Annotated in this window: 50 protein-coding genes (2 of these 50 running past the window's edge); 30 read left to right on the forward strand and 20 right to left on the reverse strand. The window is 70.3% G+C overall.

From position 1 onward, the window contains the following. Positions 1-378, forward strand: the 3' end of a protein-coding gene (locus MME74_RS04885; RefSeq protein ID WP_267417595.1) for an ExeM/NucH family extracellular endonuclease. The gene continues 4,155 nt to the left of window position 1, outside the view; 378 of the gene's 4,533 nt are visible here — the last part of the coding sequence; its start codon lies beyond the left edge, outside the window; it ends in the stop codon at positions 376-378. 91 nt (positions 379-469) lie between these two features. On the opposite strand, the gene MME74_RS04890 is transcribed toward MME74_RS04885, so the two are convergent. Continuing rightward, positions 470-1,093 carry a glyoxalase gene (locus tag MME74_RS04890; protein WP_267417596.1) on the reverse strand — a complete coding sequence of 208 codons (624 nt, stop codon included), beginning with the start codon at positions 1,091-1,093 and terminating at the stop codon, positions 470-472. 102 nt (positions 1,094-1,195) lie between these two features. Here MME74_RS04890 and MME74_RS04895 point away from each other — a divergent pair, with 102 nt between their 5' ends. The 5 genes from MME74_RS04895 (at position 1,196) to MME74_RS04915 (ending at position 6,564) form a co-directional block, all read left to right on the forward strand. After that, positions 1,196-1,708, forward strand: a complete 513-nt coding sequence (locus MME74_RS04895; protein ID WP_267417597.1) for a DUF3817 domain-containing protein — start codon at positions 1,196-1,198, stop codon at positions 1,706-1,708. Further along, positions 1,705-3,291 carry a glutamine-hydrolyzing GMP synthase gene (gene guaA / locus MME74_RS04900; RefSeq protein WP_267417598.1) on the forward strand — a complete coding sequence of 529 codons (1,587 nt, stop codon included), beginning with the start codon at positions 1,705-1,707 and terminating at the stop codon, positions 3,289-3,291. The genes MME74_RS04895 and guaA overlap by 4 nt, the downstream gene beginning before the upstream one ends. A gap of 8 nt (positions 3,292-3,299) precedes the next feature. Continuing rightward, the gene (locus MME74_RS04905; protein ID WP_267417599.1) at positions 3,300-4,697 is read left to right on the forward strand and encodes a glycosyltransferase; all 1,398 of its coding nucleotides are present in this window, start codon (positions 3,300-3,302) and stop codon (positions 4,695-4,697) included. A 146-nt stretch (positions 4,698-4,843) separates the two neighbouring features. Further along, positions 4,844-5,269, forward strand: coding sequence for a YciI family protein (locus MME74_RS04910; RefSeq protein WP_267417600.1), 426 nt, complete (start codon positions 4,844-4,846; stop codon positions 5,267-5,269). Beyond that, positions 5,269-6,564, forward strand: a complete 1,296-nt coding sequence (locus MME74_RS04915; protein ID WP_267417601.1) for an RNA polymerase sigma factor — start codon at positions 5,269-5,271, stop codon at positions 6,562-6,564. Before MME74_RS04910 ends, MME74_RS04915 begins: the two co-directional genes overlap by 1 nt. 75 nt (positions 6,565-6,639) lie before the next feature. On the opposite strand, the gene MME74_RS04920 is transcribed toward MME74_RS04915, so the two are convergent. Beyond that, the gene (locus MME74_RS04920) at positions 6,640-6,912 is read right to left on the reverse strand and encodes a GlsB/YeaQ/YmgE family stress response membrane protein (RefSeq protein ID WP_017203627.1); all 273 of its coding nucleotides are present in this window, start codon (positions 6,910-6,912) and stop codon (positions 6,640-6,642) included. 157 nt (positions 6,913-7,069) lie between these two features. Continuing rightward, positions 7,070-7,993, reverse strand: a complete 924-nt coding sequence (locus MME74_RS04925; RefSeq protein WP_267417602.1) for a Bax inhibitor-1/YccA family protein — start codon at positions 7,991-7,993, stop codon at positions 7,070-7,072. A 90-nt stretch (positions 7,994-8,083) separates the two neighbouring features. Here MME74_RS04925 and MME74_RS04930 point away from each other — a divergent pair, with 90 nt between their 5' ends. Further along, a complete protein-coding gene (locus MME74_RS04930) occupies positions 8,084-9,070 on the forward strand; it encodes a glycerophosphodiester phosphodiesterase family protein (protein WP_267417603.1) in 987 nt (328 codons plus the stop codon). 77 nt (positions 9,071-9,147) lie between these two features. On the opposite strand, the gene MME74_RS04935 is transcribed toward MME74_RS04930, so the two are convergent. After that, entirely contained in the window at positions 9,148-9,609 is a 462-nt protein-coding gene (locus MME74_RS04935; protein ID WP_267417604.1) for a hemerythrin domain-containing protein, read from the reverse strand. A gap of 25 nt (positions 9,610-9,634) precedes the next feature. After that, positions 9,635-10,033 carry a YccF domain-containing protein gene (locus tag MME74_RS04940; protein ID WP_267417605.1) on the reverse strand — a complete coding sequence of 133 codons (399 nt, stop codon included), beginning with the start codon at positions 10,031-10,033 and terminating at the stop codon, positions 9,635-9,637. 89 nt (positions 10,034-10,122) lie between these two features. On the opposite strand from MME74_RS04940, the gene MME74_RS04945 reads away from it, so the two are divergent. The 6 genes from MME74_RS04945 to ligD all read left to right on the forward strand — a co-directional run bounded on the left by MME74_RS04945 (position 10,123) and on the right by ligD (position 20,376). Beyond that, on the forward strand, positions 10,123-11,178 hold the full coding sequence (locus MME74_RS04945; protein WP_267417606.1) for an ABC transporter ATP-binding protein: 1,056 nt from the start codon (positions 10,123-10,125) through the stop codon (positions 11,176-11,178). Beyond that, positions 11,175-12,194, forward strand: a complete 1,020-nt coding sequence (locus MME74_RS04950) for an ABC transporter permease (RefSeq protein WP_267417607.1) — start codon at positions 11,175-11,177, stop codon at positions 12,192-12,194. The genes MME74_RS04945 and MME74_RS04950 overlap by 4 nt, the downstream gene beginning before the upstream one ends. Positions 12,195-12,333: 139 nt before the next feature. Next, complete coding sequence (locus MME74_RS04955; protein ID WP_267417608.1) at positions 12,334-15,423, forward strand: lamin tail domain-containing protein; 3,090 nt, start codon at positions 12,334-12,336, stop codon at positions 15,421-15,423. Between the two features lie 109 nt (positions 15,424-15,532). Then, positions 15,533-18,016 carry an ATP-dependent helicase gene (locus tag MME74_RS04960; RefSeq protein WP_267417609.1) on the forward strand — a complete coding sequence of 828 codons (2,484 nt, stop codon included), beginning with the start codon at positions 15,533-15,535 and terminating at the stop codon, positions 18,014-18,016. A gap of 62 nt (positions 18,017-18,078) precedes the next feature. Beyond that, complete coding sequence (locus MME74_RS04965) at positions 18,079-19,236, forward strand: SseB family protein (RefSeq protein WP_267417610.1); 1,158 nt, start codon at positions 18,079-18,081, stop codon at positions 19,234-19,236. A 66-nt stretch (positions 19,237-19,302) separates the two neighbouring features. After that, positions 19,303-20,376 carry a non-homologous end-joining DNA ligase gene (gene ligD, locus MME74_RS04970; RefSeq protein ID WP_267417611.1) on the forward strand — a complete coding sequence of 358 codons (1,074 nt, stop codon included), beginning with the start codon at positions 19,303-19,305 and terminating at the stop codon, positions 20,374-20,376. A 6-nt stretch (positions 20,377-20,382) separates the two neighbouring features. Here the strand turns inward: ligD and MME74_RS04975 are convergent, their stop codons facing one another. Together MME74_RS04975 and MME74_RS04980 are read right to left on the reverse strand one after the other, a co-directional pair. Beyond that, a complete protein-coding gene (locus MME74_RS04975) occupies positions 20,383-21,426 on the reverse strand; it encodes an ATP-dependent DNA ligase (RefSeq protein WP_267417612.1) in 1,044 nt (347 codons plus the stop codon). 42 nt (positions 21,427-21,468) lie between these two features. Beyond that, positions 21,469-22,920: a phytoene desaturase family protein gene (locus tag MME74_RS04980; protein ID WP_267417613.1), complete on the reverse strand. Its 1,452-nt coding sequence runs from the start codon at positions 22,918-22,920 to the stop codon at positions 21,469-21,471. A 72-nt stretch (positions 22,921-22,992) separates the two neighbouring features. On the opposite strand from MME74_RS04980, the gene MME74_RS04985 reads away from it, so the two are divergent. Continuing rightward, positions 22,993-23,478 (forward strand): hypothetical protein, encoded by a 486-nt coding sequence (locus tag MME74_RS04985; protein ID WP_267417614.1) that lies wholly within the window; start codon positions 22,993-22,995, stop codon positions 23,476-23,478. Then, positions 23,424-24,026, forward strand: coding sequence for a GNAT family N-acetyltransferase (locus MME74_RS04990; RefSeq protein ID WP_267417615.1), 603 nt, complete (start codon positions 23,424-23,426; stop codon positions 24,024-24,026). The genes MME74_RS04985 and MME74_RS04990 overlap by 55 nt, the downstream gene beginning before the upstream one ends. Here MME74_RS04990 and MME74_RS04995 read toward each other — a convergent pair. Then, positions 24,023-25,258 carry an acyl-CoA dehydrogenase family protein gene (locus MME74_RS04995; protein ID WP_267417617.1) on the reverse strand — a complete coding sequence of 412 codons (1,236 nt, stop codon included), beginning with the start codon at positions 25,256-25,258 and terminating at the stop codon, positions 24,023-24,025. The genes MME74_RS04990 and MME74_RS04995 overlap by 4 nt on opposite strands. A gap of 63 nt (positions 25,259-25,321) precedes the next feature. Beyond that, positions 25,322-25,981: a TetR/AcrR family transcriptional regulator gene (locus tag MME74_RS05000; RefSeq protein WP_267417618.1), complete on the reverse strand. Its 660-nt coding sequence runs from the start codon at positions 25,979-25,981 to the stop codon at positions 25,322-25,324. A 59-nt stretch (positions 25,982-26,040) separates the two neighbouring features. Between MME74_RS05000 and MME74_RS05005 the strand changes: the two genes are divergently transcribed. From MME74_RS05005 to sucD, 3 genes are all read left to right on the forward strand, one after another. Next, on the forward strand, positions 26,041-26,394 hold the full coding sequence (locus tag MME74_RS05005; RefSeq protein ID WP_267417619.1) for a DUF2510 domain-containing protein: 354 nt from the start codon (positions 26,041-26,043) through the stop codon (positions 26,392-26,394). A 114-nt stretch (positions 26,395-26,508) separates the two neighbouring features. After that, on the forward strand, positions 26,509-27,675 hold the full coding sequence (gene sucC / locus MME74_RS05010) for an ADP-forming succinate--CoA ligase subunit beta (protein WP_267417620.1): 1,167 nt from the start codon (positions 26,509-26,511) through the stop codon (positions 27,673-27,675). Positions 27,676-27,693: 18 nt separating this feature from the next. After that, entirely contained in the window at positions 27,694-28,596 is a 903-nt protein-coding gene (gene sucD, locus MME74_RS05015; protein WP_021198863.1) for a succinate--CoA ligase subunit alpha, read from the forward strand. 75 nt (positions 28,597-28,671) lie between these two features. Here the strand turns inward: sucD and MME74_RS05020 are convergent, their stop codons facing one another. Continuing rightward, on the reverse strand, positions 28,672-29,250 hold the full coding sequence (locus MME74_RS05020) for a TetR/AcrR family transcriptional regulator (RefSeq protein ID WP_267417622.1): 579 nt from the start codon (positions 29,248-29,250) through the stop codon (positions 28,672-28,674). 74 nt (positions 29,251-29,324) lie between these two features. On the opposite strand from MME74_RS05020, the gene MME74_RS05025 reads away from it, so the two are divergent. After that, on the forward strand, positions 29,325-29,726 hold the full coding sequence (locus tag MME74_RS05025) for a VOC family protein (protein WP_267417623.1): 402 nt from the start codon (positions 29,325-29,327) through the stop codon (positions 29,724-29,726). Between the two features lie 57 nt (positions 29,727-29,783). On the opposite strand, the gene MME74_RS05030 is transcribed toward MME74_RS05025, so the two are convergent. Then, the gene (locus MME74_RS05030; RefSeq protein WP_267417624.1) at positions 29,784-31,259 is read right to left on the reverse strand and encodes an NCS2 family permease; all 1,476 of its coding nucleotides are present in this window, start codon (positions 31,257-31,259) and stop codon (positions 29,784-29,786) included. Between the two features lie 90 nt (positions 31,260-31,349). Here MME74_RS05030 and MME74_RS05035 point away from each other — a divergent pair, with 90 nt between their 5' ends. From MME74_RS05035 to MME74_RS05070, 8 genes are all read left to right on the forward strand, one after another. Further along, positions 31,350-32,735: a DUF6350 family protein gene (locus tag MME74_RS05035; protein ID WP_267417625.1), complete on the forward strand. Its 1,386-nt coding sequence runs from the start codon at positions 31,350-31,352 to the stop codon at positions 32,733-32,735. A 64-nt stretch (positions 32,736-32,799) separates the two neighbouring features. Then, positions 32,800-33,387 carry a phosphoribosylglycinamide formyltransferase gene (gene purN, locus MME74_RS05040; RefSeq protein ID WP_267417626.1) on the forward strand — a complete coding sequence of 196 codons (588 nt, stop codon included), beginning with the start codon at positions 32,800-32,802 and terminating at the stop codon, positions 33,385-33,387. A gap of 37 nt (positions 33,388-33,424) precedes the next feature. Further along, the gene (gene purH, locus MME74_RS05045) at positions 33,425-35,032 is read left to right on the forward strand and encodes a bifunctional phosphoribosylaminoimidazolecarboxamide formyltransferase/IMP cyclohydrolase (protein ID WP_267417627.1); all 1,608 of its coding nucleotides are present in this window, start codon (positions 33,425-33,427) and stop codon (positions 35,030-35,032) included. Between the two features lie 158 nt (positions 35,033-35,190). Next, complete coding sequence (locus MME74_RS05050; RefSeq protein ID WP_267417628.1) at positions 35,191-36,711, forward strand: DNA-3-methyladenine glycosylase 2 family protein; 1,521 nt, start codon at positions 35,191-35,193, stop codon at positions 36,709-36,711. Next, positions 36,708-37,205, forward strand: coding sequence for a methylated-DNA--[protein]-cysteine S-methyltransferase (locus tag MME74_RS05055; protein WP_267417629.1), 498 nt, complete (start codon positions 36,708-36,710; stop codon positions 37,203-37,205). Before MME74_RS05050 ends, MME74_RS05055 begins: the two co-directional genes overlap by 4 nt. A gap of 349 nt (positions 37,206-37,554) precedes the next feature. Next, on the forward strand, positions 37,555-39,486 hold the full coding sequence (locus MME74_RS05060) for an ABC transporter ATP-binding protein (RefSeq protein ID WP_267417630.1): 1,932 nt from the start codon (positions 37,555-37,557) through the stop codon (positions 39,484-39,486). Further along, positions 39,483-41,297 carry an ABC transporter ATP-binding protein gene (locus tag MME74_RS05065; RefSeq protein ID WP_267417631.1) on the forward strand — a complete coding sequence of 605 codons (1,815 nt, stop codon included), beginning with the start codon at positions 39,483-39,485 and terminating at the stop codon, positions 41,295-41,297. Before MME74_RS05060 ends, MME74_RS05065 begins: the two co-directional genes overlap by 4 nt. A 130-nt stretch (positions 41,298-41,427) precedes the next feature. Continuing rightward, positions 41,428-42,246: a hypothetical protein gene (locus MME74_RS05070; protein WP_267417632.1), complete on the forward strand. Its 819-nt coding sequence runs from the start codon at positions 41,428-41,430 to the stop codon at positions 42,244-42,246. 3 nt (positions 42,247-42,249) lie between these two features. Here MME74_RS05070 and MME74_RS05075 read toward each other — a convergent pair whose 3' ends face one another. The 7 genes from MME74_RS05075 to MME74_RS05105 form a co-directional block, all read right to left on the reverse strand. Beyond that, complete coding sequence (locus MME74_RS05075) at positions 42,250-43,740, reverse strand: GH1 family beta-glucosidase (RefSeq protein WP_267417633.1); 1,491 nt, start codon at positions 43,738-43,740, stop codon at positions 42,250-42,252. Continuing rightward, positions 43,737-45,971 (reverse strand): alpha-xylosidase, encoded by a 2,235-nt coding sequence (gene yicI / locus MME74_RS05080; protein WP_267417634.1) that lies wholly within the window; start codon positions 45,969-45,971, stop codon positions 43,737-43,739. Before yicI ends, MME74_RS05075 begins: the two co-directional genes overlap by 4 nt. Continuing rightward, positions 45,971-46,858 (reverse strand): carbohydrate ABC transporter permease, encoded by an 888-nt coding sequence (locus MME74_RS05085; protein ID WP_267417635.1) that lies wholly within the window; start codon positions 46,856-46,858, stop codon positions 45,971-45,973. The genes yicI and MME74_RS05085 overlap by 1 nt, the downstream gene beginning before the upstream one ends. Continuing rightward, on the reverse strand, positions 46,858-47,823 hold the full coding sequence (locus MME74_RS05090; protein WP_267418519.1) for a carbohydrate ABC transporter permease: 966 nt from the start codon (positions 47,821-47,823) through the stop codon (positions 46,858-46,860). Before MME74_RS05090 ends, MME74_RS05085 begins: the two co-directional genes overlap by 1 nt. Positions 47,824-47,878: 55 nt before the next feature. After that, on the reverse strand, positions 47,879-49,186 hold the full coding sequence (locus MME74_RS05095) for an ABC transporter substrate-binding protein (protein ID WP_267417636.1): 1,308 nt from the start codon (positions 49,184-49,186) through the stop codon (positions 47,879-47,881). 124 nt (positions 49,187-49,310) lie between these two features. Continuing rightward, positions 49,311-50,321, reverse strand: a complete 1,011-nt coding sequence (locus MME74_RS05100) for a LacI family DNA-binding transcriptional regulator (protein WP_267417637.1) — start codon at positions 50,319-50,321, stop codon at positions 49,311-49,313. A gap of 201 nt (positions 50,322-50,522) precedes the next feature. Continuing rightward, positions 50,523-50,981 (reverse strand): GNAT family N-acetyltransferase, encoded by a 459-nt coding sequence (locus MME74_RS05105; protein WP_267417638.1) that lies wholly within the window; start codon positions 50,979-50,981, stop codon positions 50,523-50,525. A 174-nt stretch (positions 50,982-51,155) separates the two neighbouring features. On the opposite strand from MME74_RS05105, the gene MME74_RS05110 reads away from it, so the two are divergent. After that, the gene (locus tag MME74_RS05110) at positions 51,156-53,375 is read left to right on the forward strand and encodes an NADP-dependent isocitrate dehydrogenase (RefSeq protein ID WP_267417639.1); all 2,220 of its coding nucleotides are present in this window, start codon (positions 51,156-51,158) and stop codon (positions 53,373-53,375) included. Positions 53,376-53,592: 217 nt separating this feature from the next. On the opposite strand, the gene MME74_RS05115 is transcribed toward MME74_RS05110, so the two are convergent. Both MME74_RS05115 and MME74_RS05120 read right to left on the reverse strand, forming a co-directional pair. After that, on the reverse strand, positions 53,593-55,092 hold the full coding sequence (locus MME74_RS05115; RefSeq protein WP_267417640.1) for a L,D-transpeptidase family protein: 1,500 nt from the start codon (positions 55,090-55,092) through the stop codon (positions 53,593-53,595). A gap of 98 nt (positions 55,093-55,190) precedes the next feature. After that, positions 55,191-55,595 carry a RidA family protein gene (locus MME74_RS05120; RefSeq protein WP_267417641.1) on the reverse strand — a complete coding sequence of 135 codons (405 nt, stop codon included), beginning with the start codon at positions 55,593-55,595 and terminating at the stop codon, positions 55,191-55,193. Between the two features lie 25 nt (positions 55,596-55,620). Between MME74_RS05120 and MME74_RS05125 the strand changes: the two genes are divergently transcribed. Both MME74_RS05125 and MME74_RS05130 read left to right on the forward strand, forming a co-directional pair. After that, the gene (locus MME74_RS05125) at positions 55,621-56,850 is read left to right on the forward strand and encodes an alanine racemase (RefSeq protein ID WP_267417642.1); all 1,230 of its coding nucleotides are present in this window, start codon (positions 55,621-55,623) and stop codon (positions 56,848-56,850) included. Continuing rightward, positions 56,841-57,073 carry the 5' end (the start) of a family 20 glycosylhydrolase gene (locus MME74_RS05130; protein ID WP_267417643.1) on the forward strand. The gene runs 3,064 nt beyond the window's last position, so the window shows 233 of its 3,297 coding nt (coding positions 1-233); its start codon is at positions 56,841-56,843; its stop codon lies beyond the right edge, outside the window. The genes MME74_RS05125 and MME74_RS05130 overlap by 10 nt, the downstream gene beginning before the upstream one ends.

A 57,073-nucleotide genomic window follows, 5' to 3' on the forward strand; every position in this document is an offset into this window, starting at 1 on the left:
ACGACGGTGCAGGTGCCGTTCACGATCGCGGGCGAGGAGGAGTTCGCGGGCACGATCGCCCTCGGCTCGTCGAAGGTCACCGCGGGCAAGAGCCTCAAGGTCACCGGTGAGGGCTACGCACCCGGCGAGACCGTGAGCATCGAGCTGCGTCCGAAGAAGGGCAAGCCGGTCCAGGTCGGCACGGTCCAGGTCGCGGCTGACGGCACGTTCAGCACCTCGGTCACCGTGCCGAAGAGCGCCCCGTCGGGCAAGTACACCGTCGCGGCCTCACAGGCGGACGGCGACGAGGCGACCGCCACGGTCACCGTCAACCGTCCCGGAGGCATCATCGGGGCGATCCTCGACTGGCTGTGGGAACTCCTCACCCGGTGGTTCTGAACGGGGAAGAGTGGTGCTGATCCGGTAGTCGGATGACACAGGCGGAGGCCGTCGGGAGCGATCCCGGCGGCCTTCGCCTGTTCCACTCCTCTCAGGCGGGCACGGAGACCGGTGCCCACACGAAGCCGTCGGGGTCGACCGCGGCGCCGAGCACGCCGTTGACGGTGAGCCGGTGCGAGCCGGAGCCGTCCGCGGGCACGCCCGCGTCCTTGGCGAGCGACGCGTGCCGGTACAGGCCGAGTCCGATCGGGCTGCCACCCGTGTCGAACTGCACGTAGCTGCGCCCGAAGCTCTTGCCGACGGGGATGCCGCGCTCGGCGTAGAAGGTCTTCGAGGCGACCACGTCTTCCGCGCCGAGCAGCAGGATGATCTCGTCGACGTCGCGGCTCGGGGGAGCGGTGTCCTTCTTCGCGGAGGTGGCGACCTTCCAGATGGCGCCGTCCGGTGCCTGGATGGTCCCGCCGACTCCCCAGAGGGACTTGGAGACGGGCTTGATCACGGTGGCCCCCGCGGCGACGGCCGCGTCGACGAGGGCGTGCACGTTCGCCGGCTGCGAGACCACGAGCGAGAGCGTGTATCCGCGGAACCCGGAGGTCTCGGCATCCGCGCTGCGGAACCGCAGACGATCGCCGAGCCCGAAGGCCCGCGTGTAGAAGGACTGGGCGGCGTCCACGTCGGGAACGTCGAGGGTGACGGAATCGATGGCGGTGTTCATGTCTCCGACGCTACGAGCGTCGGTCCCGGGGTGCTTCTCGATTCCTGACCGATGCGTCGGCGGCCGGATTCGACACGATTTCCCGGCGGCTAGACTGGACGCATGCCCGAACCGAAAGTCGCCAGCTTTCCGGCGATCCGCGGTGCGCTGAAGTTCTACCAGATCGCGTCGATCATCACAGGAGTCATGCTGCTCCTGCTGCTGACCGAGATGGTGCTGAAGTACACGCCGATCCACCTCGAGCTCTTCCTGGGAGGCTCCGGAGGACCGCTGTGGTTCGCCGGCGTGCTCGCCGGACCCGACTGCCAGTGGTGGTCGCTGTTCGCCCCGATGACCAACTCCTGCGAGATGACCTCGCTGGGCGACGGATTCAACCTGTCGCTGTTCATCCTCGTGGCGCACGGCTGGTTCTACGTCGTCTACCTCTTCGCGTGCTTCCGCATGTGGAGCCTGATGCGCTGGCGCTTCCCGCGGTTCATCCTGCTCGCGCTCGGCGGCGTCGTGCCGCTGCTGTCGTTCTTCATGGAGGCGGTCGTCGCCCGTGAAGTCAAGACCTATCTCGCCACCAGAGAGGCCGCCGAGGCCTCCGCCCCCGCCCCGGAAGGTGTCCGTTGACCGAACAGTCCGAGACCCAGCAGCGTCCTGCGCTCGTCGTCGACTTCGGCGCGCAGTACGCGCAGCTGATCGCCCGTCGAGTCCGTGAAGCGGGCGTCTACAGCGAGATCGTGCCGCACACGGCCACGGCCGAGGAGATCGCCGCCAAGAACCCGGTCGCGATCATCCTCTCCGGCGGACCCTCGTCGGTGTATGAGGAGGGCGCCCCGAAGCTCGACCCCGCGGTGTTCGAGCTCGGCGTCCCGACGCTCGGCATCTGCTACGGCTTCCAGTACATGGCCCAGACGCTCGGCGGCGAGGTCGCGAACACCGGCCTGCGCGAGTACGGCGCGACGGATGCCGTCATCACCGGTGACGGCGGAACGCTGCTCGGCGGTCAGCCGGCGGAGCAGAACGTCTGGATGAGCCACGGCGACCAGGTCGCCAAGGCCCCCGAGGGCTTCGACGTGCTCGCGACGACGGATGCGACCAAGGTCGCGGCGTTCGCGAACGAGGAGCGCGGCTTCTACGGCGTGCAGTGGCACCCCGAGGTCAAGCACTCCGACCACGGCCAGCGTGTGCTGGAGAACTTCCTCCACAAGGGCGCGGGTCTCGCGTCCGACTGGAACAGCGGCAACGTGATCGCCGAGCAGATCGAGCGCATCCGCGAGCAGGTGGGAGACGCCCGCGTCATCTCCGCGCTCTCCGGCGGCGTCGACTCCGCGGTGTCCACCGCTCTCGTGCACAAGGCCATCGGCGACCAGCTCACCGCGGTCTTCGTCGACCACGGCCTCCTCCGCAAGGGCGAGCGCGAGCAGGTCGAGAAGGACTACGTCGAGTCCACCGGTGTGCGTCTGATCACGGTCGACGCGGCCGACACGTTCCTCGGCCACCTGCAGGGTGTGACCGACCCCGAGGAGAAGCGCAAGATCATCGGCCGCGAGTTCATCCGCGCGTTCGAGAAGGTGCAGCTCGATCTCGTCGCCGAGGCGAAGGCCTCCGGCGGTGCTCCCGTGAAGTTCCTCGTGCAGGGCACGCTCTACCCGGACGTCGTCGAGTCCGGTGGCGGTGCGGGCACCGCGAACATCAAGTCGCACCACAACGTGGGCGGCCTTCCCGACGACCTCGACTTCGAGCTGATCGAGCCGCTGCGCGCCCTGTTCAAGGACGAGGTCCGTGCGATCGGTCGCGAACTCGGCATCCCCGAGGCGATCGTCGGACGCCAGCCGTTTCCGGGGCCCGGCCTCGGTATCCGGATCATCGGTGAGGTCACCGCTGACCGTCTCGAGATTCTGCGTGAGGCCGACGCCATCGCCCGCGAGGAGCTGACGAAGGCGGGTCTCGACCAGGAGATCTGGCAGTGCCCCGTCGTGCTCCTCGCCGACGTGCGCTCGGTGGGCGTGCAGGGCGACGGCCGCACCTACGGTCACCCGATCGTGCTGCGTCCCGTCTCGAGCGAAGACGCCATGACCGCCGACTGGACGCGTCTCCCGTACGACGTGCTCTCGAAGATCTCGAACCGCATCACGAACGGCGTCCGCGACGTCAACCGCGTCGTGCTCGACGTCACGTCGAAGCCGCCGGGGACGATCGAGTGGGAGTAGGGAGCGCGATGCTCCCGGATGCGGCGCCGGCTCTGCCCGACGCCGAGTACCTGGTGCTGTCCAGCCGGCTGATCCCCGGCCTCGACGGCGGGTACACGATCGCGACGCTCGCGCGCGCCCGTCAGCTGGCGGGCGCCGGCGTCGCCGACGGCTCCGGCCCGCAGCTCCTCACGTTCGACCCGGGTACCGCGGCCGACCATGCGGCGCACCGCGGGACCTTCGTCGACCAGGGCTCGCTCCTCGACGCGTCGCGGATGCGCAACCTCTTCGACGAGGCGGTGCAGGCGGATGGCGGAGCGGCAGGCTGGCTGCGCGCTGCCGCCGACGCTGCGGTGACCCCCGATCCCGACGTCGAGTACCGCGTGCTGACGGATGCCGAGGGGCGACCGTTCGCGGCGCTCCCGGTGATCCCGGGCAACCCGGACTGGCATCTCACCGAGGAACCGGTGCTGGTGTACGACGCGGCGGGCGAGGTCGTCGGCGCCCTGCACGGTTTCCGCGGGCTGTACCGGGCCTGGCTCGACCACGTGACCTCGGCGCTCGGCGAACGACGCATCATCGTGATCTGCGAGTCGCGCCAGCTCGGAGAGCTCATCGCGGACTGGGGCGACCCGCGCGTGCGCATCGTCCACACGATCCACACCATGCACGTCGAGGCGCCGTACACGCCGGACGCGACCATGAACACCCTCTGGACCCGCTGGTTCCGTCTCGCCGACCGGTTCGATGCGGTCGTCTGGCCGACCGTCACTCAGCGAGACGATGTGGTGGCCCGGTTCGGGGACGCGGCGTCGCACGTGGTGGTGCCGAATCCGATCGCTCCGGTGGAGGCCCGCGACGACCTGCGAGAGGACGGCCTCGTGATCATGCTCGGACGCCTCGCACCCGGGAAGCGCGTCGACCATGCGATCCGCGCGTTCCTCGCAGCCGACGTGCCGGGCACCCGGATGGAGATCTGGGGTGGTGGTCCCGAGCAAGGGCGACTGCAGGCGCTGATCGAGGACCTCGGCGCGGGGGACCGTGTCGTCCTCGCCGGCTACACGGAGGCCCCCGGCACCGTCCTCGATCGCGCAGCGCTCCTCGTCACGTCGACGGCGTTCGAGGGGCAGCCGCTCGGCGTGGTCGAATCGCTCCTCCACGGCACGCCCGTCGTGTCGTACGACGTGCGCTACGGCATCCGCGACGTCCTCGGTGCCGGCGGGGGAGTGCTGGTCCCGGACGGCGACATCGAGGCGCTGGGAGATGCGATCCGCGCATTGCTCACCGACCCCGATCGACTCGCGGCGCTCAGCGCTGAAGCACCTTCCGTCGCCGCTGCCTGGAGCCCGCAGCGCTCGCTCGACGCCCTCACCGCCGTGATCGCCGACGTCGCCGGACGCCCCTCCCGCCGCGACGATCGCGGCTAGCCTCGAGGCGTGACCTCCGCAGCATCCGTCTCCGTCCTCCTGAAAGTTCTCAGAATGAATTCCGGGACGATGTCGATCCGGGCCGTTCCTGTTCGACGTCTGAAGTGAGAGGGTCGAGAGACGGCCCCTCGAACAAGGAGAACATCATGAAGTTCATGCTCATCATGCGCGCGACCGACGCCGGCGTCGAGGCGTTCAAGGACCTGCCGTTCGAGCAGGTCATCGAAGCCATGGGCAAGTACAACGAGTCGATGATCAAGGCTGGCGTGCTCGTCGCGGGCGAGGGACTGACCGACGCCGCCGAGGGTTTCGTCGTCGACTTCAGCGCTGAGAAGCCGCTCATCACCGACGGCCCCTACGGCGAGACGAAGGAGCTCTTCAACGGCTTCTGGATCGTCGAGGTGTCGTCGCGCGAGGAGGCCGCCGAATGGGCGAGCCGTGCGCCGCTCGGGCCCGGATCGTTCCTCGAGGTGCGTCGGGTCACCGGTGTCGAGGACTTCCCGGCCGACAACGAGTGGATCGAGAAGGAAGCCGGCTGGCGCGAGGAAGCGGCGCAGCGCGCACAGCAGTGATGGACGCATCCGCGAACAGCGAGACGGCGCGTTCCGCACCCGATGACGGGTCGGCGGAGCGCGCCGTCGCCGCTGTGTGGCGCATCGAGTCGGCCCGCATCGTGGGCGCGCTCACGCGTATCGTCGGCGACTTCGGCCTCGCGGAGGATCTGGCGCAGGAGGCTCTGGTCGACGCACTCCGGCAGTGGCCGGTCGACGGGGTGCCGCGCAACGCGGGCGCGTGGCTGACGGCGGTCGCGAAGCGCAAGGCCATCGACGGGTGGCGCCGCGCCGAGCGCCTCGATGCCCGGGTCGCACTCCTCGCGCATGACCTGGAGCGGGAGCAGGCGGAGGCCCCCGACCTGCCGTGGGATCCGGATGCCGTCGACGACGACGTCCTGCGCCTGATCTTCATCGCCTGCCACCCCGTGCTGTCCCGGGAGGCGCAGGTGGCCCTGACGCTGCGGGTGGTCGGCGGTCTGTCGAGCGAGGAGATCGCGCGGGCGTTCCTCGTGCCGACGGCGACCGTGCAGCAGCGGATCGTGCGGGCGAAGAAGACCCTGGCCGCCGCGCATGCCCCCTTCGAGGTGCCTCCGCGGGAGGAGCACACGGAGCGGCTCGGCGCCATCCTCGGCGTGCTGTACCTGATCTTCAACGAGGCGCACGCCGCGAGCAGCGGGCCGGACTGGATGCGACCCGAGCTGAGCGACGAGGCCATCCGCCTCGCCCGGGTGCTCGCGGCGCTGATGCCGCGGGAGCCCGAGGTGCACGGCCTGCTTGCGCTGATGGAGCTCACGGCCGCCAGGTTCGCCGCGCGCGTGGACCGCAACGGCGACCCGGTGCTGCTGGCCGACCAGGATCGCCGGCGCTGGGACCGCGGGCGCATCACCCGCGGTCGGGCATCGCTCGCGACGGCCGATGCGCTCGGACGCGGGCGCGGTGCGTACTGTCTGCAGGCGGCGATCGCCGAGTGCCATGCGGTCGCGGCATCCGTCGACGACACCGACTGGGATCGCATCGTGCTGCTCTACGAGGCGCTCGGCCGGATCGCCCCCTCGCCGGTCGTCGAGCTCAACCGTGCGGCGGCGGTCGCCATGGCGACGGGACCGGCGTCAGCGCTGCGCATCATCGATCGGCTCGGCGAATCCGGTGCGCTGCGTGGCTATCACCTGCTCCCCGCGACGCGCGGTGAGCTGCTGCGTCGGCTCGGGCGTGAGGAGGAGGCGCGCAGCGAGTTCCTCGTCGCCGCGGGACTCGCCGGCAACGATCGGGAGCGGTCGCTGCTGGAGCGGAAGGCACTCGGGGCAGAGAAATGACCCGCCCCCAACGGATGCACGAGGCAGCCGTTGGGGACGGGCATCTGGGGCGCGAGGCGCCGGGGACGGCGTCGGTCAGTCGTTGACCTTCTGGCCACGACCGGCGATGAGGCCGTAGATCAGCAGCACGATGATGGAACCCGCGATGGCGAGGAGCCAGGTGCCCAGGTCCCAGAACTCCGTGAGCGGGCGGTTGAGGATCAGGCTGCCGAGCCAGCCACCGAGCAGTGCACCGACGACACCGAGCAGCAGCGTGATGAACCAGCCGCCGCCCTGCTTGCCGGGAAGGATCAGCTTGGCGATGGCTCCGGCGATGAGGCCGAGAAGAAGAAAGCCGAGAAAACTCATGGTCAGCTCCTGAATGTCGGGAGCCCCGGGGTGCCAGGGCTTCGTGATGACCACAATGCCCCCTCGTGCGGCCGCGTTCCACCCCCTTGCGCGCAGCTCCTCGGATATGCCAAGAGGCCCGCCTCCCAGGGGAGACGGGCCTCTTCGCGAACCGAGGTCAGTTGTTGCCGCGGGCGATCGCGATGATGCGCAGGATCTCGACGTAGAGCCAGACGACCGTGACCATGATGCCGAAGGCGCCGAGCCAGCCGTACTTGCGGGGAGCGCCGTTGCGGACGCCCTGCTGGATCTGGTCGAAGTCGAGCACCAGCGAGTACGCGGCCATGATCACGACGAGGACGCCGATGATGAGGCCGAGCGGGATGCCGAGGAACGGCTTCGCGCTCAGCAGTCCGAAGGCGTTGTCGTTGATGCCGGTCCACATGAGGACGAGGTTCAGCAGCGAGAAGACGAGGTAGCCCATCATGGCGATCATGAAGATCTTGGTCGCCTTCTTCGACGCGCGGATCTTGCCGCTCGCGAAGAGGGCCAGGGTCACACCGACGACCGAGACGGTCGCGAGCGTCGCCTGGACGACGATGCCGGGGTAGATGACCTCGAAGAACGCCGAGATGCCACCGATGAAGAGGCCCTCGAATGCCGCGTAGGCGAAGATCAGCGCGGGGCGGACCTTCTTGCGCGACGTGAAGGTGATGACCATCGCGAGCACGAAGCCGGCGAGGGCGCCGACGATCCACGGCAGCATGTTGACGGCAGCGGGGTTGTCCGGGTTGTAGGCCGGGGCGGCGACGCCACCGAGGGTCCACACCCAGCCGATGGCCGCGGTGACGAGGAGGATGCCGAACAGGCCGGCGGTCTTCCAGACGGTGTCCTCGATGGACATGCGGTCGGTCTCGATGGCGCCGGCGGGCGGAGCGGCGTACATGCCCTCGAGCTGTGCGTTGGCCGCGGCATCCATCGCCCCGTGCTGGAGCGAGGCGCTCTGGGCGCCCTGGGCAGCCTGAGGTCCGCCCGGGTACGTCGCGACGTTCCGCGGGTCCTGCTGCTGGAAAGCAGGATTGTTGAAAGCGAAGTTGCTCATTGGTGGGCCTCACTCCAAAGGGGGGTAGTAGGTCTCTTTCCTCCACGATACTCGGGCGGACACGCTCCCGGGGTGTTCTACGCTGAGAGCGTGCCCAGGAAAATCCCCCTCGTCATCGGGCATCGCGGTGCGCCCGGCTACCGTCCGGAGCACAGCCGCTCCTCGTACGAGCTCGCGCTCGCGATGGGGGTGGATGCCGTGGAACCGGATGTCGTCGCCACGAAGGACGGCGTCCTCGTCGTGCGGCACGAGAACGAGATCTCCGGCACGACCGACGTCGCCGCACATCCGGAGTTCGCCGACCGCAAGACGACCAAGCGCGTCGACGGCCAGGCGCTGACCGGCTGGTTCACCGAGGACTTCACCTGGGCGGAGCTGTCGACCCTGCGCGGACGAGAGCGGCTGCCGGAGGTGCGGGTGTCGAGCGCGAGCTTCGACGACTCGCAGGCCATCCTCCGTCTGCGCGACGTGCTGGACATCGTGCGCGACGGCTCGGTCGAGCACGGACGCGAGATCGGTGTGGTCCTCGAGGTCAAGCACGCCACCTACTTCGCCGGCATCGGTCTCGAGCTCGCGCCGCTCATCGAGCGGGAGCTGCGGGATGCCGGCTGGGCGGACGGCGAGCTGCCGCTCGTGATCGAGAGCTTCGAGTCGACCGTGCTCGGTCAGCTGCGCGAGCGGGGGATCGCGGCGTCGTACATCTACCTGATCGAGGCGACCGGGCGGCCGTACGACCGACTCGTGGCCGAGGGCAAGCAGGCGCGCACCTACAAGGCGACCGTGACCCCGGAGGGCCTCGACGGGCTCGTCGGCCGTGTCGACGGCATCAGCGTGAGCAAGAAGATGCTGCTCGACCGCGGCAACACGATCGTCGCCGACGCCCATGCGCGGGGGCTCCAGGTGTTCACGTGGACGTGCCGTCCGGAGAACGCGTTCCTGTCCGCGGAGTTCCGCGGTGCGGGCGGCCGCGGCGCCTACGGAGACTACGAGGGGGAGTGGGGGGTCATCGCGAGCCAGGGCATCGACGGCGTGTTCGTGGACCACCCCGACCTGGGCGTCGCCTTCTTCCGCGGCTGACCGAGGGGTCGCGGCTGGCCGATTCTCCCGCGGCCGACCGATTCTCCCGCGGCTGGCCGAGGGATCGCGGCGCGGGTTCAGAGCGGTCCGAGGACCGTCTGCACGTCGCGGTCGAGCACGATCGCGCGCAGGGGCTCCAGGATCTCGCGCTCCTCGAAGCGGAAATGCGACTCCATAATCGCGGCGATCCCGTCGAGGTGCCCGCCGATGGACGCGGCATCGTCCCCACGCTCGGCCGCGGTGCGCAGCGAGGCGAGCAGGTGGGCGAGCATCGAGTGGTCCTGCATCAGCTTGTCGATGATGCCGCCGAGCTCGGGATGCTCCGCGCGCAGCGCCGGGAACAGGGCGCGGTCCTCGGCCCCGTGATGTCCGTCCAGCGCAGCGCAGAAGCCGATGCAGTACAGCACGAGCTCAGAGGTCGCATCCGGTGCGCTCTCCCCCTCGGCGAGGGCGTCGCGGGTCGCGGCGAGGGCGGCGCGCAGACGGGAATGGGCCGAACGGAGCTCCTGATCCCAGGCGATCAGGCGGGCGGCGTCCATCGCCCCAGTGTAGGCGGCGGGCCGTTCAGAGCGTGCGGTCGAACGCACCCCGTCGGGTGGAGACGATCTCCTTGCCGAGCGGCATCAGCGAGACCGGCACCATCTTGAAGTCGGCGATGCCCATCGGGATGCCGATGATCGTCACGCACAGCAGGAACCCGGAGACGATGTGGCCGATCGCGAGCCACCAGCCGGCGAGGATCACCCAGAGCACGTTGCCGAGGAACGAGCCGACGCCGGCCGTCGGCTTGCTGACGACCTCGCGTCCGAACGGCCAGATGGCGTAGCGCGCGATGCGGAACGAGGCGATCGCCCAGGGGATGGTCACGATCGGGATGCACAGCAGCACCCCGGCCAGGATGTAGCCGAGGAAAAGTGCCCAGCCGGCCAGGATGACCCAGATGATGTTGAGGATCGTGCGCATGAGGTGATTGTGTCACCCGCGCGGCACGATGTCTGAGCATCCGCCCCGAGGTCCCGGGTGCGGCGGGTCCGCGATGCCAGACTGACCGCATGACCGGAATCGTGGTGCAAGACGTCAGCCGAGCGTTCGGGGCCGTGCAGGCCGTGCGCGCCGCCACCCTTCGCGCGGAGCCGGGCCGGGTGACCGGCCTGGTGGGACCGAACGGGGCGGGCAAGACGACCCTGCTCCTGATGCTCGCCTCGCTCCTGGCCCCCGACACGGGAACCATCAGCATCGGCGGGGTCGACCCCGCGGTCGACCCGCTCGCGGCGCGACGGCTGCTGGGATGGATGCCCGATGCGCTCGGAGCCTGGCCCTCGCTCACCGCGCGCGAGACCGTCGTCACGACCGCGCGGCTGTACGGCATCGAGAAGCCGGATGCGGAGGCCCGCGCCCAGCAGCTGCTCACGATGGTCGGGCTCGCCGACCTCGCCGACGCACCCGCCAAGGTGCTCTCGCGCGGGCAGAAGCAGAAGCTGGGCCTCGCCCGCGCTCTCGTCCACGACCCGCGGATCCTGCTCCTCGACGAGCCCGCATCGGGGCTCGACCCGGAGGCGCGGGTACAGCTGCGGGTGCTGCTGCGCCGCTTCGCCGCCGAAGGCCGCACGGTGCTGATCTCGAGCCACATCCTCTCCGAGCTCGAGGAGGTCGTCGACGACGCGGTGTTCCTCGTCGCGGGCACCGTCGTCGACGCCGCCCCCACACAGTCGTCCGTGCGCGCCTGGCGCGTCCGGTTGGCCGACGCGACGCCCGAGCGCATGAACGCCGACACCTGGCAGGTGGCCTCGAGCCTGGGTCTCGCTCCCGAAGCGCTGGCCGTCGACCGGGGCGCGGTGCTCGTCGGGTTCGACGGTGAGGGTGCCGCCGCGCAGTCGCTGCGTCGGCTCGTGGAGGCGGGACTCCCCGTCGCGGAGTTCGCGCCGGCGCAGAGCGACCTCGAGCACACCTTCCTGAATCTGTCGCACGCGCCTCAGCAGCAGGCCCAGCCGCCCGCACCCCAGCCGCCCGCACCCCAGCCGCCGCAGGCCTCGACGCCCGCGCCGCCGCCGCCTGCTGCGCCCCCTGCACCGCCCGCGGCACCGACCGGAACGGAGGCGGGAGCATGAGCCTCGCGAACATCGGGATCATCGCCCGACTCGAACTGACCCAGCGGCTGCGCAGCGTCGGCTGGTACGTCATGCTCGGCGTCTTCGCCCTGGTGCTGCTCGGCGTCACCGGCCTCGCATTCGCCGTGTACTCCTGGGGCGATGCCGTCGGCGCCGGCGTCTACTCGATCGTCGTCAACATCGTGCTCCTGCTGGTCGTGCTGGTCTCGCCCACGCTCAGCGGCAACGCGATCAACGGCGACCGGGACGCCGCGACCCTCGCCGCGGTCCAGGTGACCGCCGTCTCCACCGGCGACATCATGCTCGGCAAGCTCGTCGCGGCCATCGCGACCGGTGGTGCCTTCCTGGTGGTCGCTCTGCCGTTCCTCGCGCTGTCCCTGCTGGGCGGCGGGGCGGATGCCCTGGTGCTGCTCGTCTCGCTGCTCGTCCTCGCGGCCGAGATCATCATCGTGGCCGCGATCGGCGTCGGCCTGAGCGGGCTCATCGCGCGCCCGCTGTTCTCGGTGGCGACGACCTATCTCGTGGTCGCCGCCCTCGTCTTCGGCACGCTCATCGCCTTCGGCCTCGGGGGCATGGCCGTCCGCAGCGAGGCGACGGTCTCCTCGCGTCCGTACGATGCGAACGGGAACGTCGACTGCGAGCGCTGGGAGGAGAACACGTCCTACGAGGTGCCCCGGTTCGACCTCGTCTGGTGGACGCTCGCCGCGAACCCGTTCGTCGTGCTCGCGGATGCGACCCCGACCGAGTTCTCGCCGGACGGGTATCCGGTCGACCTGTTCGGCCAGATCAAGTACGGGCTGCGCAGCGCACAGCAGTCGCCGCTCGACCAGCGCTGGGACGAGTGCGCCCCCGACGGCGGGTACCGGACCCCCGAAGAGGTGATCGACGCGTCCGTTCCGAGCTGGTTCGTGGGGCTCGGCGTGCAGATCGTCATCGCGGGCTCGCTGTTCGCCGGCGCCTGGGCGCGCACGCGGACGCCCGCTCGACGCCTTCCCCCGGGGACCCGCATCGCCTGATCGCCACCTCGCGTTCACCTGCCGTGCACCCGGGGGCTTCCCTGCGGCCACGCGGGATCGGTGGTCTGGGCGGGTACCCGTCTGAGTCCGGCGGGCCCCCGTGCGCGGGGCCGTCCGGCAGAAGCCCCCAGGAGCCCCCATGCCCCGCCTGCACTCTGCAGCGGCGGTCGCGGCGGTGTGCGCGTTGAGCGCCGCCGCCCTGCTCGCCACGCCCGCGGCCGCGATCGGTGCCGATCCCGGCATCCGTCCCGCGGCGGAGACCCCGGCCGCCACGAGCCTCGTGCTCAACGAGATCGTCTACGACGATGCGGCGACCGGCCTCGCCGACCAGGTCGAGATCTACAACGCCGGCACCGAGACCGTGGATCTCGCGGGCTGGAAGATCGCCGACGAGAAGCGCGACACCTTCGGCACGGCGCCGGAGGGCACCTCGCTGGCCCCGGGCGAGTTCCTGGTGCTGGTGAAGGACGTCGACTTCGACTTCGGGCTCGGCAAGGGCGACGAGGTGGTGCTGTTCGACCCGAGCGGCGCCGAGGTCGATTCCTACGCCTACGCGAACACCGCACCGCTGTCGGTGTGGGCGCGCTGCCCCGACGGCACCGGCGAGTGGGCGCCCGCGACGGCGGCGACTCCCGGTGCCCCGAACGACTGCGCGGTCGCTCCGGTCGCCGGCTCCATCGTGATCAACGAGGTCGACTCGCAGCCGGCCGACTGGGTGGAGTTCTACAACCCCGGCACCGAGGCGCTCGACATCTCGGGCTATGAGATCCGCGACAACTCCGACGACCACCGCTGGCAGTTCCCGACGGGCACGACGATCGCCGCAGGTGCCTTCCTCGTGGTCGAAGAAGGCACGATCGGGATCTCCGGTGGCGTCGAGGCGGCGTTCCGCGAGCCGATCGGCATCGGCAGCGTCGACCGCATCCGCCTCTACGACGCGCAGGGCACCCAGCTCGACGACACGTTCCCGTGGCAGGGCCACGCCGCGATCGACGGCGACTTCGCCGCGGCCACTCTGGCGCGCTGCCCCGACGGCGTCGGCGCCTTCGTGCTCGCTCATCCGACTCCGCGCGCCGCGAACTCCTGCGTCATGCCGGCCGTGGTGATCAACGAGATCGAGTCGAACGGCGACACCACCGACTGGGTCGAGGTCGTGAACACCGGCAGCAGCGCCGTCGACCTCTCCGGCTGGACCGTCATGGACAACGACCCGACCGGCCACGCCGCGGAGACCACGCCCCTCCCGGCGGGAACGATCCTGCAGCCGGGCGGCTACTTCGTCTTCGACCAGCCCACCGACTTCATCTTCGGCCTCGGCAACGGCGACACCGTCACGATCCGCGACGCGAACGGGAACACGGTCGACGAGCACGTCTACGCCGCGCATGCCGCCGGCGTCCTGGCGCGCTGCGCGGACGGTACCGGCGACTTCGTCGACATCGCCGTCTCGACCAAGGGCCTCCGCAACGCGTGCGGCAACCCGGTGCGCATCAACGAGGTCGAGTCGGACGGCGGCTCGCCCGACGACTGGGTGGAGCTCGTGAACCCCACGGACGCCTCCCTGGACGTGTCGGGCATCGTGGTGAAGGACGACGACGACAGCCACGCGTATGCGATCCCGGCCGGCACCACCATCGCCGCGGGGGAGTACCTCGTGATCGAGCGTGACCAGCTCGGCTTCGGGTTCGGCGGCGGCGACGCGGTGCGGGTGTTCGACGGCGACCTGCTCGTCGACGAGACCAGCTGGGGCGAGGGCCACGCGGCCACGACCTGGGGCCGCTGCCCCGACACGACCGGTGCCTTCGCGGCCACGGCCGAGTCCACGAAGGGCGCGGCGAACGTGTGCGCCGGAGAGGTCGCGGTCTCCCCGTGGCCCGGGTCCGCCGACGTGCGCGTCGTCGACAGCATCCCGACGTTCCTCGAGGACAGCTCGGGACTCGACGTGCAGGAGACCGCCGATGGGGCGTTCCTCTGGGCCGTCGACAACGGCGAGGGCCGCATCTGGAAGCTCGCGGCGCACGCCGACGGTTCGGTCGAGAAGGTGGACGGCTGGAAGGCGGGCAAGCGCGTGCGCTTCCAGAAGGATGCCGCGAATCCGGGCGCCGCAGGCCCCGACACCGAGGGCATCACGGTCGACGGCGACGGGTTCGTCTACGTCGCCTCCGAGCGCGACAACAGTGCCAAGGGCGTGAACCAGAACGTGGTGCTGAAGGTCGACCCCGACGCCTCGAAGGGCGACCTGGTCGCCCAGCAGGAGTGGGACCTGACCGCGCTGCTTCCCGCCGTGGGCGCGAACCTCGGGATGGAGGCCGTGCAGTGGGTGCCGGACTCCGCCCTCGCCGGCAAGCTCTTCGATGACAACACCGGTGCCGCGTACGACCCGAAGGGCTACGCCGGTCACGGTGGCGGGCTGTTCCTGGTCGCGGTCGAGGACAACGGCCACGTGTACGCCTTCGCCCTCGGCGCCGACGGCTCGTCGCGCCTCGTGTCGGAGATCGCTCCCGGTCTCGCCGGCGTCATGGCCCTCGACTGGGACACGGTCCGCAACACCCTGTGGGCGGTGTGCGACGACGGGTGCCAGGGGCGCTCCGCCGAGATCACGCTCAACGGCACGGCCCAGCCCGGCATCGCCCACTACGCCCGTCCGGCCGGCATGCCGGACATCAACAACGAGGGCTTCGCGACCTCGCCGGCCTCGCTGTCGGTCGACGGTCAGCGTCCGGTGTGGTGGTTCGCCGACGGGTTCGCCTCCGAGGCGCTGCGCACGGGGACGCTGCCGGGCGTCGAGGGGGAGAACCCCGGTGGGGAGAACCCGCCGCTTCCCGGCACCGACCTCGTCGACGGCAACCGCAACGGCCTGACGGTCGACCCGTCGGTCGCGACCCGGGGGCAGAAGGTCACGGTCACGGTCGGTGCGGACGGCGCGGGGGAGGACGTGGCGGTGTGGATGTACTCCGACCCGACGCGGATCGCGACCGGCGCGCTCTCCGCGGCCGGAGCGATCACCGTGACGATCCCGACCGACGCCCCGCTCGGCGCGCACCGCATCGCGGTGTACGACGGCGGCGGCGCACTCCTCGGCTGGGCGGACATCCGCATCGCTGCAGGGACCGGGGCAGGCGGCCTGGCGGCCACCGGCTCCGAGCTCCCGGCGGCCGCCATCGCCGTGGCGCTGATGCTGCTGGCCGGGGGAGCCCTGGCCGTCGGACGCCGCCGCCGCGCGGCCTGATGTGGAAGGGGGTGCACGGGTCTCGCCCGTGCACCCCCCCTTCTCACGCGCTCCGCGCCGGGGCTTCCCGTGCCGCGGTGTCGGTGCCGACGCCTAGACTCATAAGGCCATGACCGAAGCTCCTCTCATCGTCCCCGGATCCGTCGGCCCCCGCTCCACCGGGGCGGAGGGGCAGGACGATCTCCTCGCCGGCCTGAACCCGCAGCAGCTCGAGGCCGTCACCTATCGCGGCCCCGCGCTGCTCATCGTCGCGGGAGCGGGATCGGGCAAGACCAGCGTGCTCACCCGCCGCATCGCGTCGCTGCTGCGCGGACGTGAGGCATGGCCGAGCCAGATCCTCGCGATCACCTTCACGAACAAGGCCGCGGGCGAGATGCGCGAACGCGTCGAGGGCCTGATCGGCGACGCCGCGCGCGGCATGTGGATCTCCACGTTCCACTCCGCCTGCGTGCGCATCCTGCGTCGCGAGGCCGAGCAGTTCGGCTACACGAAGTCGTTCACGATCTACGACTCCGGCGACTCGCGCGCCCTCCTCAAGCGCCTGGTCAAGGAGCATGAGGCCGACGCCTACGGCCTCACCCCGGCCTCCGTGCAGTCGCGCATCTCGAAGCTCAAGAACGAGCTGTCCGACGCCGAGTCCTACGCGCGTCAGGCCAACATGACCGACCCGGCGGAGCGCGTCTTCGTCGAGGTCTTCGCCGACTACCAGCGGCAGCTGCAGAAGGCCAACGCCTTCGACTTCGACGACCTCATCGGCCAGACCGTGTACCTGTTCCGGGCGTTCCCGCAGGTCGCCGACACCTACCGCCGCCGGTTCCGGCACATCCTGGTCGACGAGTACCAGGACACGAACCACGCGCAGTACTCGCTGATCCACGAGCTGACGCGCCCCGTGTCGGGTGCCGCGGGCTCCGCTCCCGACCCGTATGCCTCGAACGGCATGATGATCTTCGAGCCCGACCCCGCGCCCACCGCGGATGCCGGTGAGCCCGGTGCCTCGCTCACCGTCGTCGGCGACTCCGACCAGTCGATCTACGCCTTCCGCGGCGCCGACATCCGCAACATCAGCGAGTTCGAACGCGACTTCCCCGGCGCCCGCGTGGTGCTGCTCGAGCAGAACTACCGCTCGACGCAGAACATCCTGTCCGCAGCGAACGCGGTCATCGGCAACAACTTCGACCGCAAGGACAAGAAGCTCTGGAGCGACAAGGGCGACGGCGACCCGATCATCGGCTTCACCGGCTACTCGCAGCACGACGAGGCGCAGTTCGTGGCCGACGAGGTGGAGGCACTGCACCGCGCAGGCATGCCCTACTCCGAGATGGCGGTCTTCTACCGCACGAACTCGCAGTCCCGTGCGCTCGAGGAGATCTTCATCCGCTCGGCGGTGCCCTACAAGATCATGGGCGGCACCAAGTTCTACGACCGCGCCGAGATCAAGGACGCGCTCGCCTACCTCGTCGCCGTCGCGAACCCCGCCGACGAGATGTCCGTGCGGCGCATCCTGAACAAGCCGCGCCGCGGCATCGGCGACGTGACCGAGACGGCCATCGCCCGGTTCGCCGAGGAGCACGGCATCAGCTTCCGCGACGCGCTGTCGCTGCCGGGGCAGCTCGGCGTCGGGCCGAAGCTGCAGGCGGCGATCGGACAGCTCGACGCCGTGCTGGCCGAGGCCACCGCGATCCTGATCCCCGCCACCGGGGAGCTGCCTCCGCCCACGGCGGTCGCCGATGGACTGAGCCTGCTGCTGGGCAAGAGCGGCTACCTCGACGCCCTGCGCGCGAGTCGCGATCCGCAGGACGAGGCGCGTGTCGAGAACCTCGACGAGTTCGTGGCCGTCGCCCGCGACTTCGCCCGCAACAACCCCGAGGGCACGATCGTCGACTTCCTCACCGAGGTCGCCCTGGTGTCCGACGCCGATGACCTCGACGACGAGTCGGGCTCGGTCTCGCTGATGACCATGCACACCGCGAAAGGCCTCGAGTACGACGCCGTGTTCGTCACCGGTGTCGAGGAAGACCTCATCCCGCACCGCATCTCGGCGGGGGAGCCGGGTGGTCCTCAGGAGGAGCGTCGCCTCTTCTACGTCGGCATCACGCGTGCGCGCAAGCGGCTGCACCTGTCCCTCGCGATGACGAGGGCGCAGTTCGGCGAGGTCACGGTCGCGATGCCCAGCCGGTTCCTGCAGGAGATCCCGTCGGGTCTGATCGACTGGCGGCAGTCGCCGGGAGATGTGAACTCGCGTGGCGGGATGCAGTCGCGAGCCCTGAACGCGCGTCGCCAGGGTGGCTTCGGCGGTTCCGGTGGTTCCGGCTCCGGCGATCGTTTCGCGGTCAAGGCGCTGCCCGGCCGCGACTCCCTGAAGCCGCTGTCGACCGCGATGGACAAGTTCCCGAACCGCGTCACGGCCAAGATGCGCGACAACGGCGACCTCGAGCTCGCGGCGGGCGACCGCATCCGCCACGTCGACTTCGGCGAGGGGCGCGTGGATGCCGTGACCGGCGAGGGTGCGAAGCGCATCGCCCATGTGCGGTTCGACTCGGCGGGGCAGAAGAAGCTGCTCATCAAGGTCGCGCCGATCGAGAAGATCTAGCACCGCCGCGGAGTCCTCTCCGCGGCGGAACGCAGGCCGGATTGCCGGTTAGGCTGACTGACATGGCCCTCTTCTCCCGCCGCAAGAAGTCCGGTGACGATGCCGTCGCCCCCACCGCCGTCACTGTCGAAACCGACGCTGTCGAGAACGACGCCGCCGAGACCGACGCTGTCGCCTCCGATCAGAGCGCGCCCGTCGAGGATCAGGCCGCCGCGCCCGCCATCGGCATCTCGGTGCAGGCGTTCCGCGGTGTCGGAGCCGAAGCGGGTCCCGAGGTCGCGCTGCCCGCCTCCGACCCGACGCCCGAGGCGCCGGTCGCCGCTCCTCGTCCTGCGCAGCCGAGCCCGGCCGTGCAGCCCGAGGTTCCTCCCGTTCGGCGTCTGCCGCTCGCTTCTCCGCTGCCGCCCGAGCAGACCGAGACCGTCGCGGGCATGAAGGACAACGTCCTGCTCCGCGAGGCGCTCACCGAGATCGAGACGGGCGCGACCAACGACCAGCTGCTCGGCGTGATGCGCCAGGCGCTGCAGGGTCACCTGTACATCCGTGTGAACGGCGATGCCCGCGCGCAGATCAGCGAGGGTCGGCCGCTCTCCGTCGCGGTGGTCCGCGATGCGGAGGACCGCCAGTTCATGCTCGCGTTCAGCTCGGCGCGCGCGGTGCGCGACTCCGTGCAGCTCGAAGCCGACCCCTCCGCGACGTCGGCGGTGGCGCAGCCCGTCACCTCGGTGCTGCAGCAGGTCGTGTCCGGTGACTTCGCAGGCCTCATCGTCGACAACGCCTCGGCCCCGCACCGCGTCGTCTTCCCGACCGAGCTGCTGCAGAAGACGCTCGACCAGGCCGATGCCGAGATGACGGTCAAGAGCCTCCTCGCCGCGCCCCGGGAGCAGGATTCGGCGGCCAAGGTCGGCGAGGCGCTCGCGACGAAACGGATGTGGGTCGCGGTGAACGACGGCTCCGACAGCGGGCAGGTCGGCATCGCCGAGGCGCAGACGACCGACGGCCGTCGTTTCCTGCAGTTGTTCTCGCACCCGCTCGAGGTCATCGCGCTCGGACGCGGCGACCGGCCGCTGCCCTTCGAGCCGGCGCAGCTGGCCAAGGTGCTCACGAGCCACTCCGAGATGGCCGGTGTGATCGTCGACTCGGCCGGTCCGACGCTCGTCGTCGAGCGCGACGCGCTCGCGCCGGTCCTGGTGCTCGCGGTCGACCTCGAGGACGAGTAGGGGAGCGCTCTGCCGCGTGACCCGCGCGGGGTTCCCTCGGTCGAGGCAGCGCTCTAGGGTCAGAGCATGGCCTCCGAACGCGTGACCCTGACCGTCGCCGACTCCGACGGAGAGCGCGAGATCGCGCTGTCCAGCCCGAACCGCGTGGTGTGGCCGGATCTCGGCATCACGAAGGCGGAGCTGGCCGAGTACGTCCAGCTCGTCTCCGTGCCGTTCCTCGCGGCCAACGGCCATCGTCCGGTGTCGCTCGAGCGGTTCCGCGACGGCATCGGTCCCGCCGACGGCCCGCGGGCCGAGGGCTTCTTCTCGAAGAACCCGCCCAAGGGGACCCCGGACTTCGTCGAGGCCGTGACGGTGACGTACAACAGCGGGCGCCAGCATCCGCAGATCGTGCTCACCCGCACGAGCGCCATCGTCTGGGCGGTGCAGATGAACACGATCGTGTTCCACCCCTGGGCCTCGCTCGCGGCCGACGCCGACGATCCCGTCGAGCTGCGCATCGACCTCGACCCGCAGCCGGGCACGGACTTGGCGGATGCGGTGACGGCCGCGCACACGCTGCGCGAGGTGCTGCGCGAAGCCGGACTCGAGGCGTTCGCCAAGACCAGCGGCAATCGCGGCCTGCACGTGTTCGCGCCGATCGAGCCGACCCACGAGTTCCTCGACGTGCGTCATGCGGTGATCGCCGCCGGTCGGGAGCTCGAGCGCCGGATGCCGGAGCAGGTCACCACGAACTGGTGGAAGGAGGAGCGCGGCGAGCGGATCTTCGTCGACTTCAACCAGGCGAACCGCGACCGCACGATGGCCGGCGCCTACAGCCCGCGCGCTCTGCCCGGCGCCACGGTGTCGACACCGGTCGCGTGGGACGAGCTCGACGGTCTGGACCCGCGGCGGTTCACGGTGCGCAGCATCCCGGAGCGCCTGGCCGAGATCGGGGACCCCTGGGCGGACATGCCCTCGTCGCCCGGCCGCATCGACACCCTGCTGGAGTGGTGGGAGCGCGACCGGGAGAACGGGCTGGGGGAGCTGCCCTTCCCGCCGGAGTTCCCGAAGATGCCGGGGGAGCCCCCGCGGGTGCAGCCCAGCAAGAAGGTCGCCGCGAACTGGGACGAGGACGGCGCTCCCGCCGACAAGGACTGAGCCCGCTCAGGCGAGCACGTCGGCGAGGTCGTAGCCTGCGACGGTGTCCAGCTGGTCGTAGGTGCACGATCGCGCCTCGCGGTCCGGCCGCCAGCGCTCGAACTGCACGGTGTGCCGGAAGCGGGCGCCTTCGAGCTGGTCGTAGCGCACCTCGAGGACCCGTTCCGGGCGCAGGCGGACGAACGACACGTCCTTCGAACCGCTGAACCGCGACCGCTCGCCTTCGCCGGTCACCGCCTCGCCGCTGTCGTCGCGCTCGACCAGGGGCGCGAGCTCCTCGACCAGCTCCTGTCGACGCACGTCGCTCCACGCGGCCACCCCGCCCACCTGGCGGAGCACTCCGTCGTCGCCGTACAGCCCGACCAGGAGCGAGCCGACCCCGGAGCCCGACTTGTGGATGCGGTAGCCGAGCGCGACCACGTCGGCCGTGCGCGCGTGCTTGATCTTGAACAGGGTGCGCTTGCCGGGCGCATACGGCTGATCGAGGGGTTTCGCGACGACTCCGTCGAGGCCCGCGCCCTCGAACTCGGCGAGCCACCGCACCGCCGCCTCGCGGTCACGGGTCGTGCGGGTGATGTGCAGAGGGTGCTCCACCGTCGCCATGAGCGTCTCCAGGCGCGTCCGCCGGGTCTCGAACGGCTCCGCGAGAAGGTCGTCCTCTCCCTCGGCGAGCAGGTCGAAGGCGATGAACATGGCCGGCGTCTCCGTGGCCAGCTTCGCGACGCGGGAGGCCGCCGGATGGATGCGCTGGCTCAGGGCCTCCCAGTCGAGCCGCTGAGCGCCCGCCGGGCCGGTCGCGACGACGATCTCGCCGTCGAGCAGACACGGGCCGGGAAGCAGCTCCGGAATCGCCTCGACGAGCTCCGGGAAGTATCGGGTGAGCGGCTTCGCGCCGCGCGATCCGATCTCGACCGTGTCGCCGTCCCAGGCGATGAGCCCACGGAAACCGTCCCACTTCGGCTCGTACAGAAGACCGCCCGGGCTCTTGGCCGGGTCCGGCACGGCGGGGACGGCCTTGGCGAGCATCGGCGCGGGGATGTCGTAGCGCACGCTCCCATCCTGACGGCAGGGCACCCGCGGCGGAAGGGCGGCTCAGTCGAAGAGGTCGTCGAGCGTCGCGGGCGCACCGGCGTCCCGCAGCGCGGTGTGCGCGGCGTGCCAACCGGCCATGCCGTTCACGCCGGGGCCCGGAGGCGTCGAGGAGGAGGCCAGGTACACCCCGGGCATCGGCGTGCGCCAGGGGACGGGGGAGAGGGTCGGACGCTTCAGCGCCTGGCGGATGTCGAACACGCCCCCGGAGATGTCCCCGCCGATCTCCGCCGGATTGATGGCCTCGCGTGACGAGGCGGGCACCGCGTGATGGGCCAGGATCAGGTCGCGGAAGCCCGGGGCGAAGCGCTCCACCTGGGCCGTGATGAGCTCGGTCGGATCGAGGTCAGACCCCGGCGGCACGTGGATGTAGGCCCAGAGCACGGCCTTGCTCTCCGGGGCGCGGGTGTCGTCGCGGACCGAGGGCTGCACGACCAGCACGTAGGGACGCTCGCTGACCCGCCCGGCTGCGACGGCGTTCTCGCTCGCCCACACCTCGGCCCTGGTCCCGCCGAGGTGCACGGTCGGCGAGCTCGCGATGTCGGGGTTCGTCCACGGGACCGGACCGTCCAGCGCGAAGTCGACCTTCGCGGCCCCTGGGCCGTAGCGGTAGGAGGAGACGGCCCGTGCATAGCCCGCGGGGACGTCGGGGTGCGTCAGCGCGAGTCGCGGCGAGGTGTTCAGCATCAGCAGGTCGCCTCGGCGCGGGTCTCCCCAGTCGAGCCGTCGCAGGTCGGTGACGGGTGTTCCCGTCTCGAAGACGCCCCCGTGCGCGCGGATGTCGTCGATCATGGCGTCCGCGATGCGCTGCGAGCCGCCGCGAGGATACGGCCAGCCCCGAGCGTGCGCGAGAGCGGCCAGCAGCATGCCGGCGGCGGCTCCGGCCAACGAGGGCAGGGGAGCGTTGGCATGCGCGACGACGCCCGACATCAGGGCGGCCGCCTCCTCGGTCCGGAACGCGTGCGCGGCGAGGGGGGTGCCCTGATCGAGGACCCTGATCGCGTAGCGGACCGCGGTCACGGGGTCGCGCGGGATGCGCAGCAGCTGGTTGCCGGTGAAATCGGCGACGCCGTCGATGTGTCGGCTCAGTGGGCGCAGCCGCGAGAGCCAGGCCGCACCGTCGGCTCCGAGGCCGGCGGCGGCGCGGTCGATGTCGCGCCAGGCGATCGCCGCCCGCCCGCGGTCGAGCGGGTGCGCGTAGGAGGCTTCGGGATGGATCCACTCCACGCGCCGGTCGAGCCCGAACGCCCGGAAGAACGGGGAGGCGAAGGCCGCCGGATGCACCGCGGAGCACACATCGTGACGGAATCCGGGGAGCGTGGAATCGAGGGTGCGGACGCCGCCGCCGAGCGTCGCGGATGCCTCCAGCACCCGCACCTCGTAACCGGCGCGTGCGAGCGACACCCCGGCGGCGAGGCCGTTGGGGCCGGAGCCGATGATCGTCGCCCGCGCCATGACGCCAGTCTCCCACGCCCGCGCGGCAGAAGCGGTCGAGAGAGGGGCCCCGGGCGTGCGATCCTGGAACAGATGAAAGAAGTTCAGGGGCCGACCCCCGCAGGCACCTCCCGTCCATACCGCTCGCTCCCCGAGGCGCTGCGCGCGCACCGGATCGATCCGTCGAACCACGCGTTCATCACGGCCATCGTCGAAGCCATCGGAATCAGCTCGTTCATCGACCGCGGTCGATACATCGAAGCGATCCGTCGGGGTGAGGGCGCGTCGCTGCACATCGGCCGCACCTACACCAACGGCTTCACCGAGGACGAGCGCCTCGTCGTCGGATCCGCGCCGCTGCGTCTGCAGCCGAGCGAGGGCCGTGCGCCCTACTTCTACGTGAGCCACCCGAGCGAGTTCCTCCCGATCACACCGCCGCGCGCCGCGAAGCGCACGACGACGCCGCGGGTCTCCACGCCCCGGGTCGAGAAGCCGAAGCCGGTGGAGGAGCGTGACTACGGCGTGTGCGACGTCTGCTTCATGGTGAAGACGCCGTCCGGCGGCTGCGGCTGCGACTGAACGTGACCGCCCGCGCGGAGGCGACGATCGGCCGCCCGCTCGTCCGAGCCGCCGACCTCGCCGGCGTCGATGCGCTCGCGGTCTCCGCGGCCGTCGAGGCCTACCTCCGCCAGACCGAGTCCGAGAAGGCGCAGCAGGAGGGTTCCGACCCGGACCCCGCCGCGTCGTTGCCGGACCGCTACCGCCGCGAGGTCGACGACCCCTCCGCCGCCTACGCCGGATGCCGGGTGCTGGTCGCCGAGATCGACGGGCGCGTCGTCGGCGTGGTCGTGCTGTCCGTGTCGGACCGCGTCGCGGAGATCAAGCGGCTGTGGGCCGTTCCCGAGGTGCGCGGCCGTGGCGTCGGCTCGGCTCTGCTGGACGCGGCGGTGGCTGCCGCGATCGATGCCGGCGCCGCCGAGGTGCGCCTGTCGGTGTGGGACTGGCGGGTGGGCGCCGTGCGCCTGTACGCCTCGCGCGGCTTCGAGCCGGTGCCGTCCTGGGACGACCGTGAGCGCCTGGTGTGCATGGTGCGACCGACCGCTCGGACGGCCGCGCCCGGGCTCTAGGCGAACGCGCTCATCCCGGTGATGTCGCGGCCGAGCAGCAGCGCCTGCACGCTCTCCGTGCCCTCGTAGGTGTGGATGGCCTCGATGTCGGCGAGGTGCTGCATCACGCCGTTCTCGAGGAGGATGCCGTTGCCGCCGAGCAGGTCGCGGGCGGTCGAGGCGATCCGTCGCGCGGCACGGGTGTTGTGGAACTTCGCCAGCGACGCCTGGGTCGGACGCAGCTCGCCCGCAGTCTCCAGGTCTGCCATCCGGCGGCAGTACAGCTGCATCGCCGTGAGGTCCTCGAGCATGTGGGTCAGCCGCTCCTGCACCATCTGGAACTTCGCGAGGGGCTTGCCGAACTGCACGCGCTCCTTCGCGTAGGCGAGTGCCGCCTCGTAGCAGGCGGTCGCGTGTCCGAGCGCCGACCATGCGACTCCCGAGCGGGTCGCGTAGAGCACCGTCGAGGCGTCCTTGAAGCTCTTGGCACCCGGGAGCACCGCGTCGAGCGGCACGCGCACGTCGTCGAGGACGATGTGCGCCTGGTGGATCGCCCGCAGCGACGCCTTGCCGCGGATCACACTGCCGGTGTACCCGGGGGTGTCCTGCTCGACGAGGAAGCACCGCACGGCGCCGTGCTCGTCCGCCCCCTCGTCGTCGACGCGCGCCCAGACGAACGTGATGCCGCCGGACGCGCCGTTGCCGATCCACTTCTTCGCTCCGCGGAGCACCCACTCGTCACCGTCGCGGCGGGCCACGGTCTCCAGCGACACCGAATCGGAGCCGTGGTCGGGCTCGGTCAGCGCGAACGACCCGAGCACGGACGCATCGGCGAGCGCCGTGAGCCACCGCTCCTGCTGGGCGGGGGAGCCGAACAGGGCGAGGGTGCGCAGCGCGAGTCCGCCCTGGACCGCGAGGATGGTGCCCAGCGAGCCGTCGCCGCGCGAGATCTCCATGTTGACCAGGCCGGCGGCCAGGGGGGACATGCTTGTGAGCGACGGGTGCGGGATGCCGTCGACGACGAGGTCCATCTCGCCCATCCGGCGTGCGGCCTCGAGCGGGTACTCCGCCCGGTCCCAGGCCTCCGCCATCTGCGGCGCGACCTCGTCGACGTAGGACTTCGCGCGATCCCATGCCGCGCGGTCGGCCGTGGGGATGTCGGAGAAGACGGCGTAGTAGTCGCTGTTCTGACGTCCGGTGATGTCGTACGACGAGACACGCTCGCCGGGGAACGGGGTGGCTGCAGTGCTCATGGGGCTCCTTCGTGGACCTGAGTATCGTACTCCTCGATACTCGGTTCCACGACCCCGGGACGGCTAGTCGAGCTCGGACTGCAGGCGGCGCGTGACCTCGGCGATCGGCATGGACCGCGGGAAGACCGCGACGACCATGTCGTCGGGGGCCTCGGCGGCCGCATCCGTGACTCCGTACCGGCGACGGACGTCGGCGAGGGCGGTCTGCAGCGTCGACAGCGGGACCTTCTTGCGTCCGCGCAGCAGCTGGCGCAGCACGTGGTTGTGCACGGCGGTCACGAGTGCGGCGAATCCGACGGCGTCCAGCGGGTCCACGCCGGGGAGGGCTCCGCGCAGGTACTCGTCGAACAGCCGCTCGTAGCGGAACACCGTGATGATCTCGCGCTCGCGCAGCACCGGCACCTGACGGACGATCTGGTAGCGGCGACGGGCGAGTTCGGGGTCGTGCGCGAAGTGCGCGAAGACCGATTCGGATGCCGCGCACACCGCGCCCCACGGGTCGTCATGTCCCTCGTCGAGGAACTCCCTGAGCTGCCCGAGGAGCACTTCGTGGTCGGCGAACACCACGTCCTCCTTGCCGCCGAACTGACGGAAGAAGGTCGAACGCGAGACGCCGGCGGCCTTGGCGATCTGCTCCACCGAGGTCTGATCGAACCCCTGGTCGCTGAAGAGCTCGAGCGCTGCGGCCACGACGCCGGTGCGCAGTTCTGCGGATTCGTGCATGGCGAAAGCCTAGACCTCGGCAGGCGGAGACGCCGAGGCGAGACCGTCATACTGAGAGCGTGAGTGAGCGCGGGATTGCGGCCGGATGGTACGAGACACGCCGCCGAGGCACCCTGCGGTGGTGGGACGGTGCGCGGTGGACCGAGCGCATCGCGGTGCGCGGTCGCGAGACGACGCTGGCGGACGACAGCGCCTCCACGCGCCGGCAGCTCCTCGTGTGCGAGGTTGTACTCGCCGTCGTCCTGGTCGCCTCGATCCTCTTCGCGCTGTGGGGCTCGCTGCCGGTGGTCGTGATCCGGCCCGTGATCGTCGCGGCCGGTGCCGCCCTCGTCTTCACCCCGTTCGTGATCTCTCGACAGCTCCGTCTCGTCGCGCTGCCGGCGAGGCGCTGGGGCGTGCCGACGCTGCGCTGATCCGGACGACGCTGCGGCCGCAGGAGCGCCCAGGCCGAGGTAGTAGGCTGGGGGACTGGTCGATGTCTCGACATCGAGAGAATTACCAGACAGCAGCCCAGTGAAGGAACCACAGTGGATCTGTACGAGTACCAGGCACGAGACGTTTTCGAGAAGTACGGAGTGCCGGTCCTCGCCGGCATCGTCGCGGACACTCCTGAAGAGGTGAGGGCGGCTGCCGAGAAGATCGGCGGAGTGGTCGTCGTCAAGGCTCAGGTGAAGACCGGCGGCCGTGGAAAGGCGGGCGGCGTCAAGGTCGCCAAGACCCCCGACGAGGCGTACGAGGCGGCGAAGGCCATCCTCGGCCTCGACATCAAGGGCCACGTCGTCAAGCGCGTCATGGTCGCGCAGGGTGCGCGCATCGCCGAGGAGTTCTACTTCTCCGTGCTGCTCGACCGTGCCAACCGCTCCTACCTGAGCCTCTGCTCGGTCGAGGGCGGCATGGAGATCGAGGAGCTCGCGGTCGAGCGTCCCGAGGCCCTCGCGCGCGTCGAGGTCAACCCGCTCACGGGCATCGACAAGGCGAAGGCCGTCGAGATCGCCCGCGCGGCGAACTTCCCCGAAGACCTCGTCGAGAAGGTCTCCGACGTGTTCGTGAAGCTCTTCGACGTCTACAAGGGCGAGGACGCGACGCTCGTCGAGGTCAACCCGCTGGTCCGCACCGAAGAGGGCGACATCATCGCGCTCGACGGCAAGGTCACGCTCGACGACAACGCCTCCGAGATCCGTCACCCCGAGCACGAGGCGCTCGAGGACAAGGACGCCGCAGACCCGCTCGAGGCCAAGGCCAAGGAGTCGGGCCTCAACTACGTGAAGCTCGACGGCGAGGTCGGCATCATCGGCAACGGCGCGGGACTCGTCATGTCGACGCTCGACGTCGTCGCCTATGCGGGCGAGAACCACAACGGCGTCAAGCCGGCCAACTTCCTCGACATCGGTGGCGGAGCCTCGGCTGAGGTCATGGCCGCCGGCCTCGACGTCATCCTCGGCGACCCGCAGGTGAAGAGCGTCTTCGTCAACGTGTTCGGTGGCATCACGGCGTGCGACGCCGTCGCCAACGGCATCAAGGGCGCGCTCGAGACGCTGGGCGCCGCGGCCTCCAAGCCGCTCGTCGTGCGCCTGGACGGCAACCGCGTCGACGAGGGTCGCGCGATCCTCGCCGAGTACGCGCACCCGCTTGTGACCCTGGCCGCCACCATGGACGAGGGCGCCGACAAGGCCGCCGAGCTCGCCAACGCCTGAGACTGAAGGACGAGAAGAATGTCGATCTACCTCAACAAGGACTCCAAGGTCATCGTCCAGGGCATCACCGGCGGTGAGGGCACCAAGCACACCGCACTGATGCTCAAGGCCGGCACCCAGGTCGTCGGTGGCGTCAACGCCCGCAAGGCCGGCACCACGGTCTCGCACACGGACAAGGACGGCAACGCCGTCGAGCTGCCCGTCTTCGCCTCGGTCGCCGAGGCCATGAAGGAGACGGGCGCCGACGTGTCGATCGCCTTCGTCCCCGGCGCCTTCACGAAGGACGCGATGATCGAGGCCATCGACGCCGAGATCCCGCTGCTCGTCGTCATCACCGAGGGTGTCCCCGTGGGCGACTCGGCCGAGGCCTGGGCCTACGCGCAGAGTAAGGGCAACAAGACCCGCATCATCGGGCCGAACTGCCCCGGCATCATCACGCCGGGCGAGGCGCTCGTGGGCATCACGCCCGCGAATATCACGGGCAAGGGACCGATCGGCCTCGTGTCGAAGTCGGGCACTCTGACCTACCAGATGATGTTCGAGCTGCGCGACCTGGGCTTCTCCACCGCCATCGGCATCGGCGGCGACCCGGTCATCGGCACCACGCACATCGACGCGCTCGCCGCGTTCGAGGCCGACCCCGAGACCAAGGCGATCGTCATGATCGGCGAGATCGGCGGCGACGCCGAGGAGCGTGCGGCCGACTACATCAAGGCGAACGTCACGAAGCCGGTCGTCGGCTACGTCGCGGGCTTCACCGCTCCCGAGGGCAAGACCATGGGCCACGCCGGCGCCATCGTCTCGGGCTCGGCCGGTACCGCTCAGGCGAAGAAGGAGGCCCTCGAGGCCGCCGGCGTCAAGGTCGGCAAGACGCCGTCCGAGACGGCTGACCTGATGCGCGCGATCATCGAAGCGCTCTGATCTGAGCTACGCTTGATCTGAAGGCCCCGGACTCCACTCCGGGGCCTTCTTTCATGCCCGGGTGTCCGCGTCGCTTCAGCGGCGGCCCGCCACCGCGTCCAGCACGCCGTCCAGCGCGGCGTGGGCCCGCATCCGCGCGTCGGCGTCGTCCGGGTGCGCGGCGAGCCACAGGGCGAGTTCGTTCATGGCTCCGGAGAGCGCGGCCGTGAGCGGCGCGAGGAGTGCGGGGGAGACCCCTGCTTCGCTCAGACCCGTGCGCAGCTCCTGCTCCGGGCCCTCGGCGTCGAGGCGACGCCACTCCTCCCCGCCGAGCACGGCCGGGCCGTCGACGAGCAGCACGCGCGAGGCCGCTCCGCGCGTGATCGCGTCCAGGAATGCATGACTGCCGTCGCGGAGAGCGGCATCCGGAGCACTGTCTTCCGTGGCGTCGCGGATCGCGTCGGCCACGGACTGCTGCTGGGCAGCCGCGACGTCGCGGAACAGCAGCGGCTTCGACGTGTAGTGGTGGTAGACCGCTCCTCGTGTGACTCCGGCGAGGCGGGCGATCTCGTCGACGGATGCGGTGGCGTACCCGTGCGCGGCGAACTGCGCCGTGGCGACATCGAGGATGCGGCGGGCGGTCTCGGCGGCGTCGGCCGCGGAAGCTCGGGGCATGGGGTTCCTTTACGTGCGGTGTGTATGTATTGTAGCGAGCAGGATACAAACGCACTGTATGTAAAGGGAGAGACATGAAGATCACGAGCTTCTACCCGGTGCTGATGGTGGACGACGTCGCTGCCACCGCACGCTTCTATCGCGAGGAGCTCGGCTTCGATGTGTCGTTCGAGGCCGACTGGTACGTGAGCCTGCGCTTCGAGGGTGGCGAGCTCGCGATCCTGGACCGCACGCACGAGACCATCCCCGAGGGCTTCCGCGAGCCCGTGCGGGGGCTGCTGCTGAACCTGGAGGTGCCGGATGCCGCCGCCGCGCACGCGCGCCTGGTGGGGGAGCGGGGGCTGCCCGAGCGCCTGTCCCTCCGGGAGGAGGACTTCGGTCAGCGCCACTTCATCGTCGAGGCGCCCGGGGGTGTGCTCATCGACGTGATCGAGCCGATCGAGCCGTCGGCGGAGTTCGCGGCCGCCTACGCCTGATATGCGGAAGAGGGGCGGTTGCCGCAGCATCCGCCCCTCTTCCGTGTGATCTCGGTGTCAGATCCCGACGCCGAAGAGAGCCTCGATGGGCCCTCGGGCGAAGAAGATCAGGAACCCGGCGCCGACGACCCACAGCAGCGGGCTGATCGTCTTGGCCTTGCCGGAGAACGCGTGGATGAGCACCCAGCTCACGAAGCCCGCGCCGATGCCGTTCGCGATCGAGTACGTCAGCGGCATGACCGAGACGGTGAGGAACACCGGCAGCAGCACCCGGAAGTCCGTGAAGTCGATGTAGCGGATCTGCGCCATCATCATGGCACCGACGATGATCAGCGCCGCGGCGGCGATCTCGGTGGGGACGATCGACGTCAGCGGCGTCAGGAACATCGCGATCAGGAACACGACGCCGGTGACGACGTTCGCGAGTCCGGTGCGCGCACCCTCGCCGATGCCGGCCCCCGACTCGATGAAGACCGTGCTCGACGAGGAGGAGGTCGCACCACCGGCGATCGCGCCGACGCCCTCGACGACCAGTGCCGACTTGATGCGCGGGAAGTCGCCGTTGTCGTCGGCGAGGTTCGCCTCCTTGGCGAGGCCGGTCATGGTGCCCATGGCGTCGAAGAAGTTCGTGAAGAGCAGCGTGAAGACGATCATCACGATGGCGACGAGGCTGACCTTGCTCAGGTCGAAGCTGAAGTCGACGGCGCCGATCAGGCTCAGGTCGGGCACGCCGACGGGCGAGCCGTTCAGGGCGGGGACCGTCAGACCCCAGCCGCCCGGGTTGACCACGTTGCCCTCGTCGTCGAAGCCGCGCGGGCCGATGTGCCAGATCGCCTCGACGATGACCGCGAGCACGGTGCCGCCGATGAGGCCGATCAGCATGCCGCCCTTGATCTTGAGCGCGACGAGGATGCCGGTGAGGAGGAGCGTGATCACGAAGAGCAGGCTCGGTACGGTCGCGACCGAGCCGTTGACGCCGAGGCCGACGGGCGGCGAGGACGCGCCGGTGGCGGTGACGAAGCCCGAGTTCACGAAGCCGATGAAGGCGATGAACAGGCCGATGCCGACCGTGATGGCGATCTTGAGCTGGAACGGCACGGCGTCGAAGATCGCCTTCCGCAGCCCGGTGGCGGCGAGCAGCACGATCACGACGCCGTTGATCATCACGAGGGCCATCGCCTCGGGCCAGGTCACCTGACCGACGACCGAGAAGGCGACGAACGCGTTGATGCCGAGGCCGGCGGCGAAGCCGAACGGCAGGCGCGTGACGAGTCCGAACAGGATCGTCATCACGCCGGCGGTCAGCGCGGTCGCGGCGCCGACGGCGTTGAAGTCGAGCATGTTCCCGGCGACGTCGGGCTTGCCGGAGAGGATGATCGGGTTGAGGATCACGATGTAGGCCATCGTGACGAACGTCACCAGACCCCCTCGGATCTCGGTGCCGATCGTGGATCCGCGCTTGCTGATCTCGAAGAAGCGGTCCAGGGAATTCTTGGGCTCGGTGGATGCCGGGGCGGGCGGGGCAGTTGTCATCGGGAAACCTCCGGAGAAACGCTATCGTGTCGCCGCCCCCACGCGCGCCCCCAGGGCTTCGTCGGCAACTCGTCGTAGTCTCGAATCGCTATGCAACGCCTCCTCGTCGCGCTCCTCGCCGCCTTCGACGCCGCCATCGCCGCAGCGGTCGGCCTCGTCGTGCTGCTCGCGCCGCTGACGCTGCTGTGGACCGTCGCCTTCGGCATCACCGCCGACTGGGGAGCGCTCTGGCCCCTCACCGGGACCCTCTGGCAGTTCGGGCACGGCGTCCCGCTCGACGTCACGATCCCGAGCGAGCTCCTGGTCGCCCTCGCGATCCCGCCCCAGGCCGCGAACTTCGCGGTGTCGATCACACCGCTGGCGTTCCTGATCTTCACGCTGCTGTTCGCGGCGCGGTCCGGCAAGCGGGCGGCCGATGCCGGAGCGTGGCTGCTGGGCGTGGTGTCGGGGGCCGGTGTGTTCGCGCTCATCGCCGTCGGGGTCTCGCTGTCGACCCGGCTGGAGGCGGTGCAGACACCCGCTCCGCTGACGATCATCCTCCCCGCAGCGGTCTACCTCGCCGGCGCGCTCTGCGGCGCGGTCCGCGTGGCCTGGGAAGAGGGGGACGGCGGCCTCCTCGATCGTCTCCACGACCGGATCGACGCCCGGGAGGACTGGGCTCCGGTCCCGGCCGCGATCCTCCGCGGCACGGCTTTCACGCTCGTCGCCGTGGTCGGGGCGTCCGCCCTCGCCCTCGCCGTGACGACCCTGTTCCGCGGCGGCGAGGTGGTCGCGCTGTTCCAGGCCGCCCGCGTCGACGCCCTCGGCGCGACCGTCATGACGCTCGCGCAGCTCGCCTACCTCCCGACCATGATCGTGTGGGCGGCCTCGTGGCTCGCCGGCCCCGGCTTCGCGGTCGGAGCGGGCACCGCGGTGTCGCCTGCGGGCACCCAGCTGGGCGTCGTCCCCGGCATCCCCCTGTTCGGGCTGCTGCCCGAGAACAGCTCGTTCTGGATGCTCATCGTCGTGCTCGTCCCGGTCGCGGCCGGAGCGTTCGCCGGCTGGGCCGTGCGCTCCCGTCTGGTCTGGGAGGGAACCCCGCTCGGCATGCTGCAGCGCACCGTGATCGCCGTGGGCATCGCCGCCATCAGTGCGGGGATCACCGGACTCGCCGCCGCTCTCGCGAACGGGTCCATGGGCCCGGGCCGGTTGGCGGTGGTCGGGCCCGCGGTGGTGCCGTTCGCGCTCGCGCTCGGCGCCGAGGTGCTCATCGGCGCGGCGATCCTGCTGCTCGCGCCGCGGAACCGCGATGAGCTGGCCGAGGAGCGCACGGACCGCTGGATCGCCGAGATGACCGAGTTCGACCCGGCCGCGGGGTCGGTGGGCGTGGGGGGAGTCCCCGCGGTCGTGCCCTCCGCGTTCGACGACACCGCGCCGCTCGACGATGACCTCCGCCGGTTCGAGCCGCCGAGGAGCGACCCCGATCGGCGCGACTGACCGCCGCCTCGGCTCCCGTCGTCACCGGGCGGGGGCGGTCCGCGGGCCCCGGTAGACTGAGCGCGTGCTCACGGTCGCCGTTCTCATCTCGGGCGCCGGCTCGAACCTTCGTGCCCTCCTCGAGGCTGCTCGTCATCCCGATTTCCCCGCCAGGGTGATCGTCGTCGGCGCGGATCGCGATGCCGACGGCCTCGCCCACGCCGAGGAGTTCGGCATCCCCAGCTTCACCGTGCCCTGGCACGAGCATGAGAGCCGCGAGGCCTGGGGGGAGGAGCTCGCCCGACAGCTCGCGGTCTGGAAGCCCGACCTGGTGGTCCTCAGCGGGCTCATGCGCCTGCTGCCGCCCTCGGTCGTCGCCGCGTACTCGCCGCGCCTCATCAACACGCACCCGGCCTTCCTGCCGGAGTTCCCCGGTGCGCACGGCGTGCGTGACGCGCTCGCCGCCGGGGTCGACCAGACCGGCGCCAGCGTGATCGTCGTCGACGACGGTGTCGACAGCGGACCGATCCTCGCCCAGGAGCGCGTGCCCGTGCTCCCGGACGACACCGAGCACAGCCTGCACGAGCGCATCAAGCCCGTCGAGCGTCGACTGCTCATCGACGTCGTCCGCGGGATCGCCACCGGCGACCTCGCCCTCACTCCTGCACCCTGACCCCCACCCCGACGCACCCCGCACGAAGGAGCCCATCATGGCCGGCCCCCGCCACGACCCCACGCTCTACCGCGATCGCGACACCGTGCCGATCCGGCGCGCGCTCGTCTCGGTGAGCGACAAGACCGACCTGCTCGTGCTGGCCGCGGCTCTCGCGGAAGCCGGCGTGGAGATCGTCTCGACCGGGTCGACCGCCGCGACCATCCGCGAGGCGGGCTTCGCCGTGACCGATGTCGCCGCCGTCACGGGCGTCGCCGAGATGCTCGACGGCCGCGTGAAGACGCTGCACCCCAAGGTGCACGGCGGTCTGCTGGCCGACCTGCGCCTTGAAGAGCACGAGCGGCAGCTCGAGGAGCTCGACATCGCGCCGTTCGAGCTCGTCGTCGTGAACCTGTACCCGTTCGTCGAGACCGTCGCGTCGGGTGCCGTCGGCGATGACGTCGTCGAGCAGATCGACATCGGCGGTCCCGCGATGGTGCGCGCCGCGGCGAAGAACCACGCCAACGTCGCGATCGTCGTGTCGCCGCAGTCCTACCCCGCGATCGTCTCCGCGATCGCCGCCGGGGGCACCTCGGTCGCCCAGCGTCGCGAGCTCGCCGCACGGGCCTTCGCGCACACCGCCGCATACGACACCGCCGTCGCGCAGTGGTTCGCCGAGGGCACGCTCACCGAGCCGGGCGACCTGCCCGCGCACCTGACGATCCAGGCCGAGCGCCTCGCGACCCTCCGCTACGGCGAGAACTCGCACCAGCGCGGGGCGATCTACACCCGCGCCGGCGGCCACGGCATCGCCCAGGCGACCCAGCTGCAGGGCAAGGAGATGTCGTACAACAACTACGTCGACGCGGATGCCGCCCTGCGCGCCGCCTACGACATGGTCAAGCCGGCCGTCGCGATCATCAAGCACGCCAACCCGTGCGGCATCGCGACCACGGCGCCGAACGCCCTGGACCCGATCGCCAGCGCCCACCTGCGCGCCCACGAGTGCGACCCGGTCTCCGCCTATGGCGGGGTCATCGCCGCGAACGGCACCGTCACCCTCAAGATGGCCGAGAACCTCAAGGACATCTTCACCGAGGTGATCGTCGCGCCGTCGTTCGAGCCGGCCGCCCTCGAGGTGTTCAAGGCGAAGAAGAACCTGCGTCTGCTGCAGCTGCCGAAGGACTGGCAGCAGGAGCGGATGGACGTGCGCCTCGTCTCCGGCGGTCTGCTGCTGCAGGACGCCGACCGCTTCCCGGACGACATCGTCTCCGTCGCGAAGAACTGGGAGCTCGTCTCCGGTGAGCGCCCGAGCGACGAGGAGATGGAGAACCTCATCTTCGCGTGGAAGGCCTGCCGCGCCGTCAAGTCGAACGCCATCGTGCTGGCGAAGGACAACGCCACGGTCGGCGTCGGCATGGGCCAGGTCAACCGCGTCGACTCGTGCCGCCTCGCGGTCGAGCGCGCCGGCGACCGCGCTGCCGGATCGGTCGCGTCCTCCGACGCGTTCTTCCCGTTCGCGGACGGCGCCCAGGTGCTGATCGACGCCGGCGTCACCGCCATCGTGCAGCCCGGCGGGTCGGTCCGCGACGGTGAGGTCGTCGACGCCGCGCGCAAGGCCGGCGTGACGATGTTCTTCACCGGGGAGCGTCACTTCTTCCACTGAGCGCTCGCGGTTCGCGAGACCCCGCTCCACCCCGAGACCCCGGCCTGCCGATGTTCGCAGGCCGGGGTCTCGGCGCGTGCGGAGGGACTCGGTGACGGCGCCACCGCCGTGTCCGATTTCCGCCAGTCGATGTCCCCGGGGCGTGACAGCATGGAGGCATGAGCTTCCCCGTGATCGACTTCGACGAGCGCTACCGGGCGATCAGCGCGCGCGACACCCGCTTCGACGGGCAGTTCGTCACGGCCGTCCGCTCGACCGGGATCTACTGCCGTCCGAGCTGCCCCGCGCGCACGCCGAAGCCGCAGAACGTGACGTTCTATCCCACGAGCGCGGCGGCGCACGAGGCCGGCTACCGCGCGTGCAAGCGGTGCCTGCCCGAGGCCGCCCCCGGCTCCCCGGCCTGGGACATCCGCGGAGACACCGCGGCGCGGGCCATGCGCCTGATCTCCGACGGCGTCGTGGAGCGCGAGGGCGTGCCGGGCCTGGCCGCCCGTCTCGGCTACTCCAGCCGTCACCTCACGCGCCTGCTGACCACCGAGCTCGGCGCCGGCCCCCTCGCCCTGGCGCGCGCACACCGCGCACACACCGCGCGCATGCTGCTGGTCGGGACCGACATGCCCATCTCCGACGTGGCGTTCTCCGCCGGCTTCGCGAGCGTCCGCCAGTGCAACGACACGATCCGCGAGGTGTTCGGCCTCACGCCCGGTGAGCTCCGGGCCCGGCGACGGATGCCCGCCTCGGCGGTCCCCGGGGCGATCGATCTCGTGCTGCCGTATCGCGGCCCGCTCGACGCGAGCGGCATCTTCTCCTGGATGGCGGCGCGCGCGGTCCCCGGGGTCGAGGAGACCACGGCCTCCTCGTTCTCGCGGCACCTGCGGATGCCCGGCGGTCCCGCCTGGTTCGAGGTGCGTCAGGACGAGGCGGAGCGCCTCCACCTGCGAGCCCGGGTCGCGCGGTTGGGCGACCTGGCGCCGCTGGTCTCGACCGTCCGCCGCATCTTCGATCTCGACGCCGACCCGCTGGCCATCGACGAGGCGCTCTCCGCCCACCCCGAACTGGCGCCCCTCGTGGCCCGCACTCCCGGCATCCGCGTGCCCGGGTCGGCCGATCCGCACGAGATGCTCATCCGGGCCATGGTCGGGCAGCAGATCACCGTGGTCGCCGCCCGCACCGCGCTTACCGCCCTCACGGAGGCGCTGGGGGAGCGCACCGAGAGCGGCCTGCTCTTTCCCACGACGGCCGCCATCGCCGAGCACGGCGCCGAGGTCCTCCGCGGACCCGCCGCCCGCATCCGCGCGATCACCGGTGCCGCCGCCGCGCTCGCGGACGGGTCGCTCGCGCTCACGGTGGGCGACGACGGTCGGGAGCAGCGCGAGCGGCTCCTGGCGATGCCCGGCATCGGACCCTGGACCGCCGACTATGTGCGCATGCGCGTGCTCGGCGACCCCGACATCCTGCTGCCGGGCGACGTGGCGCTGCGCGCCGGTGCCGCGGCCTCCGGACTGCCCGGCGAGGCGCGACCTCTCACCCTCTGGGCGGAGCGCACCGCACCCTGGCGCAGCTACCTCAGCGCCCACCTCTGGCGCGCCGCCCAGGTGCGTCCGGCGGGCTCCCGGCGCAGCACCTCCCTGCCGCGCGCCGCCCGCACCGAAGACACGACCTCGAAGGAGACCTCATGACCGCCCTGATCCAGACCATCGACACCCCCGACGGCGCGTTCACGATCCTCGCCGACGACCGCCAGCGCGTGCTGTCCTCCGGCTGGACGTCCGACGTCGAGGCGATCCTCGGACGCCTCCCCGCCGCGATCCGTCCCGAGGCCCTCCGCGAGAGCGAGACGGACGCCGCCGCCGCAGCCCTGGCGTACTACGCGGGCGACCTCACGGCCATCGACGCCGTCGCCGTGAAGCAGTCCGGCACCGCGCTGCAGCTCGCCGGCTGGTCGGCCCTGCGCGGCATCGAGCCCGGCGACCCGCTCACCTACACGCGCTTCGCCGCGCGACTGGGCAATCCGAACGCGGTGCGCGCGGCGGCCTCCATCTGCGCCCGCAACGCGCCCGCGCTGTTCGTGCCGTGCCACCGCGTGCTGCGCACCGACGGCAGCCTCGGCGGCTTCGCCTGGGGGCTCGGCGTCAAGGAGAGCCTCCTCGCTCGGGAGGCCGTGACCGGTTGAGGCGGGGTCGTGACCAGGTGACGGGGTCGTGACCAGCTGACGGGGGATCACGACGAGGGCGCGGGAAGGCGGCTCTCGACGGATCGGGAATGACTCTTGCGTTCAGCTGGTTCACAGCAATAGGCTGGTGGGCTGTCGCGCCAACCGGACGACATCGCCGAGCCCCTGAGGAGGACACCATGACCACGATCGCCACCGCGCGGATCGCAGCTCTCGGCTCGACCCCGGCGCGTCCGCTCTCCTAGAGCCACCCCGCCCCTTCTTCGTCGGATGCCGGACTCTGTGAGTCCGCTCTCGCATCCGTCCCCGCTTCCGCAACCGCTGTCCATACGAAACTCGTCTGAGAGACATGTCCTCCTTGCCTTCCGCGCAGAATCCCTCGCCTTCGTCCACCCTCTCCACTCCGGCCGCACTGTGGCGCCTGAAGCCCTTCGTGAAGCCGGTCATCTGGCGACTCGCCGGCGGTGCCGCCAGCGCGCTCATCGCCGCCGTCATCGCCCTGATGATCCCGATCGTGCTCGAGCAGATCATCAGCGGACCGGTCCGCTCCGGTGAGATCAGCGCGATCGTCTGGGGCGCCCTGGCCGTCTTCGCCCTCGCCCTCGGCGAGGCTCTGATGGTCTGGCTGCGCCGCCAGTTCGTGCTCAACCCCTCCACCGAGGTGGAGTACAAGATGCGCACCGAGCTGTACTCGCGTCTGCAGACCCTCCCGGTGTCGTTCCACGACCGGTGGGGCTCCGGCCAGCTGCTCAGCCGCATGATGCAGGACATCGGTCTCATCCGCCGCTGGCTCGCGTTCGGCCTGGTGCTGCTCGTCGTCAACATCCTCACGATCATCATCGGATCCATGCTGCTGTTCCGCTGGCACTGGCTGCTGGGCACGATCTTCCTCGTCACGGCCATCCCGCTGTGGATCCGCGGCTACCTGTTCGAGAAGCGCTACGGCGCGCTCACCCGCCGCAGCCAGGACCAGGCCGGCGACCTCGCCACCAGCGTCGAGGAGAGCGTGCACGGCATCCGCGTGCTGAAGGCGTTCGGTCGCGGCAAGCACGCGCTCAGCCGCTTCAGCCGCCAGGCGGAGACGCTGCGCGAGACCGAGATGAGCAAGGCCGGCGCGATCGCGTCGATCTGGTTCTGGCTCGACCTCATGCCGCAGATCGCCTTCGGCCTGAGCCTCATCTCCGGCATCTGGCTGATCTCGGTCGGACAGATCGACGAGGCGCAGCTGTTCGCGTTCTTCGCGATGGCCGTCGTGCTCCGCTGGCCCATCGAGTCGATCGGCTTCCTGTTCTCGTTCATGCTCGACGCCCGCACGGCGACCGACCGCGTGTTCGACATCTTCTCCGAGATCAACACGATCACGGACCCGGAGAACCCGGTGCACATCGAGAACCCGCGCGGAGAGCTCGCGTTCGAGAACGCGCACTTCCGCTATCAGGACGCGGGTGCGCACGAGCGCGACCTGCTCGACGGCATCGACCTGGTGCTGCGTCCCGGCGAGACCATGGCGCTGGTGGGGCTCACCGGCAGCGGCAAGACCACGCTCACCACGCTCCCGACGCGTCTGTACGACGTGACGGGCGGCAAGGTGACCCTCGACGGCGTCGACGTGCGCGATCTCCCGCTCTCCGAGCTCCGACAGCACATCGCCATGGCGTTCGAGGACGCGACGCTGTTCTCGGCGACCGTGCGCGAGAACGTGCTGCTCGGCCGTGCCGATCTCGACGTGCACAGCGACGAGGGGGAGCGCGTGCTCCGCGAGGCTCTCGACGTCGCCCAGGCGTCGTTCGTGGACTCGCTGCCCGACGGCGTGGAGACGGTCATCGGCGAAGAGGGGCTCAGCCTCTCCGGTGGTCAGCGTCAGCGACTCGCCCTCGCCCGCGCGGTGGCGGCGAAGCCGAAGGTGCTCGTGCTCGACGACCCGCTGTCCGCGCTCGACGTCGACACCGAGGCCCTCGTGGAGGAAGCCCTCCGCCACGTGCTGGCCGACACCACGGCCATGATCGTGGCGCACCGTCCGTCGACGGTCGCGCTCGCCGACCGCGTCGCCCTGCTCGAGGCCGGTCGGGTGACGGCCGTCGGCACCCACTCCGACCTGCTGAAGACGAGCCGGCACTACCGTCACGTCATCTCCAGCCTGGAAGCAGAGGAGGCGGCGCGCACCGGCGCGATCCCCGTGATCCGCGATGAACAGGCCCGGATCGACGAAGAGGTCCGCGAGGGCCTCGGGATGCAGGCCGCCGACGAAGACCCGATCACCGAGAAGGAGGTGCAGCGATGAGCTCCGCCATCACCGGAACCCAGGACGAAGACCGTTCCGAGTACACCCGCGAGGAGAGCAAGGCGATCCGTCGTCGGTCCCTCCGACTGCTCGGATCCCTGGTCAGCCCGCTGAAGCCGCAGATCGTGCTGGCCGCCGTGGTGCTGGTCATCTCGACGGCGCTCCAGGTCGCGGGACCGATCCTCATCAGCATCGGTCTCGACCGGGCGCTACCCGCCGTCCTGAAGGATGCGGACTGGATGCCGACCTTCGTGGTCGGCGGCATCTACCTGGTCGCCGGCGCCCTCGCCGCCGTCCTGATCGCCTGGTACGTCATCATCGCCGCCAAGCTCACGCAGGCAGTGCTCCTCGATCTGCGCAAGCGGATCTTCCTGCACACCCAGCGCCTGAGCCTGGAGTTCCACGAGTCGTACACGTCCGGCCGCATCATCTCGCGCCAGACCAGTGACCTCGACTCGATCAAGGAGCTTCTCGACGGCGGTCTGAACGAGCTCGTCTCCGGCGTGCTGTTCGGACTCTTCACCTTCGTCGCCCTGTGCATCTGGGACTGGCAGTCCGGTCTCATCCTCGCGCTCGGCGGCGTGCCGCTGTTCTTCCTGATGAAGTGGTTCTACTCGCGGTCGCAGCTCGTGTACCGCGAGTCCCGCGTGATCAGCGCGAAGGTGATCGTGCAGTTCGTCGAGACGATGACCGGCATCCGCGCCGTGAAGGCATTCCGCAAGGAGCCGCGCAACGACAAGGCGTTCCAGGAGATCGCGGGCGAGTACCGCGACGTCAACCGCCGGTCGATGCTGCTGTTCGGGACGTTCGAGCCGGGCCTCATGGGCGTCGCGGCACTGGTGCTCGGCATCGTCGTGCTCTGGGGCGGCATCCGCGTGTCCGAGGGTGCGCTCACCGTCGGTGTGCTGCTGTCGGCCGTGCTGTACGTGCGCAACTTCTTCGCGCCGATGCAGGAGATCGCGATGTTCCTGAACTCCTACCAGTCGGCCACGGCCGCGCTGGAGAAGGTGTCGGGCGTGCTCGAGGAGGTGCCGACGGTTCCGGACCCCGAGAAGCCGGTCGACCTCTGGGAGTCCCGCGGTCACATCGAGTTCGACGAGGTGACGTTCGGATACAACGGCGAGAAGACGATCCTCCCGAACTTCTCGCTCGACATCCCCGCCGGTCAGACCATCGCGCTGGTGGGCACGACCGGTGCGGGCAAGTCCACGCTGGCGAAGCTCATCTCGCGCTTCTACGACCCCTCCCGGGGCCGCGTCACCCTCGACGGGGTCGACCTGCGTTCGCTGCACCCGAAGGACCTCCGCCGGGCGATCGTCATGGTCACCCAGGAGGCCTACCTGTTCAGCGGGACCGTCGCCGACAACATCGCGCTGGGCAAGCCCGACGCGACGCTCGACGAGATCAGGGCGGCGGCACGGGCGGTCGGTGCGGACGAGTTCATCTCTTCGCTGCCCGACGGGTACGGCACCGACGTGAACAAGCGCGGTGGACGGGTCTCGGCCGGTCAGCGCCAGCTCATCTCGTTCGCCCGGGCCTTCCTCGCCGACCCGGCGGTGCTGATCCTCGACGAGGCGACGGCATCGCTGGACATTCCGTCCGAGCGCCTGATCCAGGACGCACTGCAGACCCTGCTCAAGGACCGCACCGCGATCATCATCGCGCACCGTCTCTCGACGGTCGCGATCGCCGACCGGGTGCTGGTGATGGAGCACGGGCGGATCATCGAGGACGACAGCCCGGATGCCCTCATCGGCGGAACGGGCAAGTTCGCGCAGCTGCACGCGGCCTGGCAGGAGACGCTGGTCTGAGCATGCCTGTGACGGCGGCGGCCACGCACGACCTCACCGACTCGGTGGGGCGGGCGTGGCCGCGGTCGTCCCGGCGGGTCTCGGTCGTCGCGGGAGAGCGCGGAGACCGACGCGTGGGTAGCATCGAGGTATGGACCCGTTGCTGCTCGCTGCCGAGTGGTGGTGGATCGCGCCGACCGCGGTCGCCGCGGGAACGGTCGGGGTGATGGGTCTTCGTCGACGCAGCAGCACCGTGAGCGGACGTCGTCTCGCCGTCGACGCCGCGCGCCACGACCTCAGGGAAGCGCAGCTGGTGGCGGGCGAGCGGCGCACCGCGCTGAAGATCGCCCGAGCCGATCTCGCTCGCGTCTCCGCCGAGCGGGCGGCGCAGCGAGCGACCGCCGAGCAGGTCGCCGGAGCCCGCCGGATGCTCCGCGAGAGGGAGCGCGACGCGAAGGCCGCCGCCGCCGATGTGCGCGCGCGTCAGGTCCGGCTCAACGCCGCGAGGGCCGCCGTGCCCTCGGCGTCGGAGCCGCGCCCCCTGGAGCGACTGCACGCCGCGCATGACGCGGTGACGACGCGGTGGATGCGCTACGAGACCGACCCCGCCCTGCAGATCGCCTATCCGGCCATGACCGACGTCAAGAATCCCGCCACGGCCGCGTACTTCCGTGCCGCCGGACACGCCGTCGACAGGCGACGCGAGGCGGCGGGCAAGGTCACCCCCGCGGAGTTCGCTGCGTACCGTGACGCGGTCGCCGAGCTGGAGCGGGCGTTCGAGGCGGCCGAGCACGCTGCGAAGGTGCAGGCGGGCGAGGCACCGTCGAACGCGGCCTGGCAGGATGCCGCGCAGGACATGCTCAGTCGCTCGGCCGAGGCCATCGACCGCGCCGCCGGTGCCGCTGCCGCCGCACTCTCGTCCTGGACGAGCCGCGGGCGCAAGGGCCCGCCGCCCGACCAGCAGCGCTGACCGTCACCCGACCGGCCTCCGGCCGCCTCCCTCGGTCGTCTCGGCGAGAGCCGAGGACGCCCCCACGGTCCTCGTCCGCACGAGCTCGCGGTACCAGTGCCCCGAGTCCTTGACCGTGCGCTCCAGGGAGTCGAAGTCGACCCGCACGATGCCGAAGCGCTTGGCGTAGCCGTAGCCCCACTCGAAGTTGTCGAGCAGCGACCAGACGAAGTAGCCGCGCAGGTCCACGCCGCGCTCGAGCGCCCGGTGCGCCGCGGTGAAGTGACGGCGGAGGTAGTCGATGCGCTCGGGGTCGGGCACGGAGCCGTCCTCCGCGACCTCGTCGTCGAACGCCGCACCGTTCTCGGTCACCATCAGGGCCTGCTCCGGGAACTGCTCCGAGAGCGACACCAGCAGCTCCTCCAGGCCCTCCGGGGCGATGTTCCACCCCATCGCGGTGTACGGCCCCGGCTGCTCGACGAACTCGACCAGCTCGTCGCTCCCCGGCCACGCCGTGCCGCCCTCCGCGCCCTTGTGGCCGTCGTTCTGCTGCTTCGGAGAGAGCCCGTCCCAGAGGCGGACCGTCGCGGTGGAGTAGTAGTTCACCCCGAGCACGTCGATCGGCTGGTGGATGGTGTCGAGGTCGCCCTCGCGCACGAAGTCCCAGTCGGTGACCGACGCGGTGTCCGCGAGCAGATCGGCCGGGTACTCGCCGCGCAGCATCGGACCGGTGAACGCCCGGTTCGCGAGCGCGTCGATCCGGCGCATCGCCTCGGCCGCTCCGTCGCCCTGCCCCCGCAGGACGTGGAAGTTCAGCGTGACCGAGTAGTCGGGGTCACCGGTCGAGGTGGCCCGCAGCGCCTGCACGGCTCGCCCGTGCGCGAGGTTGAGATGGTGCACGGCCGACAGCGCGGAGATCGGCTCGTGCCGACCCGGTGCGTGCCCGCCCTGCCCGTAGCCGAGGTACGCGGAGCACCACGGCTCGTTGAGCGTCGTCCAGGTGTGCACGCGATCCCCGAGAGCCGTGCCCATGATCTCGGCGTAGCGCTCGAAGGCATCGGTCGTCGCGCGGGAGGTCCAGCCGCCCGCATCCTCCAGGTACTGCGGAAGGTCCCAGTGGTACAGCGTGGCCACCGGACGGATGCCGCGTTCGAGCAGGCCGTCGACGAGGCGCGAGTAGAAGTCCACGCCCGCCCGGTTGACCTCGCCCGAGGCGGCCGGCACGATGCGCGGCCAGGCGATCGAGAACCGGTAGGCCTGCAGCCCGAGGTCGCTCATCAGGTCGAGATCCTCGTCGACGCGGTGGTAGTGGTCGCACGCCACGTCACCGGTGTCGCCGTTCCACACGCGCCCCGGTGTCCTGCTGAAGGTGTCCCAGATCGAGGGCGTGCGCCCGTCCTCGGCCGCCGCGCCCTCGATCTGGTACGACGCGGTGGCGGAGCCGAATGTGAAGCCCTCGGGGAAGACGAGGCCGGAGCCGCGATAGTCGTCCCGGGGCGTGAGGGGGAGGGTCATGCGGTGATCTCCTCGAGGTCGGCGGTGTAGGTCTCGGTGCGTCCGTCGGGGTTCGTCACGGTGACGGCGACGCTGCCGGTGCCGCCCGGGAAGACCCGGAGCCGCAGACCGTCATGGTAGTCGTAGTCCGGCCGGTCCACCCGGGCGCCCCAGGGGAGCGCGGTCCCGGGCCGCACGTACAGCGGCAGGGAGTCGAAGCCGTGCCGCTCCCGGCGCCAGCCCCCGCCCGTGACGGTCTCACCCGTGAGCAGCGAGGTCCATTCCCCAGCCGGCAGGTAGAACTCGACCTCGCCGTCCTCCGTGAAGACCGGGGCGACGAGGAGGTCCGGGCCGAGCATGTACTGCCGGTCGAGGTACGCCGTCGCCGGGTCGTCGGGGAACTCCAGCACCATCGGGCGCATCAGCGGGACACCCGTCGCCGCCGCCTCCAGGCCGTGCTGGTACAGGTACGGCATCAGCCGCATCTTGAGGTGGGTGAACTGCCTCGTCACCTCGACGGCCTCCTCGTCGAACGCCCACGGCACCCGGTACGAGCTGGAGCCGTGGAAGCGCGAGTGCGAGCCGAGCAGTCCGAAGGCGGTCCAGCGCTTGTACACCCCGGCGTCCGGCATGCCCTCGAAGCCCCCGATGTCGTGGCTCCAGAACGCGAAGCCGGACAGCGCGAGCGAGAGGCCGCCGCGGAGCGTCTCGGCCATCGAGGTGTACGTCGACGTCGAGTCGCCGCCCCAGTGCACGGGCATGCTCTGCCCGCCCGTGGTCGCCGACCGCGCGAACAGCACCGCGTCGCCCTCTCCGCGCGTCTCGGTGAGCACATCGTGCACCGCCCGGTTGTAGAGGTCGGTGTAGAGGTTGTGCATGCGCTCGGGATCGGCGCCGTCGGCCCACACCACGTCGGTCGGGATGCGCTCGCCGAAGTCGGTCTTGAAGCAGTCGACACCCTGCGCCACGAGGGCGCGCAGCTTCGCCTGGTACCAGGCCGTCGCGTCGGGGTTCGTGAAGTCGACCAGCCCCATGCCGGCCTGCCACAGGTCCCACTGCCACACGGTGCCGTCGGCCCGCTTCACGAGGAAGCCCTGGTCGGCGGCCTCGCGGAAGAGCGGCGATCGCTGGGCGATGTAGGGGTTGATCCACACGCACACCCGGAGGTCGCGCTCGTGCAGACGGCCGAGCATGCCCTCGGGGTCGGGGAACACCCGGGGGTCCCACTCGAAGTCGCACCAGTTGAACTCGCGCATCCAGAAGCAGTCGAAGTGGAACACCGACACGGGCAGCTCGCGGGCGGCCATCTCGTCGAGGAACGAGTTCACGGTCTGCTCGTCGTAGTCGGTCGTGAAACTGGTCGACAGCCACAGCCCGTACGACCAGGCGGGCACGATCGGCGGACGCCCGGTGAGCGCCGTGTAGCGACCGAGCACGTCCTTGGGCGTGGGGCCCGCGATCACGAAGTACTCCAGCACCTCCCCGGAGACGGAGAACTGCACCCGCTCCACGGCTTCGGAGCCGATCTCGTAGGACACATGCCCCGGATCGTTCACGAGCACGCCGTACCCGCGGCTGGAGAGGTGGAACGGCACGTTCTTGTACGCCTGTTCGCTGGAGGTGCCGCCATCGGCGTTCCACACGTCGACGGTCTGCCCGTTCTTCACGAGGGGGCCGAAGCGCTCGCCGAGTCCGTAGATCTGCTCGCCGACGCCGAGGTCGAGCTGCTCGTGCACGAAGGTCGAGGCCGCGGGTGCCCCGCCGCCCTGGCGCGCGTTGCCCACGATTCCGGGATCCACCTGCGCGTCGTCGGCGAGGCGGATGTAGCCCTGCGCCTTGTGCCCGCTGCCGGTCACCCGTCGACCGTCGACCGCGAACGAGAGGTTCCACGGCGCACCGGTCGCGATCGTCGCGACGAGGGAGCCCGCGTCGACCACGCCCGCGGTGTCGGTCACCGAGACGGAGGGCTCGGCCGTGCCTGCACCGGGAAGGGCGAAGCCGTGGGGCGGACGACCTCCGGTGTGGTGGGCGATCCGCACCCGGATCACCCCCTCCGCGGGGGAGGAGAGCGTCGTGGTGAGCACGGGGCGGTTGAGGGTGTCGCCGCGTCCCGCGATCACCTTGGTGGGAGCGGTGATGACGATCCCGGGACCGTCAGGGGTGTCCGAGGTCTCGGCGACGTCGTACGCCTCCTGCGCGTGGAGCGCGGTGACGCCGGGACGCAGCTGCCAGAACCCGTCGGTGAACTTCATTACTTGACTGCTCCTGCCGTGATGCCCCGGGTGAGGGTGCGCTGGAAGATGAGGAAGAAGATGAGCGTGGGGATGATGCCCAGCAGGGCGGAGGCACTCGTGGTGGTGACGTCCATGAGCCGGTCGCCCTGCAGCACGCTGATCGCGACGGGCACGGTCTGGTTCGCGTTCGAGGCGAGGAACGTCAGGGGGATGAGGAACTCGTTCCACGTCCAGATGAAGAAGAAGATGAGCAGCACCGACAGCGTCGGGCGGCTGATCGGGAACACGACGCGCCAGAGGATCTGCCAGCGCGTGGCGCCGTCGAGCGACGCCGCCTCGAGCACCTCCTTGGGGAAGGTGCCGTACACCGACGAGAGCAGATACGTGCCGAACGCCGCCTGGATGACGGTGAACACGATGATGACCGACCACACGTTGTCGTACAGGCCGACGGATTTGAACATGTAGTACAGCGGGTAGAGCAGCGCCTCCTGCGGCAGCAGGTTCGCGAGCAGGAAGAGCAGCACGATCCAGGAACGGCCGCGGACGCGTCCGATGCCGATCGCGAACGCGTTGAGCATCGAGATCACCACGGCGAGGACCGCGACGATGCCGGAGATGAAGATCGAGTTCCAGACCTTCTCGGGGAAGTTCACGCGCTCCCAGAATTTGATGATCCCGCCGAAGTCGAGCGTCTCGGGGAGCGCGAGCGGACCGGAGGTCGCATAGTCGACCGGGGACTTGAACGAGTTCACCAGCACGAGGTAGAACGGCGCGATGACCAGCAGGGCGCCGATGACGACGAGTGCCAGCAGCAGCCAGTCGACCGGGCGCTTCTTGGTCATGCCGCCGCGGGGACGGCTCTTGGCGGGCTTGCCGGTGACGATGGCGGTGGTGGCGTGCATCACAGACCCGCCCTTTCCTTGCGCTCGAGCGAGTTCTGGACGCGGATGAAGATGATCGACACGATCACCACGACGATGGTGAGGACGGTGGCGATCGTGGCGCCGTAGCCGACGTTCCGCTTCGTGAAGAACTCCTGGTAGGCGTAGTACGCGGGCACGAGGGTCGCGCCGGCCGGTCCGCCGCGCGTGATGATGTACACCGGTCCGAAGACCTTCAGCGCGGCGATCGTGCAGGTGAGGGTGACGACGAAGATCTCGGGCCGGATGATGCTCATCGTGATCGCCGTGAAGCGCTGGAGCCAGTTCGCCCCGTCGAGCTCCGCGGCCTCGTAGAGCTCGGGGTCCACGCGCTGCAGCGCCGCCATGAACACCACGACGGGGTAGCCGAGCTGCACCCACACCATGACGACCATCAGCACGATGAGGGCGGAGGGCATCTGCCCGAGCCAGTCGTAGGCGGGGACGCCGAACCATCCGAGGATCTGGTTGAGGGCGCCGTCACCGCCGGGGCGCACGATCCAGCCGATCACGATGCCGGCGACGGCGATCGGGAGGATCTGCGGGAGGTAGTAGGTGGCCCGCAGGAAGCTGCCGACCTTGCCGCCGAACTTGCGTCCGACGACGTCGAACAGCAGGGCGGCGACGATGAGACCGACGATCGTCGGCACGACGACCATGGCGATGATCATCCACACCGAGTTCGTGAACGAGGTCCAGAAGTCGCTGTCGGTGAGGATCTTCTGCCAGTTCTCGAGACCGATGAACTCCGGCGTGCGCACACCCTTCCACTTCGTGAAGGTCAGGTACACGTTCCAGATCAGCGGGACGATCACGACGATCAGCAGCAGCACGAAGCCGGGCAGCAGGTACATCCAGTAGGCCCCGGTCCCACCGCTGCGCTGCGGGATCGTCGGCTGCTCGGGCGGCAGTTTGGTGCGGCCCTCGCGTCGGGTGGCGAGTGACATGTTCATCTCCAGACGATGCGGGGGCGGCCGTCGGACGACCGCCCCCGCGGGTGGATCAACGGAATTCCGCGGTGCCCTCGTCGTACTGCTCGCCGAGGTTCTTGTTGGTGGTCTCGACGTCCTGCACGCCGGTGACGAGGCCCTGCAGCTCCTGCACGATCACGTCGTAGAAGCCGGGCGCGGGCCAGTCCGGGTAGAAGGAGAGACCGTCGGCGTCGAGCACGCCGTTGAACGTCTCGATGAGCGCCGCGCTCTTCTCGTCGGTGATGTCGGCCGTGTCGGCCGCGACCGGGAGTCCGCCGTTGTTGCCGATGATCGCCTGGATCTCGGGGCGCATCGTGATGTCGATGAACTCGTAGGCGAGCTCCTTGTTCGCGGCGTTCTCCGGCACGACCCACAGGTTGCCCGAGGAGCCGAGCGAGAGGTCGGCACCCGGGAAGGCGCTCATCGACCAGTCGAAGCCGGTGGCCTCGGCGACGAAGCGTCCGAACCACCAGGAGCCCGACACGAAGATCGGCGAGGTGCCGTTGATGAAGGACACGCCGGCGTCCTCGGCCTTGACCGAGGAGACGTCGGAGGCGATGTAGCCCTTGTCGACGTACTCCTTCAGCGTCTCGGTCGCGGACGTGACCTCCGGTCCCTGCCAGTCGACCGGGTTCTTGTACAGCTGGTAGTCGTCGACGAAGCCGCGGTCGCCCTCGAGCAGCGCGAGCTGGTACCAGAGCTGACCGAGGGGGTACTCGGCTCCGGCCTCGGCGAGCGGGGTGACGCCCTGGGCGACGAACGCGTCGAGCACGTCGACGAACTCGTCGTAGGTGGTCGGGATCTCCAGGCCGGCCTTCGCGAACGCGTCCTCGTTGTAGTAGACGCCGACGAACTCGCCGTAGTTCGGAACGCCGAACCAGGTGTCGCCGCCCATCACGCCGTCCTCGGTGTACTTCGCCGTGGTCTGCAGCGACGGGGCGAGCTTGTCGTCCCATCCGTGCTCCTCGACGGCATCCGAGATGTCGGCGATCAGACCGGTGGAGGCGAGGAAGCCCGCCGTGGCGTTGCCCTTGTTGAACTCCATGAGGTCGGGCGCGGCATCGGTGTCGAGCACCTGGCTCGCGGTCTTCTGGATCTGCTCGAAGGACTTCTCCTCGAACTCGACCTTCGCTCCGGTCTCCTTCTCGAAGACCTTGATGGCCTCGGCCCAGGCCTTGCCCATCGCGCTGTCGGCGCCCTCGTAGTGCCAGAGCTTGAGGGTCTTGCCGTCGCCGCCGTCGTCGCCGGAGCCGGCGGTGCAGCCGCTCAATGCGATCCCGGTCGCGGTGAGCGCGGCCAGAACGGCCAGCGCCTTCGTCCTGCGGGTGGTGCGTGCCATCGTCGGCACTCCTTTCTCTGCGGCCGCTCGGGCCGACACTTCATCGGGTCAGGTGTTCAGTTGTGGAAGAGCATCATCGAAGCGTTTCGACAAAGAGCGTGCTCAGAGGAGATCTGGTCGCCGCTCAGTCCCCGGCGGGGGAGACGGAGCCGACGGCTCGGTACTCGGGCGGGATGAGGTGGATCCGGGGCGCCGCCTCGCCGTCGAGGCTGCGGACGGCGAGGTCGACCGCGAGCTCGCAGGACTGCTGCGGGATGAGCGGGATCGTGTCGATCGGCACCGAGAGCATCGCGGTGTCGAAGGAGGCGGCGGCGGAGATGACGGCGACGTCCGCTCCGACGGTCAGGCCGTGCTCGTCGAGGACGGACAGCAGGATCTCGTGCACGTCGTCGACCGCGTGCACGATGAAGGCGCGATCACCGCGGGCGAGTGCCTCCTCCGCGGCGGCGCGGACGGCGGCCGGCTCGGTGGACGCCGCGCCGGTCACCGACCAGGTGAGCGCGATGCCGCGTGCCGCGATCCGCTCCTGCACGCCGTGCAGCAGGCGGCGCGGGAAGTTCGACCGGCGGTACGACACCTCGGTCTGGCCGAGCAGCGTGATGCGCTCGTGCCCGGCGTCCGCGAGACGGTCGACGGCGAGATGGCCGACGGCCTCGAAGTCGAGGTCGACGCAGGTGAGCCCCTCGCTGTCGTCGGGAAGGCCGATGAAGACGGTGGGCGTGCGGACGGTCCGGGCGATCGCCACCCGTTCGTCATCGGGGGCGACGTCGAGCACCAGGATCGCGTCGACCAGGTTGCTGGCGGCGACGCGGTTCATGCCCTCGGATGTCTGCTCGTCGGTCAGCAGGAGGATGTCGTAGCCCTGCCGCCGCGCGGCGACGGCGGTCGCGAGGACGAACGCCATGTGCGTCGGGGCATGGGTGTCGGCGCGCAGCGGCTCCGTCAGCGCGAAGATGTGGGTGCGACGGCCGGCCAGCATGCGGGCTCCGGCGTCCGGTTCATAGCCCAGCGTGTGCACCGCGTCCTCGATGCGCTTGCGCGTCTTCTCGGAGACCGGACGCTTGCCGCTGAGCGCGTAGGAGACGGTGCTGATCGATACCCCGGCGGCGTGCGCCACCTCGTGGATCGTCGTCATGCGGACTCCATCGTCATCGGGGCGACCGCATCGTCGAAGCGCTTCGCCTGTTCCTTCTCAGCGATGATAGACAGCCGATGTCGGGGAGCGCAAGCTTTTTGTGGTTGCGCGCAACAAATTCGTCCACGGTGCATGGGAGCGGTCCCGCCGGAGGGCGACGAGGTCTCGATGGGGGAGGGGATTCGAGACCCCGCCGCCGGTCTAGGTCGTGACGCGGATCTCGGCGATGACCTCGCCGTAGGCGGTCTCGCCGACGGGGGTGAACCCGACGCGGTGGAAGAACGTCTCCGGTCCTCCCTCACCCGCCTCGTAGATCACGTCGACGTGGTCGACGCCGCGTGCGCGGGCCTCGTCGACCAGTGCCTCGACGGCGTAGCGGCCGACACCGCGACCCTGGTCGTCGGCGTCGACGTTGATGCGCCACAGCACGGAGCGGAAGTGCTCCTCCGGCGCCTCGGGGTCGAAGTTCGCGCTGACGAAGCCGACGACCTCGTTGCGGTCGAGGATGACCCGCTGCCAGGACGTCTGCGGGTTGATGACGGTGGCCGCGATCCCGTACGAGACCGGAGCGAGGAACTGCTCCTGTCCGGGCTTGAGCGACAGGTTGTTCACGGCGACGATCGTCGCAGCGGAGAGTTCGACCATGCGCAGTTCGGACATGTCCCCAGGCTAACCCCTCGCGCGCGGAGGTACACGTTTCGGGCGAACATTTCACCTCGGCGTCGTCGACCCGCGCCGTGGAGAGCGTGCGCGTCACCGCCCCGAATACGCGATCCAGGCCACTCAGGTATCTTGGTATCGAGACAAATAGCCCCGTGAACGGAGAACCTCCCGGTGACCGACGACGCCATCATCTACACGTACACAGACGAGGCACCGGCGCTCGCCACCGCCTCGTTCCTTCCGATCATCCAGGCATACACCGGCCAGGCCGGCATCGAGGTCGAGACGCGAGACATCTCTCTGGCGGGCCGCATCCTCGCCGCGTTCCCGCAGAAGCTCACCCCCGAGCAGCAGGTCGGCGACGCGCTCGCCGAGCTGGGCGGCCTCGCCACGCTCCCCGAGGCGAACATCATCAAGCTGCCGAACATCTCGGCTTCCATCCCGCAGCTCAAGGGCGCCATCGCGGAGCTGCAGAAGCAGGGCTACGACATCCCGGACTTCCCGGACGAGCCGTCCTCCCTCGAGGAGAAGGACGTGCGCGCCCGCTACGACCGCATCAAGGGCTCCGCCGTGAACCCCGTGCTGCGCGAGGGCAACAGCGACCGCCGCGCCCCGCTCGCGGTGAAGAACTACGCCAAGAAGCACCCGCACCGCAACAAGCCGTTCGCGAACGGATCGAAGACCCGCGTCGCGACCCTCGGCCACGACGACTTCAAGCACAACGAGCGCTCCTGGGTCGCCGCCCACGACGACGTCCTGAGCTTCCGTCACACGGCGGAGGACGGCACGGTCACCGTGCTCAAGGAGGGCCTCAAGGTCCTTCCGCGCGAGATCATCGACGCCACGTTCCTCTCCGCCACGGAGCTGGACGCCTTCCTCGCCGAGACGCTGAAGACGGCCAAGGCCGACGACGTGCTCTACTCGGTGCACCTCAAGGCGACCATGATGAAGGTCAGCGACCCGATCATCTTCGGTCACGTCGTGAAGGCGTTCTTCGCCGACGTGTTCGCCCAGTACGGCGACAAGCTCGCCGCCGCCGGGCTCAGCGCCAATGACGGGCTCGGCTCGATCCTCTCGGGTCTCGCGAACGTCGCGGACGGCGCGGAGATCGCCGCCGCTTTCGACAAGGCCATCGCCGAGGGCCCGCGCCTGTCGTACGTGAACTCCGACAAGGGCATCACGAACCTGCACGTGCCGAGCGACGTGATCGTCGACGCGTCGATGCCCGCGCTGGTGCGCAACGGCGGCAAGCTGTGGGGCAAGGACGGGGAAGAGGCGGACACGCTCGCCGTCATCCCGGACTCCTCGTACGCGAGCGTCTACCAGGCCGTGATCGACGACGTGATCGCGAACGGCCCGCTCGACCCGGCCACCATCGGCACCGTCCCGAACGTGGGGCTGATGGCGCAGGCCGCCGAGGAGTACGGCAGCCACGACAAGACGTTCGAGATCGCGGCGGACGGCATCGTCCAGGTGCTCGACAGCGAGGGCACGGTGCTCATCGAGCACACGGTCGGCAAGGGCGACATCTGGCGCGCGACGCAGACCAAGCACATCCCGGTGATGGACTGGGTCAAGCTCGCGGTGACCCGCGCGCGGGCGACCGGCGACCCCGCCGTGTTCTGGCTCGACGCGAACCGCTCGCACGACGCGCAGATCATCGCCAAGGTGCACCAGGGCCTCGCGACCCTCGACACCAAGGGCCTCACGATCACGATCCTCGCCCCCGAGGAGGCCACGCGCTACACGCTCGCGCGCATGCGTCACGGCCTCGACACCATCTCGGTCACCGGCAACGTGCTGCGCGACTACCTGACCGACCTGTTCCCGATCCTCGAGGTCGGCACCAGCGCCAAGATGCTCTCGATCGTCCCGCTGCTCGCGGGCGGCGGACTGTTCGAGACCGGTGCCGGTGGTTCCGCGCCGAAGCACGTGCAGCAGCTCGTCGAGCAGAACTACCTGCGCTGGGACTCGCTGGGCGAGTTCTTCGCGCTGGCCGCGTCCCTCGAGCACTTCGCCGACCGCACGGGCAACGAGAAGGCGCGCGTGCTGGCCGAGACGCTGGACGCCGCGACCGGGACGTTCCTCGAGGAGGACCGCTCGCCGGGCCGCGCTCTGGGCACGATCGACAACCGCGGCAGCCACTACTACCTGAGCCTGTACTGGGCCCAGGAGCTGGCGAAGCAGACCAAGGACGCGGATCTCGCGGCCGCCTTCGCCCCGATCGCCGAGACCCTCGCGAAGAACGAGGAGACCATCGTCTCCGAGCTCAACGCGGTGCAGGGCACGCCGGTCGAGATCGGCGGCTACTACCGTCCGGACGACGCGCTCGTGACCGCCGTCATGCGTCCGTCCGCGACGCTGAACGGCATCGTCGACGCGCTGCGCTGACACACGGAAGAAGGGGGCGGATGCTGCGGCATCCGCCCCCTTCTTCGTACCCGCCGTGGCCGGTCGACGGCAGGCGCACGGGCCGAAACCCAGACGAGAGCGTCACGCCACGGCGCGTCCGGCGCGGACACGCGGGTGCGCCGGCATCCGCTCTCCGCTCTGGATCCGCGCTGGATCAGCTTTGTCCGCGGGCGCGCCGGTCAGCGACCGGTGCGGGTCAGTTGTAGACGGAGACCTCGAGGCCCTCGGGGGACCAGTCGTAGACGTACTTGGCGAGGTCGATCGGCAGGTTGACGCAGCCGTGGCTCATCCGGTTGCCGAAGTTGTTGTGCCAGTAGGTGCCGTGGAAGCCGATGTTCGGCGCGAACCAGGTGATCCAGGGCACGTCCTCGGTGCAGTAGGGGGCGCCTTCGTAGCAGCCCATGTCCTGCATCGCGGTGTGCGCGAACACCTTGAAGTTGCCGGTCGGCGTCGGTGTGCCCGGCAGGCCGGTGGAGACCGCCCAGGACTTCACGACCTCGTTGTTCTGGAAGAGGTACGCACGCTGCTGGCTGAGGTTGATCTCGATGCGGCGGGCCAGGTTCACGGTCTTGAACGGGGTCTCGCTCACGGTGAGTGCGAACACGCCGTCGCCCGCGGCGAGCTGCTGGGCGAACTGGTCGGCGACGCCCGAGGTGTCTCCGACCGCGCGCCCCGTGGCACCCGTCTGCTCCGCGCGCAGCACGTTGCCGGCGGAGTCGACGATGTTGGTGGCGTTGACCGGGGCACGGTCGACGAGCTTGGGGAGCGTGTCGACGGTCGCCTGGATGGCCTGCGCGTCGGCTTCGATGCGCAGCTGTCCGTCGTCGTCGACGACCTTCAGCCAGGTCGCGGCCACCGCGGGCTTGACCGGCACGGTGCGCTCGTCGCCGACGTAGAAGCCGATCTTCCCGAGCATCGTGTTCAGCTCGGCGGCCGTGGCCGTCGCATCGTCGTCGGACACGGCGGGCAGCGCCTCGGCGGGGCCGCCGGGGTAGTCGAACGACGCGCTGCCGGCGGCGACCGCGTCGACGAAGGCGGCGTTGAGATCGGCGACGTCGATGCCGGTACCGGCATCGGACGGCGTGATGATGTACTTCCCGGTGGTGGCGTCGAAGGCGACACCCGCGTCCACGGGGTCGACGAAGCTGGCCGGGACCGCGTCGCGCAGAGCCGCGGTCGCCTTGTCGGCGTCGAGGGCGATCTCGGCGGGAACCGGGTCGCCCATCCAGGATCCGAGGTTCCACATCGGCCGCTCGGCGAACGCGGTGTCGGCCAGGGCGGTCGCATCGACGGTCGCGCCCAGGTCGGCGCCGGAGAGGACGGTGCCGTCCCCGTCTCCGGTGAGCGTGACCTCGGTCTCGGCGAGGTGGGAGTTGATGGCCTCGGCGGCGGCGCCCGGGGTCATCCACCCGACGGGGATGCCGGCGACCGTGGTGCCGGGGGCGATGAGGATCATGGAGGCGGCGCCCGCGCCCAGCACGACGGCTCCGACGCCCAGGCCGATCCAGAGGCCGAGGCGGCGCTTCTTGGGGGACGGCTCGACGGGAGCCCAGGCCAGGGGCTGCTCGCCCGTGTTCGGCGGCACGACCTCGGTGGAGGCCTCGCCCGGCGTGAGTACGGCGGTGGGTGCGGAATCGTCACCGTGCGCCTCGGCTGCTGCGCCCGGCGCAGAAATCAGATCGGTCACGAACTTCACCCCCCGGCTCTCAAACGTGTCCTGACGTCCAATGGTACGGGATGGGAGGTAACGGGGAGGCAACGGAAGTGATATCGTGCGCCTCCCCGCCCGGGGAATCAGTCGACGATCGCGATGCCGTCGATCTCGACGAGCATCTCCTCACGCGGCAGGCCCGTGAAGACGGTGGTGCGCGAGGGCAGCACGTCGCCCGTCGTGTGGGCGCTGACGAAGGCGCCGTAGGCGTCGTTCATGATGGGGAAGTCCTCGCGCTTGGTGAGGTAGACGCGCAGCATCACGACGTCGTCGAACGTCGCGCCGGAGGCCTCGACGATCGCCTTGACGTTCTCGAGCGTGCGGGTGGTCTGCGCGGCGACGTCTCCCGGGAAGAGGTACTCGTTCGTCGTCGGGTCGACGGGGCCCTGGCCGGAGACCTGGACGAACGGGCCCTTGCGCACTCCCTGCGAGAAGGTGTGTGCGGGGGCGGGGGCGGCGTCGGTGGAAACTCGGGTCTTCGCGGTCATGCCGCCAGCCTAGTAGCCTTGTTAGATGCCTCTACAAATTCCGGATCCCGTTCTCGGCGCCTGGACGAAGGGGTTCCCGGCGCAGGCCGCGGGACTCCGTCTCTCGGAGGTCGCCGCAGCCGGCCTGCACCTCTCGGACCTGGTCACGCCGGTCCTCACGGTGCATGAGGATGCGCTCACGCACAACGAGGAGACCGTCTTCGCCTGGGCCGAGGGCCGCGGAGTGCTGCTCGCGCCGCACGGCAAGACCACGATGGCGCCGGCGCTGTGGCAGCGGCTGCTCGATGCGGGCGCGTGGGGGATCTCGGTGGCGACGCCGTGGCAGGCCGAGGTGGCCGTGGATGCGGGCGTCGCGACCGTGCTGATCGCCAACGCCGTCACCGACCCCGCCGCCGTGCGCCAGCTGGGCGCCTTGCTCGCCGCGGACGAGGGGCTGCGCGTGCTGTGCTGGGCGGACTCGCTCGTCGGCGTCGAGATCCTGGCCGCAGGGATGCGCGACGCCGCGCGACCGCTGGACGTGCTGGTGGAGCTCGGCGGTGCGCACGGACGCACGGGCGCCCGCACGCTCGACGAGGGGGAGCGGATCGCCCGGGCGATCGCCGAGGCCCCGGGGCTGCGGCTCGCGGGTGTCGCGGGATACGAGGGGCCCTTCGGCCCGGACCGCAGCGCGGCTTCCGTCGCCGCGGTCGACGCCTACCTGCGCACGCTCATCGAGCTGCACGAGCGACTGACGTACGACGACGACGTGCGGCCGGTGCTCACGGCCGGCGGCAGCTCGTTCCCCGACCGCGCCGCGGAGGTGCTGGCGCCGCAGAACGGCACGGCCGACATCGTGCTGCGCTCCGGGGCGTTCCAGATCCACGACGACGGGTTCTACTCGCGGATGTCGCCGTTCGGGCCACTGACCGGCACCGCGCCGCTGCGCTCCGCGATGCACGCCTGGTCGCGCGTCGTGTCCCACCCCGAGAACGGCCTCGCTCTGCTCGACGCAGGGCGGCGGGATGTGCCGTTCGACCTCGACCTGCCGGTTCCGCAATCGGTTGCGGGGGAGATCACCGCGCTGAACGATCAGCACGCGTTCCTCCGACTCGCGGCCGACGACGGTGACGCCGCGGGTGCCGAGGTCGGCGATGTCGTGCGCCTCGGACTCTCGCACCCGTGCACCGCCTTCGACAAGTGGCGGGTGGTCGCGGTGATCGACGATCCGGACGCCGCCGATCCCCGCGTGATCGGAGCGGTCGCGACATGCTTCTGAGCGCGGAGAAGGCCGCTGACGGCCTGGTACGGATCTACCGCGGAGCGACCGTCGTCGACGGCACCGGATCGCCGCGCCAGGTGGCGGACGTCGCCGTCGAGGGCGCCAGGATCGTCGCGGTGCTGCCCGGGGGAGCGGACTCCGACGCCCTCGAGCTTCCCGAGGGAGCGGTCGAGGTGGACGCGACCGGCCTCGTCCTCGCCCCCGGCTTCATCGACATGCA

The organism is Microbacterium oxydans, from assembly GCF_026559675.1.
Lineage (GTDB): Bacteria > Actinomycetota > Actinomycetes > Actinomycetales > Microbacteriaceae > Microbacterium > Microbacterium oxydans_D.

Excerpts from the sequence above, each read along its gene's own strand:
- MME74_RS04890 (WP_267417596.1), bottom strand. The coding sequence starts at position 1,093 with ATGAACACCGCCATCGATTCCGTCACCCTCGACGTTCCCGACGTGGAC.
- MME74_RS04895 (WP_267417597.1), top strand. The coding sequence starts at position 1,196 with ATGCCCGAACCGAAAGTCGCCAGCTTTCCGGCGATCCGCGGTGCGCTG.
- MME74_RS04905 (WP_267417599.1), top strand. The coding sequence starts at position 3,300 with ATGCTCCCGGATGCGGCGCCGGCTCTGCCCGACGCCGAGTACCTGGTG.
- MME74_RS04910 (WP_267417600.1), top strand. The coding sequence starts at position 4,844 with ATGAAGTTCATGCTCATCATGCGCGCGACCGACGCCGGCGTCGAGGCG.
- MME74_RS04915 (WP_267417601.1), top strand. The coding sequence starts at position 5,269 with ATGGACGCATCCGCGAACAGCGAGACGGCGCGTTCCGCACCCGATGAC.
- MME74_RS04920 (WP_017203627.1), bottom strand. The coding sequence starts at position 6,912 with ATGAGTTTTCTCGGCTTTCTTCTTCTCGGCCTCATCGCCGGAGCCATC.
- MME74_RS04925 (WP_267417602.1), bottom strand. The coding sequence starts at position 7,993 with ATGAGCAACTTCGCTTTCAACAATCCTGCTTTCCAGCAGCAGGACCCG.
- MME74_RS04935 (WP_267417604.1), bottom strand. The coding sequence starts at position 9,609 with ATGGACGCCGCCCGCCTGATCGCCTGGGATCAGGAGCTCCGTTCGGCC.
- MME74_RS04940 (WP_267417605.1), bottom strand. The coding sequence starts at position 10,033 with ATGCGCACGATCCTCAACATCATCTGGGTCATCCTGGCCGGCTGGGCA.
- MME74_RS04945 (WP_267417606.1), top strand. The coding sequence starts at position 10,123 with ATGACCGGAATCGTGGTGCAAGACGTCAGCCGAGCGTTCGGGGCCGTG.
- MME74_RS04950 (WP_267417607.1), top strand. The coding sequence starts at position 11,175 with ATGAGCCTCGCGAACATCGGGATCATCGCCCGACTCGAACTGACCCAG.
- MME74_RS04955 (WP_267417608.1), top strand. The coding sequence starts at position 12,334 with ATGCCCCGCCTGCACTCTGCAGCGGCGGTCGCGGCGGTGTGCGCGTTG.
- MME74_RS04960 (WP_267417609.1), top strand. The coding sequence starts at position 15,533 with ATGACCGAAGCTCCTCTCATCGTCCCCGGATCCGTCGGCCCCCGCTCC.
- MME74_RS04965 (WP_267417610.1), top strand. The coding sequence starts at position 18,079 with ATGGCCCTCTTCTCCCGCCGCAAGAAGTCCGGTGACGATGCCGTCGCC.
- ligD (WP_267417611.1), top strand. The coding sequence starts at position 19,303 with ATGGCCTCCGAACGCGTGACCCTGACCGTCGCCGACTCCGACGGAGAG.
- MME74_RS04980 (WP_267417613.1), bottom strand. The coding sequence starts at position 22,920 with ATGGCGCGGGCGACGATCATCGGCTCCGGCCCCAACGGCCTCGCCGCC.
- MME74_RS04985 (WP_267417614.1), top strand. The coding sequence starts at position 22,993 with ATGAAAGAAGTTCAGGGGCCGACCCCCGCAGGCACCTCCCGTCCATAC.
- MME74_RS04995 (WP_267417617.1), bottom strand. The coding sequence starts at position 25,258 with ATGAGCACTGCAGCCACCCCGTTCCCCGGCGAGCGTGTCTCGTCGTAC.
- MME74_RS05000 (WP_267417618.1), bottom strand. The coding sequence starts at position 25,981 with ATGCACGAATCCGCAGAACTGCGCACCGGCGTCGTGGCCGCAGCGCTC.
- sucD (WP_021198863.1), top strand. The coding sequence starts at position 27,694 with ATGTCGATCTACCTCAACAAGGACTCCAAGGTCATCGTCCAGGGCATC.
- MME74_RS05020 (WP_267417622.1), bottom strand. The coding sequence starts at position 29,250 with ATGCCCCGAGCTTCCGCGGCCGACGCCGCCGAGACCGCCCGCCGCATC.
- MME74_RS05025 (WP_267417623.1), top strand. The coding sequence starts at position 29,325 with ATGAAGATCACGAGCTTCTACCCGGTGCTGATGGTGGACGACGTCGCT.
- MME74_RS05030 (WP_267417624.1), bottom strand. The coding sequence starts at position 31,259 with ATGACAACTGCCCCGCCCGCCCCGGCATCCACCGAGCCCAAGAATTCC.
- MME74_RS05035 (WP_267417625.1), top strand. The coding sequence starts at position 31,350 with ATGCAACGCCTCCTCGTCGCGCTCCTCGCCGCCTTCGACGCCGCCATC.
- purH (WP_267417627.1), top strand. The coding sequence starts at position 33,425 with ATGGCCGGCCCCCGCCACGACCCCACGCTCTACCGCGATCGCGACACC.
- MME74_RS05050 (WP_267417628.1), top strand. The coding sequence starts at position 35,191 with ATGAGCTTCCCCGTGATCGACTTCGACGAGCGCTACCGGGCGATCAGC.
- MME74_RS05055 (WP_267417629.1), top strand. The coding sequence starts at position 36,708 with ATGACCGCCCTGATCCAGACCATCGACACCCCCGACGGCGCGTTCACG.
- MME74_RS05060 (WP_267417630.1), top strand. The coding sequence starts at position 37,555 with ATGTCCTCCTTGCCTTCCGCGCAGAATCCCTCGCCTTCGTCCACCCTC.
- MME74_RS05065 (WP_267417631.1), top strand. The coding sequence starts at position 39,483 with ATGAGCTCCGCCATCACCGGAACCCAGGACGAAGACCGTTCCGAGTAC.
- MME74_RS05070 (WP_267417632.1), top strand. The coding sequence starts at position 41,428 with ATGGACCCGTTGCTGCTCGCTGCCGAGTGGTGGTGGATCGCGCCGACC.
- MME74_RS05075 (WP_267417633.1), bottom strand. The coding sequence starts at position 43,740 with ATGACCCTCCCCCTCACGCCCCGGGACGACTATCGCGGCTCCGGCCTC.
- yicI (WP_267417634.1), bottom strand. The coding sequence starts at position 45,971 with ATGAAGTTCACCGACGGGTTCTGGCAGCTGCGTCCCGGCGTCACCGCG.
- MME74_RS05085 (WP_267417635.1), bottom strand. The coding sequence starts at position 46,858 with ATGCACGCCACCACCGCCATCGTCACCGGCAAGCCCGCCAAGAGCCGT.
- MME74_RS05090 (WP_267418519.1), bottom strand. The coding sequence starts at position 47,823 with ATGTCACTCGCCACCCGACGCGAGGGCCGCACCAAACTGCCGCCCGAG.
- MME74_RS05095 (WP_267417636.1), bottom strand. The coding sequence starts at position 49,186 with ATGGCACGCACCACCCGCAGGACGAAGGCGCTGGCCGTTCTGGCCGCG.
- MME74_RS05100 (WP_267417637.1), bottom strand. The coding sequence starts at position 50,321 with ATGACGACGATCCACGAGGTGGCGCACGCCGCCGGGGTATCGATCAGC.
- MME74_RS05105 (WP_267417638.1), bottom strand. The coding sequence starts at position 50,981 with ATGTCCGAACTGCGCATGGTCGAACTCTCCGCTGCGACGATCGTCGCC.
- MME74_RS05120 (WP_267417641.1), bottom strand. The coding sequence starts at position 55,595 with ATGACCGCGAAGACCCGAGTTTCCACCGACGCCGCCCCCGCCCCCGCA.
- MME74_RS05125 (WP_267417642.1), top strand. The coding sequence starts at position 55,621 with ATGCCTCTACAAATTCCGGATCCCGTTCTCGGCGCCTGGACGAAGGGG.